General features: G+C 72.1%; 47 protein-coding genes, 1 tRNA gene and 1 riboswitch. Of the genes, 37 read left to right on the forward strand and 11 right to left on the reverse strand.

All coding sequences use genetic code 11. The features are described 5' to 3' along the window. Positions 1-50 precede the first annotated feature (50 nt). A complete protein-coding gene (gene murA, locus ACWGH0_RS26600) occupies positions 51-1,391 on the reverse strand; it encodes a UDP-N-acetylglucosamine 1-carboxyvinyltransferase (protein WP_453406771.1) in 1,341 nt (446 codons plus the stop codon). Between the two features lie 253 nt (positions 1,392-1,644). Here murA and ACWGH0_RS26605 point away from each other — a divergent pair, with 253 nt between their 5' ends. The 10 genes from ACWGH0_RS26605 (at position 1,645) to ACWGH0_RS26650 (ending at position 13,942) form a co-directional block, all read left to right on the forward strand. Then, entirely contained in the window at positions 1,645-2,244 is a 600-nt protein-coding gene (locus tag ACWGH0_RS26605) for a YqgE/AlgH family protein (RefSeq protein ID WP_453406814.1), read from the forward strand. A 30-nt stretch (positions 2,245-2,274) separates the two neighbouring features. Next, positions 2,275-2,583: a DUF3039 domain-containing protein gene (locus ACWGH0_RS26610; protein ID WP_453406772.1), complete on the forward strand. Its 309-nt coding sequence runs from the start codon at positions 2,275-2,277 to the stop codon at positions 2,581-2,583. A 216-nt stretch (positions 2,584-2,799) separates the two neighbouring features. Further along, positions 2,800-4,098, forward strand: coding sequence for an extracellular solute-binding protein (locus ACWGH0_RS26615; protein WP_453406773.1), 1,299 nt, complete (start codon positions 2,800-2,802; stop codon positions 4,096-4,098). Next, complete coding sequence (locus tag ACWGH0_RS26620) at positions 4,095-4,991, forward strand: carbohydrate ABC transporter permease (protein ID WP_453406774.1); 897 nt, start codon at positions 4,095-4,097, stop codon at positions 4,989-4,991. Before ACWGH0_RS26615 ends, ACWGH0_RS26620 begins: the two co-directional genes overlap by 4 nt. After that, complete coding sequence (locus tag ACWGH0_RS26625) at positions 4,988-5,821, forward strand: carbohydrate ABC transporter permease (protein ID WP_453406775.1); 834 nt, start codon at positions 4,988-4,990, stop codon at positions 5,819-5,821. The genes ACWGH0_RS26620 and ACWGH0_RS26625 overlap by 4 nt, the downstream gene beginning before the upstream one ends. 4 nt (positions 5,822-5,825) lie before the next feature. After that, positions 5,826-7,493 carry a beta-N-acetylhexosaminidase gene (locus tag ACWGH0_RS26630; protein WP_453406776.1) on the forward strand — a complete coding sequence of 556 codons (1,668 nt, stop codon included), beginning with the start codon at positions 5,826-5,828 and terminating at the stop codon, positions 7,491-7,493. A 290-nt stretch (positions 7,494-7,783) separates the two neighbouring features. After that, complete coding sequence (locus tag ACWGH0_RS26635) at positions 7,784-8,677, forward strand: FAD binding domain-containing protein (protein ID WP_453406777.1); 894 nt, start codon at positions 7,784-7,786, stop codon at positions 8,675-8,677. Beyond that, positions 8,674-10,197 (forward strand): 2Fe-2S iron-sulfur cluster-binding protein, encoded by a 1,524-nt coding sequence (locus ACWGH0_RS26640; protein ID WP_453406778.1) that lies wholly within the window; start codon positions 8,674-8,676, stop codon positions 10,195-10,197. The genes ACWGH0_RS26635 and ACWGH0_RS26640 overlap by 4 nt, the downstream gene beginning before the upstream one ends. Further along, the gene (locus ACWGH0_RS26645) at positions 10,194-12,521 is read left to right on the forward strand and encodes a xanthine dehydrogenase family protein molybdopterin-binding subunit (RefSeq protein ID WP_453406779.1); all 2,328 of its coding nucleotides are present in this window, start codon (positions 10,194-10,196) and stop codon (positions 12,519-12,521) included. Before ACWGH0_RS26640 ends, ACWGH0_RS26645 begins: the two co-directional genes overlap by 4 nt. 263 nt (positions 12,522-12,784) lie before the next feature. Continuing rightward, on the forward strand, positions 12,785-13,942 hold the full coding sequence (locus ACWGH0_RS26650; RefSeq protein WP_453406780.1) for a lactonase family protein: 1,158 nt from the start codon (positions 12,785-12,787) through the stop codon (positions 13,940-13,942). 14 nt (positions 13,943-13,956) lie between these two features. On the opposite strand, the gene ACWGH0_RS26655 is transcribed toward ACWGH0_RS26650, so the two are convergent. Continuing rightward, positions 13,957-14,031: transfer RNA gene (locus ACWGH0_RS26655), tRNA-Cys, on the reverse strand. 177 nt (positions 14,032-14,208) lie between these two features. Between ACWGH0_RS26655 and ACWGH0_RS26660 the strand changes: the two genes are divergently transcribed. The 4 genes from ACWGH0_RS26660 (at position 14,209) to ACWGH0_RS26675 (ending at position 19,479) form a co-directional block, all read left to right on the forward strand. Continuing rightward, a complete protein-coding gene (locus ACWGH0_RS26660) occupies positions 14,209-15,663 on the forward strand; it encodes an MFS transporter (RefSeq protein ID WP_453406781.1) in 1,455 nt (484 codons plus the stop codon). A gap of 193 nt (positions 15,664-15,856) precedes the next feature. Then, positions 15,857-17,638 carry a DEAD/DEAH box helicase gene (locus ACWGH0_RS26665; protein WP_453406782.1) on the forward strand — a complete coding sequence of 594 codons (1,782 nt, stop codon included), beginning with the start codon at positions 15,857-15,859 and terminating at the stop codon, positions 17,636-17,638. Positions 17,639-17,966: 328 nt separating this feature from the next. After that, a complete protein-coding gene (locus tag ACWGH0_RS26670) occupies positions 17,967-18,608 on the forward strand; it encodes an IclR family transcriptional regulator (RefSeq protein ID WP_453406783.1) in 642 nt (213 codons plus the stop codon). A gap of 79 nt (positions 18,609-18,687) precedes the next feature. Beyond that, entirely contained in the window at positions 18,688-19,479 is a 792-nt protein-coding gene (locus ACWGH0_RS26675; RefSeq protein ID WP_453406784.1) for a S16 family serine protease, read from the forward strand. Here ACWGH0_RS26675 and ACWGH0_RS26680 read toward each other — a convergent pair. From ACWGH0_RS26680 to ACWGH0_RS26695, 4 genes are all read right to left on the reverse strand, one after another. Next, positions 19,415-20,734, reverse strand: a complete 1,320-nt coding sequence (locus ACWGH0_RS26680) for an MFS transporter (protein ID WP_453406785.1) — start codon at positions 20,732-20,734, stop codon at positions 19,415-19,417. The two genes, ACWGH0_RS26675 and ACWGH0_RS26680, sit on opposite strands and share 65 nt — an antisense overlap. Beyond that, positions 20,731-20,919, reverse strand: coding sequence for a hypothetical protein (locus ACWGH0_RS26685; RefSeq protein WP_453406786.1), 189 nt, complete (start codon positions 20,917-20,919; stop codon positions 20,731-20,733). The genes ACWGH0_RS26680 and ACWGH0_RS26685 overlap by 4 nt, the downstream gene beginning before the upstream one ends. 14 nt (positions 20,920-20,933) lie before the next feature. Beyond that, the gene (locus ACWGH0_RS26690; protein WP_453406787.1) at positions 20,934-21,536 is read right to left on the reverse strand and encodes an ArsR/SmtB family transcription factor; all 603 of its coding nucleotides are present in this window, start codon (positions 21,534-21,536) and stop codon (positions 20,934-20,936) included. Positions 21,537-21,646: 110 nt separating this feature from the next. Further along, positions 21,647-22,132: an Lrp/AsnC family transcriptional regulator gene (locus ACWGH0_RS26695; RefSeq protein ID WP_453406788.1), complete on the reverse strand. Its 486-nt coding sequence runs from the start codon at positions 22,130-22,132 to the stop codon at positions 21,647-21,649. A gap of 143 nt (positions 22,133-22,275) precedes the next feature. Here ACWGH0_RS26695 and hppD point away from each other — a divergent pair, with 143 nt between their 5' ends. From hppD to nthA, 8 genes are all read left to right on the forward strand, one after another. Next, a complete protein-coding gene (hppD, locus tag ACWGH0_RS26700; RefSeq protein ID WP_453406789.1) occupies positions 22,276-23,424 on the forward strand; it encodes a 4-hydroxyphenylpyruvate dioxygenase in 1,149 nt (382 codons plus the stop codon). A gap of 139 nt (positions 23,425-23,563) precedes the next feature. Further along, a complete protein-coding gene (locus ACWGH0_RS26705; RefSeq protein WP_453406790.1) occupies positions 23,564-23,884 on the forward strand; it encodes a hypothetical protein in 321 nt (106 codons plus the stop codon). A gap of 1 nt (position 23,885) precedes the next feature. Then, entirely contained in the window at positions 23,886-25,502 is a 1,617-nt protein-coding gene (locus ACWGH0_RS26710; RefSeq protein ID WP_453406791.1) for an alpha/beta hydrolase, read from the forward strand. 39 nt (positions 25,503-25,541) lie between these two features. Then, entirely contained in the window at positions 25,542-26,192 is a 651-nt protein-coding gene (locus ACWGH0_RS26715) for a hypothetical protein (protein ID WP_453406792.1), read from the forward strand. Between the two features lie 89 nt (positions 26,193-26,281). Continuing rightward, positions 26,282-27,220, forward strand: a complete 939-nt coding sequence (locus ACWGH0_RS26720; protein ID WP_453406793.1) for a phage baseplate protein — start codon at positions 26,282-26,284, stop codon at positions 27,218-27,220. Positions 27,221-27,239: 19 nt separating this feature from the next. Further along, positions 27,240-27,521 carry a hypothetical protein gene (locus ACWGH0_RS26725; protein ID WP_453406794.1) on the forward strand — a complete coding sequence of 94 codons (282 nt, stop codon included), beginning with the start codon at positions 27,240-27,242 and terminating at the stop codon, positions 27,519-27,521. Continuing rightward, entirely contained in the window at positions 27,514-27,795 is a 282-nt protein-coding gene (locus ACWGH0_RS26730) for an SH3-like domain-containing protein (protein ID WP_453406795.1), read from the forward strand. The genes ACWGH0_RS26725 and ACWGH0_RS26730 overlap by 8 nt, the downstream gene beginning before the upstream one ends. Continuing rightward, positions 27,792-28,379, forward strand: a complete 588-nt coding sequence (gene nthA / locus ACWGH0_RS26735; RefSeq protein ID WP_453406796.1) for a nitrile hydratase subunit alpha — start codon at positions 27,792-27,794, stop codon at positions 28,377-28,379. The genes ACWGH0_RS26730 and nthA overlap by 4 nt, the downstream gene beginning before the upstream one ends. Before the next feature lie 42 nt (positions 28,380-28,421). Here nthA and ACWGH0_RS26740 read toward each other — a convergent pair whose 3' ends face one another. Continuing rightward, positions 28,422-29,813, reverse strand: coding sequence for a tetratricopeptide repeat protein (locus tag ACWGH0_RS26740; RefSeq protein ID WP_453406797.1), 1,392 nt, complete (start codon positions 29,811-29,813; stop codon positions 28,422-28,424). Between the two features lie 97 nt (positions 29,814-29,910). On the opposite strand from ACWGH0_RS26740, the gene ACWGH0_RS26745 reads away from it, so the two are divergent. After that, positions 29,911-31,278 (forward strand): FAD-binding oxidoreductase, encoded by a 1,368-nt coding sequence (locus ACWGH0_RS26745; RefSeq protein ID WP_453406798.1) that lies wholly within the window; start codon positions 29,911-29,913, stop codon positions 31,276-31,278. A gap of 23 nt (positions 31,279-31,301) precedes the next feature. On the opposite strand, the gene ACWGH0_RS26750 is transcribed toward ACWGH0_RS26745, so the two are convergent. Continuing rightward, positions 31,302-31,778 (reverse strand): SsgA family sporulation/cell division regulator, encoded by a 477-nt coding sequence (locus tag ACWGH0_RS26750; RefSeq protein ID WP_453406799.1) that lies wholly within the window; start codon positions 31,776-31,778, stop codon positions 31,302-31,304. 248 nt (positions 31,779-32,026) lie between these two features. Between ACWGH0_RS26750 and ACWGH0_RS26755 the strand changes: the two genes are divergently transcribed. Further along, positions 32,027-33,868 (forward strand): RDD family protein, encoded by a 1,842-nt coding sequence (locus ACWGH0_RS26755; protein ID WP_453406800.1) that lies wholly within the window; start codon positions 32,027-32,029, stop codon positions 33,866-33,868. A 70-nt stretch (positions 33,869-33,938) separates the two neighbouring features. Beyond that, complete coding sequence (locus tag ACWGH0_RS26760) at positions 33,939-34,718, forward strand: RDD family protein (protein ID WP_453406801.1); 780 nt, start codon at positions 33,939-33,941, stop codon at positions 34,716-34,718. On the opposite strand, the gene ACWGH0_RS26765 is transcribed toward ACWGH0_RS26760, so the two are convergent. Next, on the reverse strand, positions 34,707-35,075 hold the full coding sequence (locus tag ACWGH0_RS26765) for a hypothetical protein (protein WP_453406802.1): 369 nt from the start codon (positions 35,073-35,075) through the stop codon (positions 34,707-34,709). The two genes, ACWGH0_RS26760 and ACWGH0_RS26765, sit on opposite strands and share 12 nt — an antisense overlap. 429 nt (positions 35,076-35,504) lie before the next feature. Here ACWGH0_RS26765 and ACWGH0_RS26770 point away from each other — a divergent pair, with 429 nt between their 5' ends. Both ACWGH0_RS26770 and ACWGH0_RS26775 read left to right on the forward strand, forming a co-directional pair. Continuing rightward, a complete protein-coding gene (locus ACWGH0_RS26770) occupies positions 35,505-37,862 on the forward strand; it encodes an immune inhibitor A domain-containing protein (RefSeq protein WP_453406815.1) in 2,358 nt (785 codons plus the stop codon). Between the two features lie 122 nt (positions 37,863-37,984). Next, positions 37,985-38,299 (forward strand): hypothetical protein, encoded by a 315-nt coding sequence (locus ACWGH0_RS26775; protein ID WP_453406803.1) that lies wholly within the window; start codon positions 37,985-37,987, stop codon positions 38,297-38,299. 49 nt (positions 38,300-38,348) lie between these two features. On the opposite strand, the gene ACWGH0_RS26780 is transcribed toward ACWGH0_RS26775, so the two are convergent. Further along, positions 38,349-38,933, reverse strand: coding sequence for an isochorismatase family protein (locus ACWGH0_RS26780; RefSeq protein ID WP_453406804.1), 585 nt, complete (start codon positions 38,931-38,933; stop codon positions 38,349-38,351). Between the two features lie 176 nt (positions 38,934-39,109). Further along, on the reverse strand, positions 39,110-40,438 hold the full coding sequence (locus ACWGH0_RS26785) for a nicotinate phosphoribosyltransferase (RefSeq protein ID WP_453406805.1): 1,329 nt from the start codon (positions 40,436-40,438) through the stop codon (positions 39,110-39,112). An 82-nt stretch (positions 40,439-40,520) separates the two neighbouring features. On the opposite strand from ACWGH0_RS26785, the gene clpS reads away from it, so the two are divergent. The 10 genes from clpS to ACWGH0_RS26835 all read left to right on the forward strand — a co-directional run bounded on the left by clpS (position 40,521) and on the right by ACWGH0_RS26835 (position 48,260). Continuing rightward, positions 40,521-40,835, forward strand: coding sequence for an ATP-dependent Clp protease adapter ClpS (gene clpS, locus ACWGH0_RS26790; protein WP_344497713.1), 315 nt, complete (start codon positions 40,521-40,523; stop codon positions 40,833-40,835). Next, positions 40,835-41,446: a DUF2017 domain-containing protein gene (locus ACWGH0_RS26795; RefSeq protein WP_453406806.1), complete on the forward strand. Its 612-nt coding sequence runs from the start codon at positions 40,835-40,837 to the stop codon at positions 41,444-41,446. The genes clpS and ACWGH0_RS26795 overlap by 1 nt, the downstream gene beginning before the upstream one ends. 343 nt (positions 41,447-41,789) lie before the next feature. Further along, positions 41,790-43,223, forward strand: coding sequence for an amino acid permease (locus ACWGH0_RS26800; protein WP_453406807.1), 1,434 nt, complete (start codon positions 41,790-41,792; stop codon positions 43,221-43,223). Between the two features lie 68 nt (positions 43,224-43,291). Continuing rightward, the gene (locus tag ACWGH0_RS26805; protein WP_453406808.1) at positions 43,292-43,708 is read left to right on the forward strand and encodes a Mov34/MPN/PAD-1 family protein; all 417 of its coding nucleotides are present in this window, start codon (positions 43,292-43,294) and stop codon (positions 43,706-43,708) included. Between the two features lie 79 nt (positions 43,709-43,787). Further along, positions 43,788-43,867: riboswitch (cobalamin riboswitch) on the forward strand. Positions 43,868-43,928: 61 nt separating this feature from the next. Further along, a complete protein-coding gene (locus ACWGH0_RS26810) occupies positions 43,929-44,912 on the forward strand; it encodes an ABC transporter substrate-binding protein (RefSeq protein ID WP_453406809.1) in 984 nt (327 codons plus the stop codon). Positions 44,913-44,923: 11 nt separating this feature from the next. Beyond that, complete coding sequence (locus ACWGH0_RS26815; protein WP_453406810.1) at positions 44,924-45,982, forward strand: FecCD family ABC transporter permease; 1,059 nt, start codon at positions 44,924-44,926, stop codon at positions 45,980-45,982. Then, the gene (locus ACWGH0_RS26820; protein ID WP_453406811.1) at positions 45,979-46,752 is read left to right on the forward strand and encodes an ABC transporter ATP-binding protein; all 774 of its coding nucleotides are present in this window, start codon (positions 45,979-45,981) and stop codon (positions 46,750-46,752) included. The genes ACWGH0_RS26815 and ACWGH0_RS26820 overlap by 4 nt, the downstream gene beginning before the upstream one ends. 69 nt (positions 46,753-46,821) lie before the next feature. After that, positions 46,822-46,932 (forward strand): putative leader peptide, encoded by a 111-nt coding sequence (locus ACWGH0_RS26825; protein ID WP_341870216.1) that lies wholly within the window; start codon positions 46,822-46,824, stop codon positions 46,930-46,932. A 99-nt stretch (positions 46,933-47,031) separates the two neighbouring features. Then, positions 47,032-47,310, forward strand: a complete 279-nt coding sequence (locus ACWGH0_RS26830; RefSeq protein WP_453406812.1) for a MoaD/ThiS family protein — start codon at positions 47,032-47,034, stop codon at positions 47,308-47,310. Then, positions 47,310-48,260 (forward strand): PLP-dependent cysteine synthase family protein, encoded by a 951-nt coding sequence (locus ACWGH0_RS26835; RefSeq protein ID WP_453406813.1) that lies wholly within the window; start codon positions 47,310-47,312, stop codon positions 48,258-48,260. Before ACWGH0_RS26830 ends, ACWGH0_RS26835 begins: the two co-directional genes overlap by 1 nt. Positions 48,261-48,302: the final 42 nt, after the last annotated feature.

Here is a 48,302-nt window from a genome sequence, read left to right on the forward strand (position 1 = left end):
GCCGCCCGGTGGATTCCGGACGGCCGCCCCTTCGGCGTGACAGTGGAGCCTCAGACGAGCGCGCCGCCGGGCAGCTCGACCTTGGCGCCGAGTTCCACGAGCTTCTCCATGAAGTTCTCGTAGCCGCGGTTGATCAGGTCGATGCCGTGGACCCGGGACGTGCCCTGGGCCGCGAGGGCCGCGATCAGGTACGAGAAGCCGCCGCGCAGGTCGGGAATGACCAGATCGGCGCCCTGGAGCTTCGTCGGGCCGCTGACGACCGCCGAGTGCAGGAAGTTGCGCTGGCCGAAGCGGCAGTCGCTGCCGCCGAGGCACTCGCGGTAGAGCTGGATGTGCGCACCCATCTGGTTCAGCGCGGAGGTGAAGCCCAGACGCGACTCGTACACCGTCTCGTGGACGATGGAGAGACCCGACGCCTGCGTGAGGGCGACGACCAGCGGCTGCTGCCAGTCCGTCTGGAAACCGGGGTGTACGTCGGTCTCCAGGGCGATGGCGTTGAGCGGGCCGCCCGGGTGCCAGAAGCGGATGCCCTCGTCGTCGATCTCGAACGCGCCGCCGACCCGGCGGTAGGTGTTCAGGAAGGTCATCATCGAGCGCTGCTGGGCGCCGCGCACGTAGATGTTGCCCTCGGTCGCGAGCGCCGCGGACGCCCAGGAGGCCGCCTCCAGGCGGTCCGGGAGCGCGCGGTGGTTGTAGCCGCCGAGCGATTCCACACCGGTGATCCGGATGGTCCGGTCGGTGTCCATGGAGATGATCGCGCCCATCTTCTGCAGTACGCAGATGAGGTCCTCGATCTCCGGCTCCACGGCCGCGTTCGACAGCTCGGTGACGCCCTCGGCCAGCACGGCCGTCAGGAGCACCTGCTCCGTCGAGCCGACGGACGGGTACGGCAGCCGGATCTTGCAGCCGCGCAGCCGCTGCGGGGCCTCCAGGTACTGGCCGTCCGCGCGCTTCTCGATCGTCGCGCCGAACTGCCGCAGCACCTCGAAGTGGAAGTCGATCGGCCGGCCGCCGATGTCGCAGCCGCCGAGGCCCGGGATGAAGGCGTGGCCGAGGCGGTGCAGCAGCGGGCCGCAGAACAGGATCGGGATGCGCGAGGAGCCCGCGTGCGCGTCGATGTCGGCGACGTTGGCGGACTCGACGTGGGACGGGTCGAGGATCAGCTCACCCGGTTCCTCGCCGGGCCGGACCGTCACGCCGTGCAGCTGGAGCAGTCCGCGTACGACGCGCACGTCCCGGATGTCGGGAACGTTGCGCAGTCGGCTGGGTCCGCTGCCGAGGAGCGCGGCGACCATCGCCTTCGGCACCAGGTTCTTCGCGCCGCGGACGCGGATCTCGCCCTCGAGCGGGGTGCCGCCGTGGACAAGCAGTACATCGTCAGTGCCGGTCATGGATCTCGCGTTCCGGAGTTGTCGGACAGGTGGCCAGAGAAAAGAGTAAGGGGCGACTACCCCTGTGCCATAAGGGCAAGCGGCCTTCACGTATGTCATGAATGAGACACAACACGCTCCGCACAGCAGCCTCTGCGGAGGGTGACGTTCCGGGTGTGCGCGCTCCCACTGCTGCGATGCGCCCTGAGCTGCGCACCGTCCACCACCGCCGTCCGCTCCCCCCGGAGGGCGAATGTGCGGGATCATGTCTGCCATGACGGAGGTGTCCTCGCTCACAGGACGGCTGCTGGTGGCCAGCCCGGCCCTGGCGGACCCCAATTTCGACCGCGCGGTGGTGCTCCTCATCGACCACGACGACGAGGGCTCGCTCGGCGTGGTCCTCAACCGCCCGACGCCGGTGGGCGTCGCGGACATCCTGCTGCCCTGGGCGGGGCTCGCGGGAGACCCCGGCGTCGTCTTCCAGGGCGGCCCGGTATCGCTGGACTCCGCGCTCGGCGTCGCGGTGATACCCGGCGACGAGGGGCCTTCGCCGGGTTCCCGGCCGCGCGCGAACAGGGGCGACCCCATCGGCTTCCGGCGCGTGCACGGCGCCATCGGCCTGGTCGACCTGGAGGCCCCGCCGGAACTCCTCGCGGCGGCCCTCGGTTCGCTGCGCATCTTCGCCGGGTACTCGGGCTGGGGGCCCGGTCAGCTGGAGGAGGAGCTGAAGTCCGGCGCCTGGTACGTAGTGGAGTCGGAGCCCGGCGACGTGTCGTCGCCGGAGCCGGAGAGTCTGTGGCGCGCCGTGCTGCGGCGGCAGCGCAGCAAGCTCGCGATGATCGCGACGTATCCGGACGATCCGAGCCTGAACTGAACCGGCCGGGGGTGGGTACCCTTGGACGCCATGAGCACTCTTGAGCCCGAGCCCGAGCGCGGGGCAGGTACGGGGACCCTCGTCGAGCCGACGCCGCAGACCTCGCGCGGCGACGGAGACCACGAGCGGTACGCCCATTACGTCCAGAAGGACAAGATCATGGCGAGCGCCCTCGACGGTACGCCCGTCGTCGCGCTCTGCGGCAAGGTCTGGGTCCCGGGCCGCGACCCGAAGAAGTATCCCGTCTGTCCGATGTGCAAGGAGATCTTCGAGTCCCTGGGCGCGGGCGGCGACAAGGACAAGGGTGGCAAGGGCGGCAAGGACGGCGGCAAGAAGTAGTACGGAGCAGGAGTACGGGGACGGCCCCCGCGGCGCGCACCAACGCGCCGCGGGGGCCGTTCGCGTTGCACGGGGTGCTCCTGCCGGTCACAAGGTGGTGGAGAGGTGGTTCAGACCTCTTGTCGGCTCACGGCGGGCCGCTCTAGATTCCTGCCTGTTGTGCAGCGCGAAACCGACGTTGCGTATGTTGCAACGCCGACTCGACAGGAGTCCCGGATGAAGCTCTCCGCCCGCATCGCCCTCCCCGCGGCCGCCCTCGTACTGGCCGGCCTCACTGCCTGCGCCCCCCAGACCTCCGACAACAGCGCCAAGAACGACGAGAAGAGCGGCACTCTGCGCGTCTGGCTCTTCCAGGAGGTCGCCAACGGCCCCAAGCAGAAGGTCGTCGACCGTGCCGTGGAAGCCTTCCGCGCGCGGCACGAGGACGCCGACGTCGAGATCGAGTACATACCGGTCGAGACCCGCGCCCAGCGCATCAAGGCCGCCTTCAACGACCCCAAGAGCGCCCCGGACCTCGTCGAGTACGGCAACACCGACACCGCCGGATACGTGAAGGACGGCGGACTCGCGGACATCACCGGGGAGTTCGGCGCGTGGCCGGACGCCCGGGACACCGACCCCGCGGCCGAGCGCTCGGTGACCGTCGGCGGCAAGGTGTACGGCGCCCCGTTCTTCGTCGGCGTACGGGCGCTGTACTACCGCACCGACGTCTTCCGGGAGCTGGGTCTGAAGCCGCCGAAGTCGCAGGCCGAACTCGTCGCCACCGCAAAGAAGATCCGCGCGGCGAAGCCGCGGATGTACGGGCTGGCGGTCGGCGGCGCCTACACGTACGGCGCGATGCCGTTCATCTGGGCGCACGGCGGCGAGCTCGCCGAGGAGCGCGGCGGGACGTATACCTCCGCCATCGACAGCCCCGCCGCCCGCAAGGGCATCACGGCGTACACGTCCCTCTTCGGGCCCGACAACTGCCCGGCCGCCAAGTGCGCCGAGATGGGCGGCAACGACACCGTCACCGCCTTCGCGTCCGGCAGGGCGGGCATGGCGATCGGCGGCGACTTCAGCCGCGCCGCCGTGGAGGCGGGCAAGGTCAGGGGCAAGTACGCCGTGGTGCCGCTGCCCGGCGTCAGGGCGGGCGAGATCGCGCCGGCCTTCGCGGGCGGCAACAACCTCGGGGTCCTCAAGAGCAGTTCGCACCGCACGCTCGCCGTCGGCCTGCTGAAGGAACTGGCCGGCAAGAAGACGCAGGGGGAGCTCTTCGACGCCATGGGCTTCCTGCCGACGTACACGGACGTGCGCGAGGCGGCGGCGAAGAAGGAGCCGTTCGCCGAGCCGTTCATCAGGACGCTCGCGGCGGGCGCCAAGGCGGCTCCGGCGTCTCCCGGATGGGCGCAGATCGACTCGTCGCTCGTCCTGCCGACGATGTTCCAGGAGGTCGTCAGCGGCCGCAAGGACGTGGCGGCGGCCTCCGGCGACGCGGCGAGGAAGATGAACGAAGCGTTCGGCGCGGCGCGTTGAGCCGTACGCACCCCCTCGCACGCGGCGGCTGGACGCCCTGGCTCTACCTCGCGCCCGCGCTGGCCGTCCTGGGCGGCCTGCTCCTCTACCCGATCTACCAGCTCGGCCTGATTTCCTTCCTGGAGTACACGCAGGCACAGGTCAGCGGCGGCGAGCCGACCACCTTCAAGGGCCTCGGAAACTACGCCACCCTCTTCGGGGACCCCCAGTTCTGGCAGGTGCTCCTCGCGACGGTCGTCTTCGCGGCGGCCTGCGTCCTCGCCACGCTGTCCGCCGGCTGCGCGCTGGCCGTGCTGCTGACGCGCGTACGGGCCGTGCCCCGGCTCGCGCTGATGACGGCCGCGCTCGGCGCGTGGGCCACTCCGGCCGTCACGGGGTCCACCGTCTGGGTGTTTCTCTTCGACCCGGACTTCGGTCCCGTCAACAGGGTGCTGGGGCTGGGCGACCACTCGTGGACGTACGGGCGCTACAGCGCCTTCGCGCTCGTACTCCTCGAAGTCGTGTGGTGCTCGTTCCCGTTCGTGATGGTGACCGTGTACGCGGGCATCAGGGCGATCCCGGAGGAGGTGCTGGAGGCGGCGTCGCTCGACGGCGCCTCCCAGTGGCGGATCTGGCGGTCGGTCACGGCGCCGATGCTGCGGCCGATCCTGGTGGTCGTCACCATCCAGTCCGTGATCTGGGACTTCAAGATCTTCACCCAGATCTACGTCATGACCAACGGCGGCGGCATCGCCGGCCAGAACCTGGTCCTCAACGTCTACGCCTACCAGAAGGCGTTCGCGTCCTCGCAGTACAGCCTCGGCTCGGCCATCGGCGTCGTCATGCTGCTGATCCTCCTCGCCGTCACCCTCGGGTACCTGCGGCTGCTGCGACGGGAGGGAGAAGAGATATGACCTTCGTACGCAGTCCCCGGCGCCTCGCCGCCGAGGCCGCGGCCCTGCTGATCGCACTGGCCGTCGCCTTCCCGCTGTACTGGATGGTGCTTTCCGCCTTCAAACCGGCGGGCGAGATCCAGTCGGCCGAGGCCAGGCCGTGGACGCTTTCCCCGTCGCTCGATTCCTTCCGGCGCGTCTTCGAACAGCAGGAATTCGGCCGCTATTTCCTCAACAGCCTCTTCGTGGCGTCGGTCGTGGTGATCGCCTCCGCGCTGATCGCATTCCTGGCGGCCACCGCCGTGACCCGCTTCCGCTTCCGGTTCCGCACCACGCTTCTGATCATGTTCCTGGTGGCCCAGATGGTGCCGATCGAGGCGCTCACGATTCCGCTGTTCTTCCTCATGCGGGATTTCGGACAGCTCAACACGCTCGGTTCGCTGATCCTGCCGCACATCGCCTTCTCGCTGCCGTTCGCCGTCTGGATGCTGCGCGGCTTCGTGAAGGCCGTTCCCGAGGCGCTGGAGGAGGCGGCGTACCTCGACGGCGCGAGCCGCTCGCGCTTCCTGTGGCAGATCCTCTTCCCGCTCGTCTTCCCCGGCCTCGTCGCGACGAGCGTCTTCTCCTTCATCTCCACCTGGAACGACTTCCTCTTCGCCAAGTCCTTCATCATCAGCGACACCTCGCAGTCGACACTCCCGATGGCCCTGCTGGTCTTCTTCAAACCGGAGGAGAACGACTGGGGCGGGATCATGGCAGCGTCGACGGTGATGACCGTCCCGGTGCTCGTCTTCTTCGTACTCGTACAGCGACGCCTGGTCTCGGGACTGGGCGGAGCGGTTAAGGACTGACGCCATGCTCGATCTGGTACCGGCTCCCGGAGCCGCACCCTGGGCGCCCCCCGCCCAGGGCCACTACCCCCTCGGCCACGACACCGCCCTGTTCGCCCGCCCCGGCACCGAGGGCGTCGCCCGCTGGATCCGCGCCACGATCGGCGCCGCCACCGGGCTGCTGTTCCCGGACGGCACGGACCGCGACACCGAACGCGACAGCGGCAGCAACCGCGTCGAACTGCGCATCGACCACGAGACCGGCCGGGACCTCGGCCCCGAGGGCTACCGCCTCGTCGTCGACGGCTACCTCGTCCTCATCGAGGCCGGCAGCGCGGCGGGCGTCTTCTGGGGCGCGCAGACGCTCCGTCAACTGCTCGGCCCCGACGCGTTCCGCCGGGCGCCCGTCGACCCCGCGCGGAAATGGTCCGTACCGATGGTCGCCATCGAGGACAGGCCGCGCTTCGCCTGGCGCGGGCTGATGCTCGACGTGTCACGCCATTTCATGCCCAAGGACGGCGTGCTGCGTTATCTGGATCTGCTCGCCGCGCACAAGCTCAACGTCTTCCACTTCCACCTCACCGACGACCAGGGCTGGCGCATCGAGATCAAACGCCACCCGAAACTGACGGAAACGGGCGCGTGGCGGACGCGCACCAAATGGGGCCACCGGGCGTCGGACCTGTGGACCGGGACACCGCACGGCGGTTACTACACGCAGGACGACATCCGAGAGATCGTCGCGTACGCCGCCGAACGGCATATCACCGTCGTCCCCGAAATCGACATTCCCGGCCATTCGCAGGCGGCCGTCGCCGCGTATCCGGAACTCGGCAACACGGACGTCGCCGAGACCCCCGCCGTCTGGGACACCTGGGGCATCAGCCCCCACGTACTCGCGCCCACCGACGACACCCTGCGCTTCTACGAGGGCGTCTTCGAGGAAGTCCTCGCCCTCTTCCCCTCCGAGTTCGTCCACATCGGCGGCGACGAGGCGCTGAAGGACCAGTGGCGGCGGTCCCCGGTCGCGCAGGCCCGGATCGAGGAGCTCGGCCTCGCGGACGAGGACGAGCTCCAGTCGTGGTTCGTCCGGCACTTCGACACCTGGCTCACCGCGCGCGGCCGCCGGCTGATCGGCTGGGACGAGATCCTGGAAGGCGGCCTCGCACCGGGGGCGGCCGTCTCCTCCTGGCGCGGGTACGCGGGCGGCATCGCCGCCGCACGGGCCGGGCACGACGTCGTCATGTGCCCCCAGCAGCACGTGTACCTCGACCACCGCCAGGACGGCGGCCCGGACGAGCCGATGCCCATCGGGTACGTGCGCACGCTGGAGGACGTCTACCGCTTCGAGCCGGTGCCGCCGGAGCTCACACCCGACGAGGCGCGGCACGTCCTGGGCGCCCAGGCGAACGTGTGGACGGAGGTGATGGAGGATCAGCGCCGCGTCGACTACCAGACCTTCCCCCGCCTCGCCGCGTTCGCCGAGGTCGTCTGGTCGCAGCTCCCGGCGCCCGCCGAACGCGACTTCGCCGGATTCCAGGCCCGCATGGCGGCGCACTACGCACGGCTCGAGGCGCTCGGCGTCGAGTACCGGCCCCCGGGCGGCCCGCTGCCGTGGCACAAGCGCCCCGCGCCCGGCGGCGACCCGGCGATTCTCGGACGCCCGATCGAGGGGTCGCCCCCAAACGTGTGAGCCGTGGAGCAAGGACCGTGCCCCGGTGTGCCGGGCCTGGGACCGTGGAGACACCCCGGCTCGGCACGAGTCGCAAGCACCGCAAGAGCAGCCAAAGGCAACCAACCAGCTCTGACCGCCCACGTAGTACGAAAGCGGACCTATGCCCTGGCCGGGGACGAGGGACCCCTAGTGGACCCTCGCGTCGGTCGGTTCGCAAGATGTGCCAGAGTTGCCTCGTCCGGACTGTGAGCACGTACCGTACGGCGCAACAGGCGGGACAGCCGGGACACCGGGAAGGGGCAGCTGGGTTGACCACGCACGCACCGCAGGCGGCGCAGTTCGTGACGCTCCCGGCCTCGCTCGACGAGGCCGTGGCGGCACTCACCGCCATGCCTGCCGCCGTGCCCGTCGCGGGCGGCACGGACCTGATGGCATCCGTGAACTCCGGACGACTGCGGCCCGCCGCACTGGTCGGGCTCGGCCGGATCAGCGAGATCAGGGGCTGGCAGTACCAGGACGGAAACGCGCTGCTCGGCGCCGGTCTCACGCACGCCCGGATGGGACGGCCCGACTTCGCGGCCCTCATCCCGGCGCTCGCGGCGGCCGCGCGCGCCGCCGGCCCGCCCCAGATCCGCAACGCGGGCACCCTCGGCGGCAACATCGTCACCGCCGCGCCCACCGGCGACACGCTGCCCGTGCTGGCCGCCATGGAGGCGACGCTGGTGATCGCGGGCCCCGGCGGCCGCCGCGAGATCCCCGTCTCCCACCTCCTCGCGGGCCGGGAGATGCTCGGCGCGGGCGAGCTGATCGGCTTCGTGCGCGTACCCCTGCTGCACGCCCCCCAGGTGTTCTTCAAGGCCACCGGCCGCACCGGCCCCGGCCGCGCCACCGCGTCCCTCGCCCTCGTCCTCGACCCGGCGCGGCGCGAGGTGCGGTGCGCGGTGGGCGCCATCGCGCCGATGCCGCTGCGTCCGCTGGAGGCGGAGCGCTGGATCGCCTCCCTGATCGACTGGGACGCGGACCGCAAGCTGGCCCCCGACGCCTGCGCGGCCTTCGGCGAGTACGTGGCCGCCGCGTGCATCCCCGACCCGGCCCCGCCGGCCGACGGCACGGAGCCGGCCGCGCTCCCACCCGCTGTACTGCACCTGCGGCGCACCGTCGCCGCACTGGCCCGACGAGCGCTGGGGAGGGCACTGGCGTGAGCGAGAACGAGACCCCCGGAACGCCGAACCCCGGCGGCTGGCAGCCGACCCCGCAGGGCGGCGAGTACGACGCCGAGGCCACCGCGTTCGTCCACCTGCCGGAGGGAATGACGGACTTCGGCGCGTACGGCGACCCCCTCGCCGCGCCCGGCCACGACTACGTGCCGCCGCAGATCCCGGCCGCGACCGATCCGGGCGCCTGGTCGGCGTCGCCGGGCGGGACGCGCTGGCCGGAGCCGGAGGCCGCGCAGCCGTACGAGGCCGGGGCGACCGGCCAGTGGAGCTTCGAGTCCGCCCCCGAGCCGACGCCCCCCGTGGCGTCCGAACTCACGGGCCAGTGGACGATCCCGGTGGCCCGTGGCGACCTCCCCGACGAGTCGGGCGAGTTCACGACCTCCGCCCTGGCGTCCCACTGGAACACCGGGCACGCGCCGGAGACCCTGCCCGGCGGCGCCCCCGCGCCCTGGGCGAACACCTCCGAGGCGTCCGGGACGCTGCCCGGCGGCGCCGCGGCCCCGTGGGCGACCACGCCCCCGGCCCAGGACTTCGAACCGGGTCCCGTCCAGGACTTCGAGCCCCACGCGCCCCAGCACCCCACCGCTCCCGAGCCGGAGCACGCCCCGGAGCACGAGCCGGCGCGGCGGACCGGCGCCGAAGCCGCCCCCCAGCACCCCGCACCAGGCGGGGACGTACCGGCGCACTCCCCGCAGCCCGCCGCACCCGACCACCCCGCGGAAGCCGCCGCAGCCGACCGCCCGACGCCCGGGGAGACGCCCGGGAGCGGCACCGGCGTCGAAGCCCCCGGAGCCGAGCCCGCCGCCACCGGGGCCCCGGACGCGCACGCCCCCGCCGCCGACCACCCCGGCACGGAGCCCACCGGCAGCCCGGTGGACCCCGCAGGAGACGTCCACAGCGAGCACCCGCACGCCTCCTACGTCCTGCGGGTGAACGGCGCCGACCGCCCGGTCACGGAAGCGTGGATCGGCGAATCACTCCTGTACGTTCTCCGCGAGCGCCTCGGCCTCGCCGGCGCCAAGGACGGCTGCTCCCAGGGCGAGTGCGGCGCCTGCGCGGTCCAGGTCGACGGCCGCCTCGTCGCCTCCTGCATGGTGCCCGCCGCCACCACGGCCGGCAGCGAGGTCCGTACGGTCGAGGGACTGGCCACCGGCGGGGAACCGTCCGACGTGCAGCGGGCCCTGGCCAACTGCGGCGCCGTCCAGTGCGGCTTCTGCGTACCCGGCATGGCCATGACGGTCCACGACCTGCTGGAGGGCAACCACGCCCCCAGCGACCTGGAGACCAGACAGGCCCTGTGCGGCAACCTCTGCCGCTGCTCGGGCTACCGCGGCGTTCTGGAAGCGGTCCGCGAGGTCGTCGCCGAGCGCGAGGCGACCGCCGCCGCCGAGGAAGCCCGCATCCCGCACCAGGCACCCCCCGGCGCGGGCGGCGTCCAGCAGCCCCGGCCGCAGGGCGACCCGCACGCAAACCACGAGCACCCGCACGACGGAGGCATGGCGTGAGCAACGACGCGGCCACCGCGACCAGCGCGACGGCGGTCGACGGCGTCCAGCCCGAGCGCGGCTCCGAGGCGCCGACCCGCGGCCTCGGCGCGTCCCTGGCGCCGGCCGACGCCCGCGCCAAGACGGAGGGCACGTTCCCGTACGCGGCCGACCTCTGGGCGGAGGGCCTGCTGTGGGCCGCCGTGCTGCGCTCGCCGCACGCCCACGCCCGGATCGTCGCCGTCGACACCTCCGCCGCGCTCGACATGCCCGGCGTGCGGGCCGTGGTGACCCACCAGGACGTCCCCGGCGACCCCGCGCACGGCCGGGGCGTGGCCGACCGCCCCGTCTTCGCCTCCGACCTGGTCCGCCACCACGGCGAGGCGATCGCCGCCGTGGCCGCCGACCACCCCGACACGGCCCGCCTGGCCGCCGCCGCCATCGCCGTCGAGTACGAGGTCCTCGAACCGGTCACCGACCCGGAGCAGGCCTTCGCCGCCGAGCCGCTGCACCCCGACGGCAACCTGATCCGCCACATCCCGCTGCGCTTCGGCGACCCGGAGGCCGTCGGCGAGGTGATCGTCGAGGGCCTGTACCGCATCGGCCGCCAGGACCCGGCGCCCATCGGCGCAGAGGCCGGCCTCGCGGTCCCGCGCCCGGACGGCGGCGTGGAGATCTACACCGCCTCCACCGACCCGCACACCGACCGCGACCGCGCCGCCGCCTGCTTCGGCCTGGAGCAGGAGCGGGTGAAGGTCGTCGTCACGGGCGTCCCCGGCGCGACCGGCGACCGCGAGGACGGCAGCTTCCAGATCCCGCTGGGACTGCTGGCCCTGCGGACCGGCTGCCCGGTCAAACTCGCCGCCACCCGCGAGGAGTCCTTCCTCGGCCACGCGCACCGCCACCCGACCCTCCTGCGCTACCGCCACCACGCGGACGCGGAGGGCCGCCTGGTCAAGGTCGAGGCGCAGATCCTCCTGGACGCGGGCGCGTACGCCGACGCCTCGTCCGAGTCCCTGGCGGCGGCGGTCTCGTTCGCCTGCGGCCCGTACGTCGTCCCGCACGCCTTCATCGAGGGCTGGGCGGTCCGTACGAACAACCCCCCGTCGGGCCACGTCCGGGGCGAAGGGGCCCTCCAGGTGTGCGCCGCGTACGAGGGCCAGATGGACAAGCTCGCGGCCAAGCTGGGCCTGGACCCGGCGGAACTGCGGCTGCGCAACGTACTGGCGACGGGCGACCTGCTGCCCACCGGCCAGACGGTGACGTGCCCGGCCCCGGTGGCCGAACTGCTGCGTTCCGTACGGGACTACCCGCTGCCCACCCTCCCCAAGGACACCCCGCAGGACGACTGGCTGCTGCCGGGCGGCCCGGAGGGCGCGGGCGAGCCGAGCGCCGTCCGCCGGGGCGTCGGCTACGCGCTGGGCATGGTGCACATGCTGGGCGCGGAGGGCGCGGACGAGGTCTCCACGGCGACGGTGAAGGTCCACGACGGCGTGGCGACGGTGCTCTGCGCGGCCGTCGAGACGGGCCAGGGCTTCACCACCCTGGCGCGCCAGATCGTCCAGGAGATCCTGGGCGTCGAAGAGGTCCACGTGGCTTCCGTGGACACGGACCAGCCCCCGGCGGGCGCCGCGACGCACGGCCGTCACACCTGGGTGTCGGGCGGCGCGGTGGAACGCGCGGCGAAGATGGTCCGCACGCAGCTGCTCCAGCCCCTGGCGCACAAGTTCGGCATGTCCACGGAGTTGCTCCAGATCGCGGACGGCAAGATCACGTCGTACGACGGAGTGCTGTCCACCACGGTGACCGAGGCCATGGACGGCAAGGAACTGTGGGCCACGGCCCAGTGCCGCCCGCACCCCACCGAGCCCCTCGACGAGTCGGGCCAGGGCGACGCGTTCGTGGGTCTGGCCTTCTGCGCGATCCGCGCGATCGTGGACGTCGACATCGAGCTGGGATCGATCCGCGTGGTGGAGATGGCGGTGGCGCAGGACGTGGGCCGCGTGCTGAACCCCGCCCAGCTGGCGACCCGTATCGAGGCGGGCGTGACGCAGGGCGTGGGCGCGGCGCTGACGGAGAACCTCCGCACCCCCCGGGGCCTCGTTCGCCACCCGGACCTCACCCATTACGCGCTGCCGACCTCCCTGGACGCGCCGGACATCCGCATCGTGAAGCTGGTGGAGGAGCGCGACGTGGTCGCCCCCTTCGGCGCGAAGCCGGCCAGCGCCGTTCCCGTGGTCACGTCGCCGGCCGCGATCGCCTCGGCGGTCCGCGCGGCCACCGGCCGCCCGGTCAACCGCCTGCCGATCCGCCCCCAGGCGGCGGTGGCGACGCCGACCCCGTAGCGGCCCGCCCCGGCTTTACGCGGCAGCGGCCGGGAGGAGACGGCGCCGGGTGCTCGCCGCAGGCCCCCGGACGCGACCACGCCGTACGGAGCCGCGGTACTCGTCCGTCCGGCCCCCGAGGAGTCGCTCCGGCGCGGCACCCGCCCGGCGTACCGCACGGCCGCCGCGCCCGCGCCGCAGCGCCCGGCACGTCCCCTTGCCCGGAGCCCTCGGCCGGGTCACGATGCGAGCACTGACCGGCGACCCGAGGGCGTGAGGCTTCGATGAGCAGCCACCTGCGAGCGGCGCGGCTGAGCCGGCGGCGGTTCGGGGCGCTGGTCGCCGCCGGGGCCGCCGGGGCGGCGGTGCCCGGCAGCGCGTCGGCCGGCGAGGCACTGCGGCGCGCGTACCTCGGCACGTACACCACGCAGCCCGGCGGCGGCAGCGGTATCGGGCTCGCCGCGTACCGGCCCCGCGGCGGGCGCCTGGTCTCCACCGGTGTGCTGGCCGGTCCGCAGAACCCCTCGTACCTCGCGCTCGCGCCCGACCGCCGCACGCTGTACGCCGTCGACGAGCGCGCCGAGGGCGCGGTCACGGCCGTGCGGGTGGGGGAGGGGCCGCCCGAGGTGCTGGGGCCCGCCCGCGCCACCGGGGGCGCGGACCCCTGCCATCTTTCGGTCCATCCCGGCGGGCGGTGGCTGCTGACCGCCAACTACACCGGCGGGAGCGTGTCCGTACACCCCGTCGGGCGCGGCGGCGGGCTCGGGGAGGCCACCGACGTCGTACGCCACACCGGCTCCGGGCCCGACCCCGACCGGCAGCAGGGCCCGCACGCGCACATGGTGGTCACGGACCCCGGCGGGCGGTACGTCGTCGCGGTGGACCTGGGGACGGACACCCTCCACACGTACCGGCTCGACGCGCGCACCGGGACACTGCGCGAACACGCCCGCGCCGCGACGAGGCCGGGCGCGGGGCCCCGGCACCTGGCGTTCCACCCCTCCGGCCGGTACGCGTACGTCGTCAACGAGCTGGACAGCACCGTGGTGGTGTGCGGCTACGACGCGCGTGACGGCGTCCTGACACCCGGCACCCCGCGGCCGACCGCGCCGCCGGGCGCCCGCACCGGCCGCAACTACCCGGCGGGCGTGGTGGTCTCGCCCGACGGGCGGTTCGTGTACGTCTCCAACCGGGGCCACGACAGCATCGCCGTCTTCGCCGCCGAATGCGGCGGCGCGGCGCTGCGGCCGGTGTCCGTCACGCCGTCCGGCGGCTCGTACCCCCGGCACATCGCCCTCGACCCGTCCGGCCGGCTCCTGTTCGCCGCCCACCAGAAGTCCGGCACGGTGACCGTGTTCCGGCCAGACCCGCGCACGGGCCGCCTCACCCCGGCGGGCCCGCCCCTCGCGGCACCGGTCCCGGTGTGCGTACTGCCGGTGTGACCGCGGTGGTGACCTGGAGGCCGTGGCGGGAATCGAACCCGCGTAACTCGCTTTGCAGGCGAGTCCCTGAACCACTCGGGCACACGGCCGTGTGCTGATGTCACGACCGTAGGGCGGCCCGTGGCAGCCCATCAAGGGATCCGGCCGCGCCGCAACGCGACTGCCACACCGCGTTCACACACGCCCGTGGTCGTACGACCAAAGGCCGAGCGCACAGTCGACCCAAGACAGGGTTCAAGCGCAGGTACGCCCCTTACTCTGGGCCAATGACCGCCCTGGAGCCACGCGACGCCGAGATCGCGCCCGCAGAAGACGTGACACCCCCGCGGCAGAGCGGCGTTCTCGGCAGGGACCATCGGGCGCTCAGCATCGGCATCATCGCGGTGGTCCTGCTCATCGCCTTCGAGGCGACCGCCGTCGGCACCGCGATGCCCGTCGCGGCGCGCGAGTTGAACGGCGTCTCGCTCTACGCGTTCGCGTTCTCCTCGTACTTCACCACCAGCCTCTTCGCCATGGTCCTGTCCGGGCAGTGGGCCGACCGCCGCGGTCCCCTCGCCCCGCTCGCCACCGGCATCAGCGCCTTCGGGGCCGGGCTGCTGCTCTCCGGCACGGCGGACGCCATGTGGCTGTTCATCGCCGGCCGGGCGGTCCAGGGACTCGGCGGCGGACTGGTGATCGTCGCGCTGTACGTCGTCGTCAGCCGCGCGTACCCCTCCCGGCTCCAGCCCGCGATCCTGGCCGCCTTCGCCGCGAGCTGGGTGGTGCCGTCCGTCGTCGGCCCGCTCGTGTCCGGGACGGTCACCGAGCACCTCGGCTGGCGGTGGGTGTTCGTCGGCATCCCCGTCCTCGTCGTCTTCCCGCTCGCCATCGCGCTGCCCGCGATACGCCGCACGGCGGCGGGCCCCGCCGACCCGGGCGCCCCCGTCCCGGCGTTCGACCGCCGCCGCATCCGCCTGGCCCTCGGCATCTCGCTGGGCGCGGGCCTGCTCCAGTACGCGGGCCAGGACCTGCGGTGGCTGTCGCTGCTGCCGGCGGCCGTGGGCGGCGCGCTGCTGGTGCCGGCCGTGCGCGGGCTGCTTCCGCGCGGCACGTACGTCGCCGCGCGCGGACTGCCGTCGGTGGTGCTGCTGCGCGGGATCGCGGCGGGGGCGTTCATCGCCGCCGAGTCCTTCGTGCCGCTGATGCTGGTCACCCAGCGCGGGCTGTCGCCGACGCTGGCCGGGCTCTCGCTCGCGGCCGGCGGGGCGACGTGGGCGCTCGGTTCGTACGTACAGTCCCGGCCGCGCGTGGAGCCGTACCGCGAGCGCCTGGTGCCGGTCGGGATGGTGCTGGTCACGGCGGCCATCGCCGCCGCGCCGAGCGTCCTGGTCGCCGCCGTGCCGGTGTGGGTGGTCGCGGTCGCCTGGGGCTTCGGCTGCTTCGGCATGGGCCTGGTCATCGCCTCGACGAGCGTGCTCCTGCTGAAGCTGTCGGCCCCGCACGAGGCCGGGTCGAACTCCGCCGCCCTGCAGATCTCCGACGGCCTGTCCAACGTCATGCTGCTGGCCGTCGGGGGCGCGGTCTTCGCGGCGCTGGGCGGAGGCGCGGTGGGCCACACCGTCGTCGCCCCGGGGGCGTCCGGATCCCACCCGGCGGCCTTCGCGGCGGTCTTCCTGCCCATGGCCGGGGTGGCGCTGGTGGGGGCGTGGGTGGCGACGCGGCTGCGGACGCGGGACGGGTGAGACGCTTCCCGCACGCGTGTGAGGTCGGTCCCACCGGCGGGTCGCCCGGCGGCGTTCGTACGAGGAGCCGGGCACCCCACCGGTAGGGTGGCCCGGTTGTCCGACGCAGCCCCATGTGACCCCGAGAGCCCACCCGCCGCCCGCCGCGCTGTCCGACCCGCTGCGCGCGGCCCCGAGGATTCCACCGGAGACCGTGACTACTACCGCCTCCCACCACCTCTCACCCGCCTTCCCCGGCCGCGCCCCCTGGGGCACCGCCAACAAGCTGCGAGCCTGGCAGCAGGGGGCGCTGGAGAAGTACATCCAGGAACAGCCGCGCGACTTCCTCGCCGTCGCGACGCCCGGCGCCGGCAAGACGACGTTCGCGCTGACGCTCGCCTCGTGGCTGCTGCACCACCACGTCGTGCAGCAGATCACCGTCGTCGCGCCGACCGAGCACCTCAAGAAGCAGTGGGCGGAGGCGGCGGCCCGCATAGGCATCAAGCTCGACCCGGACTACAGCGCCGGACCGCTCAGCAAGGAGTACCACGGGGTCGCCGTCACCTATGCCGGTGTCGGCGTACGCCCGATGCTCCACCGCAACCGGTGCGAGCAGCGCAAGACGCTCGTCATCCTCGACGAGATCCACCACGCCGGTGACTCGAAGTCGTGGGGCGAGGCGTGCCAGGAGGCGTTCGACCCGGCGACCCGGCGCCTCGCGCTGACCGGTACGCCGTTCCGGTCCGACACCAACCCCATTCCCTTCGTCGCGTACGAGGAGGGGAACGACGGGATCCGGCGGTCCTCCGCCGACTACACCTACGGCTACGGGAACGCCCTGGCCGACGGCGTCGTGCGACCGGTCATATTCCTCTCCTACAGCGGCAACATGCGCTGGCGCACCAAGGCCGGCGACGAGATCGCCGCCCGGCTCGGCGAGCCGATGACCAAGGACGCCATCGGCCAGGCGTGGCGCACGGCGCTCGCGCCCACGGGGGAGTGGATCCCCAACGTGCTCGCGGCGGCCGACACCCGGCTGACCGAGGTGCGCAAGGGAATCCCGGACGCCGGCGGCCTCGTCATCGCCTCGGACCAGGACACCGCGCGCGAGTACGCCAAGATCCTCAAGAAGATCACCGGTGACCGGCCCACCGTCGTCCTGTCCGACGAGAAGGCCGCCTCGAAGAAGATCGACCAGTTCAGCGCGGACGACTCCCGGTGGATGGTCGCGGTCCGCATGGTGTCCGAAGGCGTCGACGTGCCGAGGCTCGCCGTCGGCGTGTACGCCACCACGATCTCCACGCCGCTGTTCTTCGCCCAGGCCGTCGGGCGCTTCGTACGATCGCGCAGACGCGGCGAGACGGCGTCGGTGTTCGTTCCCACGATCCCGATGCTCCTCGAGTTCGCCAATGAGATGGAGGTCGAGCGGGACCACGTCCTCGACAAGCCCAAGAAGGGCGGCGACGAGGAGAACCCGTTCGCGGAGGAGGACAAACTCCTCGCCGACGCCGAGAAGCTGGAGGACGAGGAGACCGAGGACCAGCTGCCCTTCGAGGCGCTGGAGTCCGACGCCGTCTTCGACCGCGTGCTCTACGACGGCGCCGAGTTCGGCATGCAGGCCCACCCGGGCAGCGAGGAGGAGCAGGACTACCTCGGCATCCCCGGTCTGCTGGAACCCGACCAGGTGCAGCTCCTGCTCCAGAAGCGCCAGACCCGGCAGATCGCGCACAGCCGCCAGAAGCCCGCCGCCGAGGCGGACCTGCTGGAGAAGCCCGCAGAGTCGCGGCCCGTCGTCACGCACAAGCAGTTGCTGGAACTGCGCAAGTCGCTCAACACCATGGTCGGCGCTTACGTCCACCAGACCGGCAAGCCGCACGGCGTGATCCACACCGAGCTGCGGCGCGTCTGCGGCGGCCCGCCGAGCGCCGAGGCCACGGCCGGGCAGCTCCAGGAGCGGATCAAGAAGGTGCAGGAGTGGGCCACCCGGATGCGGTGACCCACGGACGGAAGCGGTACGAGCGGGGCCTGGAGGATCGTCTCCGGGCCCCGCTCGCGCGTGGAAGGCGGAACCTCCAGCTCCACGCCCGCCGCGACACGGGGCCGAATGTGGATCAACTCCGCGGGCGCGCCCGGATTCTGGACGAGGTCTTCCGCTGAGCGGAGTCCGTCGCTACCTTTCCCGCAACGCATACGCCCCGTGGCAGAGCCGCCCCGGAGCGCAGCCGGTGCCATGGCCTGCCGGCGGCCTCTGCGCGCGACGCCGACGGGACCGGTGACGCACAGCGTGAGAGAGCCGCCGCACTCACCACAGAGGAGTGGGCGTCGTGACCGCGGAAACCTCCCAGACGCTCGACCGGGGACTTCGTGTCCTCAAACTGCTTTCCGACACGGACCACGGTCTGACCGTCACCGAGCTGTCCAACAAGCTCGGTGTCAACCGCACCGTCGTCTACCGGCTGCTCGCCACCCTGGAGCAGCACGCGCTCGTACGCCGTGACCTGGGCGGACGTGCCCGCGTCGGCCTCGGCGTGCTGCGCCTCGGCCGGCAGGTCCACCCGCTCGTACGGGAGGCCGCCCTGCCCGCGCTGCGCTCCCTCGCCGAGGACATAGGCGCCACGGCACACCTGACGCTGGTCGACGGCACGGAGGCGCTCGCGGTCGCGGTCGTCGAACCGACGTGGACCGACTACCACGTGGCGTACCGCACCGGGTTCCGCCATCCCCTCGACCGGGGCGCGGCCGGCAGGGCCATCCTGGCCGCCCGCCAGGGCGCCCTCGCGGCCGACGGCTTCACCCTCACCCACGGCGAGCTGGAGGCGGGGGCCAGCGGCGCCGCCGCTCCGCTGGTCGGCATCACCGGTCTCGAAGGCAGCGTCGGCGTCGTCATGCTGGCCGACTCCGTGCCCGAGCGGGTCGGGCCGCGCGTGGTCGACGCGGCCAGGGAGGTCGCCGACGCCCTGCGGTGAGGCGCGGCCGGGCGGCCGGCCCGCGAAGTGTGCGGGAGGTGCACGGGGGACAGGCGCGGGCGCCCACTAGATTGGGGGCGTGCTCACACGCCTCTCCCGCCCCCGTGTCCTCGCCCTGTGCGCGGCCCCCGTGCTCGCGCTGTTCGCCGTGGCCGCCTTCGCGCCGCTGCCGTACGTCCTGGCGCAGCCCGGCAGCACCGCGAACGTCCTGGGTGAGGACAAGGGCGAGCCGGTGATCACCATCACCGGGGCGCCGGTCCGCAAGACCACCGGGCAGCTGCGGATGACGACGATCGTGGCGACCGGCCCGTCCGTCGACGTCGACCTGGGACAGGTCGTCGACGCCTGGTTCCGGACCGACCGGGCCGTCCTGCCCAAGGAGGCGGTGTACCCGACCGGCGGCACCGACGACGAGATCGAGAAGCACAACGTCGCCGAGATGGAACAGTCGCAGGAGACCGCCGTCGACGCGGCGCTCGGTCACCTCGGCGAGAACCCCGACCGGGTGAAGGTCGACCTGAACCTCGCCGACATCGGCGGCCCGAGCGCCGGACTCCTCTTCTCGCTCGGCATCGTGGACAAGCTCGACGGCGACGGCGAGGGCGGCGACCTCACCGGCGGTCGCGTCATCGCCGGCACGGGCACGATCACCTCGGACGGCAAGGTGGGCCCCGTGGGCGGCGTGCCGCTCAAGACCCAGGCGGCCCGGCGCGACGGCGCGACGGTCTTCCTCGTACCGGAGAACGAGTGCGCGCAGGCCCGGGCCGAACTGCCCGACGGGCTGCGCCTGGTCCCGGTGGGGACCCTCAAGGACGCGCTGCGGGCGCTGGACGCCCTGCGGACGAAGGGCGCGAAGGTTCCGAGCTGCTGACCGGTGCCCCGGCCGGTGGGGTGTCCATCGCCCGCCAGGACGGGAAGAGCGCCGGGCTCAGCGTCACCAGGAAGTACGTCCCGCCCGTCACCAGCAGCGCCGTGACGAGCCCGGCCTGCTCGACGAGCAGCCCCGCCGCGAGACCGCCCAGCGGCATGGTCAGCTCGCAGCCGGCCGTGGTCACCCCGCCGACGCGGCTGCGCAGCTCCTGGGGGACGCGTTCGTACGTCACCGTGGTCAGGACGGGGTTGAGCATCCCGGCGGCCAGACCGCCCGCCGCCATCGTGACGGCCAGCGCGACCGTCCCGTCCGTCAGCGCGGCGACGACGAAGCGCGGCAGTCCGCACAGCAGGAACGCGACGGTGAAGACGGCCCGGCGCGGGAACCGCTCGCCGACCGCGCCGTACAGCAGCGCGCCGAGCAGCGCGGACCCGCCGAAGACGGCGGTGAGCAGCCCGAGGTCTGCGGCGCCGCCCAGGTTGTCCTTCGCGTGTACGGGCAGCAGGACCGCACTCCAGCCCTGGTCGAGGCCGTTGGTGCACATCACCATCAGGACGACGGCGAGCAGGAGCCGGTGCCGCAGCAGGAAGACGTACCCCTCGCGCAGTTCCGCGCGGTACGTCGTGAACGACACCGGCGCCGCCTTCTGCGGCTCGGCCGCCCGTACGCCCCGTACCCCGGCCGCCACGAGCAGCGCCGAGGCGGCGAACGTGGCCGCGTCGAGCAGCAGCACCGCCTCCGCCCCGAACAGCGCGATGAGCACGCCCGCGAGGGCGGCGCCGATCATGCGCGCCCCGCGCGAGACGCCCTCGAAGAGACTGGCTCCGCGGGCCAGGCTGGTGCCGGCGTGGGCGGCGAGGTCGGGGACCAGGACGTAACGGGCGGTCGTGCCGGGCGTGTGCGCCAGGCCGCCCACCGCCATCAGGGCGCACAGCATCCAGAACTCCAGCACCCCCGCGTAGTGCAGCAGCGGGATCGCGCCGACGGCGAGGCCGCACACCAGGTCGGAGGCGACGGAGACCCGGCGGCGGCCGATCCGGTCGATGAACGGGCCGCCGACGAGTGCGGAGACGACGACCGGCAGCGTCGCGCAGAAGGCGACGACTCCGGCGCGGCCCGCACTGCCCGTGGTGTCCAGGACGAACCACGGGACGCCGATCATCGTGAGCGAAGTACCCGCGATGGAGACGGTGTTGGCCGCGAGTACGGCGGCGAACGGTCTCCGGTCGCCTTTCCCTCCCCCCTCGGCGGTCATGCGATACGGGCGGGCCGTGCGGGAGGCTGCTGGGCGAGGCGCAGCCCCAGCTCGACCATGGTCCAGCCGAGGCGGGCACGCAGGGCCGTCGGCGCGGGGCGGGGGGCCGGGGTGTGCCCGGCGGCCTCCCGGCGGAGTTCACCGGCGCGCAGGTGGTGGAGCTGGAGGTGGATGTCGCTGTGCATGACGGCGGTCCCTTTCAGTCCTGGGTGCGGCGGGGGAAGGCGTGCGTGTGCAGGCGGACCTGGGCGGAGCCCTCGTCGGCCAGTCCGCGGTAGCTCTCGATCAGTTCGTGCACCTTGTCGTTCAGCTCCCGCAGCTGGGCCGGGGTGAGCTGGAGCGTGAAGTCGCTGACGTCCGCGCTCTTGACCCATTCGGCGGGCCATTCGCGGGCGGTGCCGAGCCAGGTGCCGAGTTCCTGGGTGTGGATGTTCGCGATCTCGTGCAGGAAGAGGTCGGCGGCTCCGCGCACCGCCGGGTCGGGGCTGCTGTGCAACTCCTCGCTGAAGGTGGTCCCGTCCTGCGCCGCCTTCCACCACCGCTCGCGGCCCTTGCCGCGCTCGGGGTCGTCCTCGACGAACCCGTGCGAGGCGAGCTGCCGCAGGTGGTAGCTGGTGGCGCCGCTGGACTCGCCGAGGCGCTCGGCGAGCTGGGAGGCGGTCGCGGGACCGTCGTGGCGCAGCGACTTCAGGAGCTGGATGCGCAGGGGGTGGGCGAGGCCGCGCAGGGAACGGGCGTCGAGGGCGCGGGAGTTGGGCGCGGGAAGCGCCGGGTCGGGCTCGTGCTCGGACTGCTTGGGCATGAGGAAACCCTAGACTTGCAAAGGAAGCTTTGCAAGCACTTCGTTGCAAGTGCTTCTTTGCAACGTTCTCTTTGCGGGAGCGCCCGCCCGGCCCCGCCGCCCGGTCCCGCTCAGCCCGCCCCGTCCGCCGCCGCCTGCTCCACCAGCGGGATGATCCGCAGCGGCACCGGGTTCTCCATGACGATCGCCGTGGAGGCCCGCACGATGCCCTCGAACCCGACCACCCGGTCGATCACCCGCTGGAGATCGGCGTTGGAGCGGGCGACCAGGCGGCACAGCATGTCCCCGTGCCCGGTCGTCGTGTGCAGCTCCAGCACCTCGGGCACCGTCGCCAGGTGCGCCCGGACGTCCGCCCCCTGGCCCTGTTTGATCTCCAGCGTCGCGAACGCCGTCACCGGGTAGCCGAGCGCGGCCGGATCGACGTCCGGCCCGAAGCCGCGGATCACCCCATTGGACTGAAGCCGGTCCATCCGTGCCTGGACGGTCCCCCGCGCCACGCCCAGGCGGCGCGAAGCCTCCAGTACGCCGATGCGCGGCTCGCGGGCGAGCAGCACGATGAGCCGGCCGTCGAGTTCGTCGATACCGTCGGTGGGCATGGGCGCCGCCTGCTTCCGGGACCTCGCGAGGACCCTGGTCATCCTGTACAGATCGCCCGTTCATTCTGGCGTCCCACTGCGCAGATTGCCCAGTGTTTCAGCGAACTATTGCGCAGCTTGCGATACGGAGAGACATTGCCGCCATGACTGAGACCACGCAGCACACCACCCCCAGGACCGCGCGCGAGGCCGACCCCTTCCCGGTCAAGGGAATGGACGCGGTCGTCTTCGCCGTCGGCAACGCCAAGCAGGCCGCGCACTACTACTCGACCGCCTTCGGCATGAAGCTCGTCGCCTACTCCGGACCGGAGAACGGCAGCCGCGAGACGGCCAGTTACGTACTGACCAACGGCGCCGCGCGCTTCGTCCTCACGTCCGTCATCAAGCCCTCCACCGACCGGGGCCGCTTCCTCGCCGACCACGTCGCCGAGCACGGGGACGGCGTCGTCGACCTCGCCATCGAGGTCCCGGACGCCCGTGCGGCGTACGCCTACGCCGTGGAGCACGGGGCGCGCGGCATCGAGGAGCCGCACGAGGTCAAGGACGAGCACGGCGTCGTCGTCCTGGCCGCGATCGCGACGTACGGCAAGACCCGGCACACCCTCGTCGACCGGTCCGGCTACGACGGCCCGTACCTCCCGGGCTTCGTCGCCGTCGCCCCGATGGTCGAGCCGCCGGCCAAGCGCACCTTCCAGGCGATCGACCACTGCGTCGGCAACGTCGAGCTCGGCAAGATGAACGAGTGGGTCGCCTTCTACAACAAGGTCATGGGCTTCACCAACATGAAGGAGTTCGTGGGCGACGACATCGCCACCGAGTACTCCGCGCTCATGTCGAAGGTCGTCGCGGACGGCACCCTGAAGGTGAAGTTCCCGATCAACGAGCCCGCGATCGCGAAGAAGAAGTCGCAGATCGACGAGTACCTGGAGTTCTACGGCGGCGCCGGCGTCCAGCACATCGCGCTCGCCACGAACGACATCGTCGCCACCGTGCGCAGCATGCGGGCGAACGGCGTCCAGTTCCTCGACACCCCCGACTCGTACTACGACACCCTCGGCGAGTGGGCCGGCGAGACCCGCGTTCCGGTCGAGACGCTGCGCGAGCTGAAGATCCTCGTCGACCGCGACGAGGACGGCTACCTGCTCCAGATCTTCACCAAGCCGGTCCAGGACCGCCCGACCGTCTTCTTCGAGATGATCGAGCGCCACGGCTCCATGGGCTTCGGCAAGGGCAACTTCAAGGCGCTCTTCGAGGCGATCGAGCGCGAGCAGGAGAAGCGCGGCAACCTCTAGCAAAAAACCGTCACCAGGCCGCCTCAGCACGGCATTAGGGGCACCCATCACGGCCTTCCGGCCCTGGCGGGTGCCCCTTTCGGGCTCCGTTGATCTTCCCGGTACTCTGGCCGCTCGCACGAGTCACGGGGGAGCCGGGATGCCGGGGAGCGGAAGCATCAATGTCGAGCCGTCGGAGCTGCGGGCTTCCGCCGGCGCCGCCGATGCGGTGGGCAACGGCCTGCGCGCGCCGGTGCAGAAGGCCGAGACCGACGCCAGGTCGGCGTCCGTCTCCATGAACAAGTGGTCGATAGCCGCCGAACTCGAACGCGTGGCCAACGACTGGGGTACGGCCCTGCACGACCTGCGCAAGAGCATCGGTGGCGAGGGTGGCGACAGCGAGGCCGAGCGGCTGCGGCGCACCGCCGACGGCCACGAGTTCAACGAGGACCTGACCGCCCGTTCCTTCGCGGCGGTGTGACGTGGCTGCCCAGTTCAGCGTGCTCATGAAGCAGGACTTCTCCGACCTCGAAGCGGCGGCGAACTCCTGGCGGGCCCTGGCCGAGAAGCTGGAGGCCGCCCAGGTCCAGCACCGGCGCCAGGTCACCGGACCGCTGCACGCGTCCGGCTGGGAGGGCACGGACGCCACGTACGGCTTCATGATGATGGAGGACAACGAGCGCAAGCTCGGCAACTCCCAGTCCCAGGCCGGTTCCATCGCCACGGTCCTCAAGGGCACGTACGAGAAGATGCAGCTCGCGCAGCAGAATCTGCGCAAGGCGGTCCGTGAGGCCGAGGCCGACCGGTACGCCGTCGACGACGACGGCTGGGTCTCGGACCCCACCGACGACAACATGTCCTCGGCGGAGCGGCACGACCCCGACTACCAGCAGTCCCGGCAGGCGCGCAGCGGTCCGCTCGGCGAGTACCGGGCCCGCATCGACCAGGCGGTCGCCGACGCCGAAGCCGCCTCGAACGAGGGCAAGGCGTTGCTCCACCAGATCGACACCTTCGACCTCGACAAGGTGTACGGCTCCAAGAGCGCCCAGGACGACGCGAAGCTGGTGGCCGGTTCGTACGGGATCGACGAGAAGGACATTCCGAGCGACAAGGACCCCGAGAAGAACGCCGCCTGGTGGAAGAGTCTCACCCCTGAGCAGCGGCAGATGTACATGGATGCCTACTCGCAGAAGGTCGGCTGGCTGGACGGCATCCCCTCGGCGGACCGCGACGAGGCCAACCGCAAGTCCATCGAACTCTCGCTGGGTGCCTACCGCGAGAAGGAGCAGGCCGGCCAACTGGGCATCCACGACGACCGCCAGTACTCGGGCCTGCTCAAGCTGCAGGACGAACTCGACAGGGCGGACGGCGCCACACGCCCGAGCGATGAGCTTTACGTTCTCGGCATCGACGCCGAGAAGGGCGACGGCCGGGCGCTGGTGGCCCGGGGCAACCCCGACACCGCCGACAACACGGCCATCCAGGTGCCGGGCACCGGCAACGACCTGACGAATGTGGACGGTCAGATCAACCGTGCCGGCCGACTCCAGCAAGCCGCCATGGAGGCCGACCCGTACGCCAGTACCTCCGTCGTCTCCTGGCTCGGCTATGACGCCCCGGAGGCCGACGGCAGTGTGGTCACCACCGGGCGTGCCGAAGACGGTGCCCAGGATCTGCGCGGCTTCACCCACGGGCTGCGCGAGTCCCACCAGGGCGAGCCCACCCATATGACGGTGCTCGGGCACAGTTACGGGTCCACGATGGTGGGCGCGGCGGCCTCGGGCGGCGAAGGGCTCGGCGCGGACGACGTCGTGGTCGTCGGAAGCCCGGGCATGACGGTCGACCACGCATCGGACCTCAATATGGACGCCGACCACGTGTGGGCCGGGTACGCGGAGGACGACCCGGTCACCGAGGAGTTCTCCGACCTGACGCTAGGCGAGAACCCGGCGCAGGAGGAGTTCGGGGGCCGGGTCTTCGACGTCGACACCGAAGGCCACAGCGGCTACTGGGACCAGGGCAGCGAGAGCCTGCGCAATCAGGGAAAGATCATCGTGGGACAGCCGCCCCGCGAGGGCGAGTACCGGGAGAACGACTAGCTTGCCCGGGGTGTGCCCGGGCCGGGAGCTTGCTGAGCCATGCCCATACACATGAAGTGCCGCCGTACCGCCCTGCCCGTACTGACGCTCCTGGCGCTGCTCGCCACTGGAGGATGCATGACCGACAACGGAAAGAACGCCCCCCTCCCGGTGAAGAGCCGGCCGAAGGCCGAGTACGAGGTCCGGGCACTGATCGATGTGCTGGCCGAGGAGATCGGGTCCGAGGTCGACGCCAAAACGGTCGACAAGCAATTCCGGGACTGCATCGGCAAGAACAACGAAACCGCGAACGACGGGCGGTTCGACCTGAACTACACAGCTCAGGCCCCGCTGCCCCGCGCGCAGTACAACACCGCGCTCGGCACGCTGAAGAAGAGGCTGAAGGCCGAGGGTTACAAGGTCACCGGCTACCGCGAGGGCGACTGGCGGCACATCCTGCTCTACGCGAAGGGCGGTGACGCCGGCTTCTTCGTGTCCGTCGGCGCGGCGAAGCCCCCGCACGACATGATGATCTTCGGAGTCTCCACCCCCTGCTTCCTTCCGCCGGAGACGGAGCAGGAAGTGGTGTCCGCCCCGCTTCCGCGCCCACGGCGCGAGTCGGCGCCCGTTGCCGCCCCCGCACCGGACCTCGCGCCGGCGCCGGACCGGCCCGTGATCCGGCGTCCCGCAGGAGCCGGTGACTTCGGATGAGTACGGGCGTGGCGCGAGGGGCCGCTTGTGCTGCGTGCGCGGTGTTGCGCGCCCCTGCCCCGTGGGGCCGATGCTCGCTACCGTGAGTCATGGCCATGACTAGCGTCAGTGCGAGTACGAGTGACGAGCGCATCGACTTGGCGGTGCCGTCGAAGAGGTGGCACTGGAAGAGGCGGCTGGCACACACCACCGTTCTCCAGTCCTTCGCCTTCGACGATCCCCGGCAGCGCATGTACGTCCTCCAGGTCATGCAGGGCGGCATCAGACTCCCGGGCGAGGACCGCGCGTACACCGGTACGGAACGGCGGCAGCGCGGCGACATGTGCCTGAACCGGCTCGACCTCAAGGGCACCCGGCTGGGCCGCATGTACCTGCTGGGGCACGGGCACGGCGTCGGCATGGGCGTCGAACGCGACGCCACCGGCGCGACCTGGATCTGGACCGAAGCCGACGCGCGGCCCGCACAGAGCGGCGCGTTCGGGCGCGGCATCACGCGCTTCCGGTTCGCGGACCGCACGGTGCGCCGCGGCTCGGCCGAGTCCACCCGCCACCCGGTCCCCGGCTCCACCGCGAACCAGCCGTCCGTCGACATGAGCCGCAGGCGGATCGCCGTACGCCACCGCCTCGACGGCGAGGTCCGCTACCGCGTGTTCTCGCTCGCGCACGCCGTCACCGGCGACTTCTCCGAGCCGCTGCACGACTTCCCGCAGGCCCCCGCGCACCCCGACCCGGACATCGACTTCCAGGGCTTCGCGCTGTACGGCAACTACCTCTACCAGCTCGCCGGCGAACCCTACGGGCCCTCCAACCCGCGCTCGGGACGGGGCAACACGTACGTCTCCTGCATCGACGTCCGCACCGGCGAGACGGTCCAGCGAACCCGTACGAAAGCCGGATACTCCCTCGACCACCGCGAGCCGGAAGGTCTCGCCGTACGCCGCACCGGCAAGCCGCGGCTGTGCATGGGCTTCGCCTCCGGGGAAGCGGGCGCGCGCAGGTACTCCATCTACTACAAGCAGCACGGGTGACCCGCATAGGCTGCGGTGCATGGCCAGGATGAACGACGTGGGCGGCATGCAGGGCTTCGGGCCCGTCGACACCACCGACGACACAGCGCCCTTCCACGCCGACTGGGAGGCCCGCGTCTTCGCCCTGAACGGGGCGCTCATCGCCCAGAAGGTCTACAACCTCGACGAGTTCCGCGACGCCGTGGAGTCGATGCCGCCCGGCGAGTACCTCGCGGCCTCGTACTACGAGCGGTGGTTCTTCGCGATCCGCACGCTCCTCGAGCGCAAGGGCGTCGTCGCGGCGGGCGAGCTCGATGACTGACGACCGCTACGCACCCGGCGCGCGCGTACGCACCGTCCACCACGACCCGCCGCACCACACCCGGCTGCCGAGGTACGCCCGGGGCAAGCGCGGCACGGTCGTCGAGGCGGAGGGGCACGCGCCGCTCGCCGACGTACGGGCCCAGGGGCGTGCGGACTGCCCCGTGGAGCAGGTGTACGCCGTGCGGTTCGCGGCGAGGGACCTGTGGGGCGAGGGCGAGCACCACGTGGTCCTCGACCTGTTCGAAAGCTACCTGGAGGACGACGAGCTGTGAGCGGAACCCACTCCGATGCGCTGATCTCCCGCCGGGTCCGGCGGCTGGAGACGCTGCTGGAGGAGCGCGGCATCGTCACCGGCGCCGCGGTCGACGAGGCCGTCGACGCCTTCCTCACGGGCGCCTCACCGTCCGGGGGCGCACGTGTCGTCGCCCGGGCCTGGACCGACAAGGGGTTCCGGGAGCGGCTGCTCGCCGACGGGACGGCGGCCGTCGCCGAGCTGGGGCTGTCGGCGGGGGGCGTGCAGCCGCAGCGGCTGCGGGTCGTCGAGAACACGGCCGGCACCCACAACGTGGTGGTCTGCACGCTCTGCTCCTGCTACCCGGTCCGGCTGCTCGGGCCGTCGCCCAGCTGGTACAAGAGCGAGGCGTACCGTTCACGGGTGGTGCGCGAACCGCGGGCCGTACTGGCGGAGTTCGGTCTGACCCTGGCGCCGGACGTCTCGGTGACCGTGTGGGACTCCACGTCGGAGACCCGCTACATGGTCCTGCCGCGCCGGCCACCGGGCACGGACGGCCTGGACGAACCGGCCCTGGCGGCCCTGGTCACCCGCAACGCCCTGATCGGCACGGCGGCGCTGTAGCCGGGGCCCCCGGGCCGTCCCCGCGCGCGGAAGGCCGCCACTTCAGCGCCGGAGCCCCCCGGACGCCGGCTCGCCCAGGGCGTGCAGGGTCTCGCGGGCCTTCGGCGCCAGGAGCGGCGAGAACGCCGGGTTGATCCGCAGCGCCTCCTCGACGTGCCGCCGGGCCGCGCCCACCTTGCGCACGCCTCGCTCGATCTCGGCCAGATGGTAGAAGAACTGCGCGTCCCGCAGTCCCATCTCCGTCGCCTTGCGGGCGTACTTCAGCGCCTCGGCGTCGTTCTTCGCGCCGCCCCGGCGGTGCAGCGCCCACGCCAGCCCGTCCGCGACGTACGCGTTCGGATGGCGCCGCCACTCCGCCCGCAGCCGACGGACCGCGGCCGCCGCATCGCCGTGGTCCGCGTCGAGCCGGCCGAGGAGGACCTCGTCCCCCGCGCCGCCGCGCCTGCGGTTCAGCGACACCGCGTCGCGTACGAGCCGGTACTGCTCCTTCGCCTCGCCCGAACGCCCCAGGGACTCCAGCAGCTCGCCGTACTCCAGGTGGAACAGCGGCAGCGGCACGTCGGCGAGCGCCGCGCGGTAGTCGACCTCCGCGTCGGCCGGCCGGCCCAGCGCCGCCATCACGCGGGCCCGCCCCGCCCGGGCCCTGCCGTAGCCGGGGTCGGTGCGCAGGGCGGCCTCGTAGTGGCGCAGGGCCTCCTCCGGCTCGCCGCGCTCCCACGCCAGCTCACCCATGCCGTACAGCCCCGTCACCTTCTCCGCCGGCGAGGCCGCCAGCGCCGTCGCGTCGGCCAGGGTCGCCGCCGCGTCCTCCCGCCAGCCCCGGACGCGGTACACCTCGGCCGCCAGCCGCCGCGTCGTCGCACCGGGGCGCAGCGCCTCCAGCCTCTCCACCGCTTCGACGGCCGCCTCCTGTTCGCCCAGCCGCGTGTACGCGCCGATCAGGACCGGGTACACCGTCCAGCGCCTCGGTGAGCGCTCACGGACCGCCCGGGCCCACTTCTTCGCGGCGCGGTGGTCACCACGTGCGTGGGCGAGCGCCGCGAGACCCACCAGCGCGTCCGGGTTCCCCTTCGGCCGTACGGAGAGCGAGTGGCGCAGCGCCATCTCCGCCCGGGGGAAGTCGGCGGCGTGCGCCGTCCAGCGCCCCCGCTCCAGGTACGCGGAGCCGAGCACGGACCAGGAGCGCTCGTCGTCCGGATGGGCCCGCAGCCAGGTCTCGCGTTCGCCGATGAGCGCGGTCAGGTCGGCGGGGTGCGCCGGCGACCCGGCCCCCACCGCCTCCACGGCGGCCGTCGCACGCCCCACGGGGCCCGGCGCCGGCGCCGGGCGTGCGCTCAGCCACTCCGCGGTGAGGACCCCCGTGACGACCAGCACCGCCACGCCCGCGAGCACCGCGCGGGGCCACCGCCGCTTCGCCTGCTGTTCGGTCTCCATGCCGCTCACTGTGCGCCAGTACTACGAGCGGGCCGCCGGTCGCGAAGCGGATCGGCGACGGGTTCACACCGATGGCCCCGAGTGACACGCTGGGACCATGGACGATCTTCTCGAACGGCTGCGTGCGGGCCTTCCCGCAGAGGCGTTGATCACCGATCCGGACATCACGGCGTCCTACGCCCACGACATGGCCGGATTCTGCGAGGCGGGCGCCCCGGCCGTCGTCGCCCTGCCCCGTACGGTCGAGCAGGTCCAGCACGTCATGCGCACCGCGACCGCGCTGCGCGTGCCGGTGGTGCCGCAGGGCGCGCGGACGGGGCTCTCGGGCGCCGCCAACGCCACCGACGGCTGCGTCGTGCTGTCCCTGGTACGGATGGACCGGATCCTGGAGATCAGCGCGGTCGACCGGATCGCCGTGGTCGAGCCGGGCGTGGTCAACGCCGTCCTGTCGCGCGCGGTCGCCGAACAGGGGCTGTACTACCCGCCGGACCCGTCGAGTTGGGAGACGTGCACCATCGGCGGGAACATCGGCACCGGCGCGGGCGGGCTGTGCTGCGTGAAGTACGGCGTGACCGCCGAATACGTCCTCGGGCTGGACGTCGTACTGGCCGACGGCCGGCTCCTGCGCACCGGGCGGCGCACGGCCAAGGGCGTCGCCGGGTACGACCTCACCCGGCTGTTCGTCGGCGCCGAGGGGACGCTCGGAGTCGTGGTCGGTGCGGTGCTCGCGCTGAAGCCCGCTCCGCCGCGCCAACTCGTCCTCGCCGCCGAGTTCCCGTCCGCGTCCGCCGCCTGCGACGCGGTGTGCGCGATCATGGCGCGCGGCCACGCCCCCTCGCTGCTCGAGCTCATGGACCGTACGACCCTGCGCGCCGTGAACAAGATGGCCGCCATGGGCCTTCCCGAGTCCACCGAGGCGCTCCTGCTCGCCGCCTTCGACACCCCCGACCCGGCCGCCGACCTCGCCGCCGTCGGCGAGCTGTGCACCGCCGCCGGGGCCACCGCCGTGGTCCCCGCCGACGACGTTGCCGAGTCCGAACTGCTGCTTCAGGCACGGCGGTTGTCGCTCACGGCGCTCGAGGCGGTCAAGTCCGCGACGATGATCGACGACGTGTGCGTGCCGCGCTCGAAGCTCGGCGCGATGCTGGAGGGCACCGCCGTCATCGCGCAGAAGTACGACCTCGTCATCGGCGTCTGCGCGCACGCCGGCGACGGCAACACCCACCCGGTGGTCTGCTTCGACCACCTCGACGAGGACGAGTCGAGGCGCGCCCGGGAGTCCTTCGACGAGATCATGGCGCTCGGCCTGGAGCTCGGCGGCACGATCACCGGCGAGCACGGGGTCGGCGTACTGAAACGGGAATGGCTCGCACGGGAACTGGGACCGGTGGGACTGGAGTTGCAGCGCGCGGTGAAGGCGGCCTTCGATCCGCTCGGCCTGCTCAATCCGGGCAAGATCCTCTGAGTCCCGCGCGGGGGCGTGCCGCCTCACGCCTCGCCCTCGGCGGACTCGTCGGACGGCCAGGGGTCGCGCAGCCACAGGTCGTCGGCCGGTGTCGGGGTCAGCAGCCGGGCCAGTGCCTCGTCCATGCCGAGCCGCCCCGGCTCCGTCCCCGGCGGGACCACCACCAGCGTCCGCTCCAGCCAGGCGGACACGACCGGCGACGGGGCCTCCAGGAGGGCGTCCCCGTCGGGCGACGTCAGCGCCACACAGACCACGCCGCACGAGTCGATCTTCGTGGGCCACACCCGCACGTCCCCGTGGCCGGACGGCCGGAACACGCCCTCGACCAGCAGCTCGCGGGCGAACGTCCAGGTGACCGGGGCGTCCGAGCCGACGTGGAAGGTGATGTGCACGGCGTACGGGTCGTCGGTGCGGTAGGCCAGCCGGGCCGGCACGGGGACACTGCGCTCGGGCGAGAGCACCAGGTTGAGTTCGAGTTCGCGTTCCACCACGGTGTGCATGTCGTTTCCTCTCCGACCGGGCGGCCCTTCGCGCGGGCCTCACCTCCAGAGAGGGGGTTCGGGCACGTTCATTACGCGACTTCGGGCAGTTTGTCGGGGAGATGCGGGGGAGGGGGCCGGGATACCACGAACAGGCTCTGGGATGCCCGGAAAGAAGTGCTTACCTTGGGAGCGGCCCGGCGCGTCGCGGCGGTCTGATAGATGTGGACCTCGATAACGAGGCCATCGACTAGATACGGGACACGGTGATGAGCGCCCCCACCCCGGCCAGTGGCGACAGCAGCCCCACTCCTGGCTACTATCCCGACCCGTCCATCCCCGGCTACGTCCGGTTCTGGAACGGGGCCTCATGGGTGCCCGGGACCAGTCGCCCCGCCCCGGCGGACGGCGAGGGGCTGCCGCCCGCGCCCGCGCCCGCCCCGGCCGCCCCCGTCCCCTCCGTCGAGGAGACCGGCCCCCTCTTCTTCGACGAGGAGCCCGAGGGCGCGCACCTTCACGGCAACACCCCTGAGCCGGCGTCGGCCTGGCAGGCGGACACGTCCCGCCAGACGGGCTTCGGCGGCGACCTCGACCGCCGGGTCTCCTGGGGTTCCCCGGCCGCGGCTCCGGCCGCCGACGGCGCCGCACCGTCCGCCTCCGAAGCCGCGGCCGCACCCGGCCCCGGCGGTACGCCGGCCGCCGCGTCCGCCTCCGCTCCTGGCGATACGCCCGGTTCCGCTTCCGCCGCCACTCCCGGCGGCGCGCCCGCTTCCGGCGGCCCGGCGGACCCCCGGCGCGCCGCGGGCAACCAGCGCCGGGGGGCCGGCGGAGTCGACTTCCGGCGCACGGGCGCCGCCGCGCCGGAAACCGCCCAGGGCGCGGCCCCCGGAGCCACCGGGGACGACCCCACCGGGGGCGCGCTGCCCGGCGTGCGCAAGCCCGGCCGGACGTCGCCCCCCGACGACGGCACGGTCACCATCCGGGCCCTGCGCCGGGGTGAGGGGCAGCCCGCGCGCACGGCCCAGGCCGACGGCACGATGGCCATCAGGACCATGACACCGGGCGCCGGCCGCCCCCAACTCCCGGACCAGAACCGCGCCCAGCCCCCCGCCCAGGACCGCGAGCCCGCGGAGCAGGGGCAGGCGCCGGGCCAGAACCGGACCCCGGCCCAGGGCAGCGTCCCGGGCCAGGCGCAGCCCTCCGGCGGGCGCACCCAGGGCCAGGGAGCGGCCCCCGGCCGCCCGCAGCCCGCCGCGCAGAACCACGCCGCCGCGACCGGGCAGCCCTCCGTGCCGGGGCAGCCCCCGGCGCAGGGGCACCTCCCCGGCCAGGCGCAGCCGGCCGGCCAGGGGCGCGCCTCCGGCCAGTTCCCGCCCGCCCAGGGCCAGGCCCCCGGGCCGGCCGGCGCGGCGGCGGGACCGGCGGGCGCCCAGGGACTCGTACCCGGCCAGGGCGGCGCAGGCGTCGCCCCCGTCTCCGCGGGGGCCGGCGGCGGGGCCGCGTCCTGGGCGCAGCAGGTGCACCAGCTGGCGCAGCCGGACCAGGACGAGGCGGCCGCGCCGCCCGTCATGCCGTGGAAGCCGCCGGTCAGCGACCCGTTCCTCCAGGCCGCCCAGGCCCAGGCCGCCGCCCGGCCCGCCGGCCTCGGCAAGCGGCTGGCGGCACGGCTGATCGACACCGTCGTCCTCGGCGGCGCCGTCGCCGCGATCGCCGTACCGCTCGTGTCGGCGGCGCTCGCGCACATCGACGACAAGATCCAGGCGGCGAAGCTCTCCGGCGAGACCGTCACCGTGTGGCTGCTCGACGGAACGACCGCCGGCTACCTCGGCATCGTCCTCGGCGCGTACCTCGTCGCCGGAGTGCTGTACGAGGTGCTGCCGACGGTCAAGTGGGGCCGTACGCTCGGCAAGAAGCTGTGCCGTATGCACGTACGGGACATCGAGGCGCACGAGCCCCCGACGTTCGGCCCCGCGCTGCGCCGCTGGCTCGTGTACGGCGTGCTCGGCGTGCTGGCGATCGGTGTCGTCAACGCCGCGTGGTGCCTCTTCGACCGCCCGTGGCGCCAGTGCTGGCACGACAAGGCGGCCCGTACGTTCGTCGCGGGGGACTGACGGACCGCCAGGTCCCCCGAACGGCACCCGACCGGATGCGGACGGCGGGCGGGCGCGGTCGACTGCGGTTATGAGCACCGACGAGCCGCCCGGCCAGCCGCCCGAAGACGACCCGTTCCGCAAGAAGCCCCCGCAGGACCAGCCGCCGTCGACGCCGCCCCCGCCGCCCCCGTCCGGGGGCGGCCCGTACGACACGGGCGGGACAGGTGGGGCCGGCGAGCCGGGCGGAGAAGGCGGTGCAGGCGGTCCGGGCGGAGAAGGTGGTCCGGGCCCCGGCGGCGGATCGCCGTACGGTGACTCCCCCTACGGCGGATCCCCCTACGGCGGCACCCCGTACGGCACCCCGCCCCCGCCCTACAGCGGCGGCGCCGCCGACCCGCTCGCCGGGATGCCGCCGCTCGCCCCCAGCGGCGCGCGCATCGCGGCCCGTTTCGTCGACGTACTCATCGTCGGTGTGCCGCTCGGGCTCATCGGCTGGCTGCTCGGCATGTTCGACCGCTACAACAGCGACGACTGGGGTCAGGTCACCACCATGTCCGACGGGAAGTCGCTGATCTGGCAGCTCGTCACGATGGTCGTCTACATCGGCTACGACACCTACCTGACGGCGAGGAACGGCCGGACCGTCGGCAAGCGGCTGTTCAACATGCGCGTGGCGATGCTCAACAACGGCATGGTGCCGGGGACGAACGCGTCGCTGCTGCGCGCCGTCGTCCTGTTCGTGCCGGGCTTCATCTGCTGCTTCTGCCTGTGGTGGCCCGTCAACCTGGTGATGATCCTGGTCGACAAGCCCTACAAGCAGGGTCTGCACGACAAGGCGGCCAAGACGGTGGTGGTGTCAACCGCGTAGCGAGGAGTGCCCGCCGACCGCCGAGTGGGCGCGCGAGGACCGCGCGGAGACGGAGCGGGAGCCGGGCACCCGCGCCCCGGCGCCGTCCCGGTCCGTCGCGGACCCGGCGGAAGTGGTGGACCCGGCGGAAGTGGCGGGCGTCCCGGAGGCGGCCGCGCCGTTCGCACCGCGAACCGTGCGCGCCGCCTTCGCCGTGGGCACCGTGAGCGCGACCAGCAGGCCGAGGGCCAGCGCCGCGAGGGCGATGACGACCACGCCGGCGCCCGAGGCCGTGCCGGACAGCAGCAGCATGGCGAGGGCCGAGAGGACGACGGTGGCTGAACCGTATGCGGACTGTGCGGCAGTCGGACGCGGCATGGCGTTTTCCGTCCTCGGAGCAGCGGCAGGGGGTCTGTCTCAACCGGGTCGCACTTCAGGCGACTCTACGACGGTGAGTGCCCGCACGGAACCGGCAGTAAGCGTGACCTAACCCACGGTGCCGGTGCATCGGGGGCGCACGGAGTCATTCCCCGTCCCAACAGGTGGGACCGACGCGCCCTGCGGCCCGATCGCAACGAATCCATAACGTCCGCTATCCGGATCTGGACACCTGCATAGTGCACTTGAGCTGTGCAAGTCAAGATCTGTCTTTTCTTCCTCAACTCCGGTCGAATGTCGTCACTTGAGACGCGCGCCGCGCCCGGAATACCCCTCACCCTCTTCCGTGCTGACGCGGCCCGCGGGGGAGGACATCATCAAGTGACCACCAACCGAGGGCGGATCAGAGCCGCCGCCGTAGTCGTCGCCATGGCCGCGACCGCCGCGACGGCCTCTGCTTTCGCCACCGCACAGGCCGACGAGAGGCCCGCGGGCACGGCGGACGGCGCCGGGATCGAGCGCCGCGACCCGGCGCCCGCCAAGGGCCATGTCGAGCACGACCTCGAAGGACCGTTCAGCAAGCAGCAGGAGCTGGCGCGCAAGGCCGCGCTGGAGCAGGTCGTCGCGGGGGACGCCACCGTCCAGAAGCGCGGCGCCTCCAAGGTCGTCAAGCTCGACGACAAGAAGTACGTCGAGCTGGGCCGCGAGAAGACCGACAAGATCTTCACGATCCTGGTCGAGTTCGGCGACAAGGTCGACGACACGACCATGTTCGACCCGGACGGCGACGGCCCCGAGCCGCCCGTCAGGAAGTACGGCGGCGAGCCCGGCCCCGCGCACAACCGGATAGCCGAGCCGGACCGTTCCGAGGACAACTCGACGGCCTGGCAGAAGGACTACGACCAGAAGCACTTCCAGGAGCTGTACTTCGGCGAGGGCAAGGGCAAGGACTCCCTCAAGACGTACTACGAGAAGACCTCCTCCGGCCGCTACTCGGTCGACGGCGAGGTCTCCGACTGGGTCAAGGTCGACTACAACGAGGCCCGTTACGGCTCCAACTACTGCGGCGACAGCAACTGCGCCAACGTGTGGGACACCGTCCGCGACGGCGTGAGCGCTTGGGCCGCCGACCAGAAGGCCAAGGGCAAGACGGACGCCGAGATCAAGGCGCAGCTCTCCGGCTACGACCAGTGGGACCGCTACGACTTCGACACCGACGGCAACTTCAACGAGTCCGACGGCTACATCGACCACTTCCAGATCGTCCACGCGGGCGAGGACGAGTCGGCGGGCGGCGGCGCGCAGGGCGAGAACGCCCTGTGGGCGCACCGCTGGTACGCGTACGGCACGGACGCGGGCAAGACCGGCCCGGCGAACAACCCGGCCGGCGGCACCGAGATCGGCAAGACCGGCATCTGGGTCGGCGACTACACCATGCAGCCGGAGAACGGCGGCCTCGGCGTCTTCGCCCACGAGTACGGCCACGACCTGGGCCTGCCCGACCTGTACGACACCTCGGGCAAGGGCGAGAACAGCGTCGGCTTCTGGTCGCTGATGTCGGCCGGTTCCTGGCTCGGCAAGGGCAAGACCGAAATCGGTGACCTGCCCGGCGACATGACCGCCTGGGACAAGTTCCAGCTGGGCTGGCTCGACTTCGACAAGGCGAAGGCCGCGACGAAGTCGAAGCACAAGCTGGGCGTCTCGGCGTACAACACCAAGAACCCGCAGGCGCTCGTCGTCGAGCTGCCGAAGAAGGCCGTCACCACTCCTGTCGTGAAGCCCGCCGAGGGCTCCAAGCAGTGGTGGAGCGACATGGGCGACGACCTCAAGAACACCCTCACCCGGTCCGTCGACCTGACCGGCAGGGCCAAGGCCGAGCTGTCGTTGCAGGGCTGGTGGGACATCGAGGCCAACTACGACTGGCTGTACGCCGAGGTCTCGACCGACGCGGGCAGGACGTGGACGGCCGTGGACGGCACCGCCGACGGCAAGGCGCTGCCGCGCGACGCCGCCGACAAGCCGGGCCTGACGGGCGTGGGCGGCGCGTACAAGAAGCTCGCCTTCCCGCTGGACGCCTACGCCGGCAAGAAGTTCGACCTCCGGTTCCGCTACCAGACGGACGGCGGCGCGGGCGGCAAGGGCTTCGCGGCCGACGCCATCACGCTGACCGCCGACGGCACGCCCGTGTTCACGGACAACGCCGAGGGCGACGACAACGGCTGGACCGCCAAGGGCTTCACCCGCGTCGGCGAGTCCTTCACCAAGGAGTACGAGCAGTACTACCTGGCCGAGAACCGCCAGTACGTGTCGTACGACAAGACCCTCAAGGTCGGCCCGTACAACTTCGGGTTCGCTCCCACCCGGCCGAGCTGGGTCGAGCACTACCCGTACCAGAACGGCCTGATGATCTGGCTGTGGGACACCTCGCAGAAGGACAACAACACCAGCGCCCACCCGGGCAAGGGTCTGATCCTTCCGGTCGACGCGCACGCCAAGCCGCTGAAGTGGGCGGACGGCAAGCTGCTGCGCAACAAGATCCAGGCCTTCGACGCGACCTTCAGCAAGTACCGCACGGACGGCTTCACGCTGCACAGCGCGAACGTGCCGCAGAAGCTGGCGTCGCAGAAGGGCGTTCCGGTCTTCGACGACCGCAAGGGGACGTACTGGTACAAGGAGAACCCGACCGGCGGAGTGGACGTTCCTGACACGAACACCCGGATCTCGATCATCAGCGAGCCGAAGAACGGCTCGACGATCACCGTGAAGGTCGGCCCCTCGGCCAAGTAATTCGTAACATCGCAGGTCAGAGCATGATCGGCCGTCGCCCTCTAGCGGGCGGCGGCCGATCACGTTTAGATGCCTCTTGACCAGCTCTTGTTGACACGACGTCTTATGGGGGAATGATCGGCATGTCCGGTGGAGGTTTCGTACGGCTGCCCGGCGGCAGCGTGGTGGTGGCGCTCACGCTGCCCAGCCCGGAGGCGGAGGGCCGCAAGGTCCGCGTCCTGGTGCACTCGGTCAATCGCGCCCGCGCCCTGACCAGGCTGCGGAACCACGGTCTGCGCGCCGTCTACCTGCGGGGCAACGCCCACCCGCCGACGCCGGACGAGATCACCGCCGTCCTGCACCATCCGGACGGCCTGCTGTGGCGTGCGGCGCCGCAGGAGACGGTCGAGCTCTGGCACCCCATACGGGCGCTCCTCAGGCCCGTACGCCCGGCTTAGGGCGGCGGGGCGGGCCTTCCCGGCCGTCGGCGGCCGGCGGGGGCACCGGCTAGACCACCGGCTTCCCCGACAGCTCCACGCCCGCCCCGCGCATCTCCTCCAGGGCCCGTTCCGTCGTCGCCTCGGAGACGCCCGCCGTCAGGTCGAGCAGGACGTGCGTGGTGAAGCCCTCGCGGACCGCGTCCAGGGCTGTCGCCCGCACGCAGTGGTCGGTGGCGATGCCGACCACGTCGACCTCGGTCACCCCGCGGTCCCGCAGCCAGTCGGCCAGGGCGGTCCCGTTCTCGTCCGCGCCCTCGAAGCCGCTGTACGCCGCCGCGTGGGCGCCCTTGTCGAAGACCGCGGCGATGGCGCCCGAGGCGACGGCCGGCGCGAAGTTCGGGTGGAAGCCGACGCCCTCCGTACCGGCGACGCAGTGCACGGGCCAGGAGCGGACGTAGTCCGGGGTGGCGGAGAAGTGGTCGCCGGGGTCGACGTGGTGGTCGCGGGTGGCCACGACGTGGCGGTACCCGGCCGGGGCGGCCCCGATCAGCTCGGTGACGGCGGCGGCGACGTCGGCACCGCCCGCCACCGCGAGGCTGCCGCCCTCGCAGAAGTCGTTCTGAACGTCCACGACGATCAAGGCGCGGTGCATGGCGGGGGCCCTTCGGTGGGGATGCGGCGGCGGGGGGTTGCGTGTCCTGTTGTGCGGGCGATGGTACGAGGGTAGAGATTCCAACGGCCTTGCGGCAGGGGGCCTTTGGCTGCTAGAAGGCCGGTGACGCCCGGAGCGCCCGCCCTCTGGCCTGCCGCTGCCCGCTCATGCCGCGTTCATGCGTACTCGGTGGGGATCACCGGCTCGCCCCGCGACAGCTGCACCGCCGACATGGGCAGACCCGCGCGTGCGGCGATGTGCCGCTGCCGTACGTCGTCCAGCGGCTCGCGCGCCACCACCTCGCCGCCCTTGACCAGCTCGACCTGGAGCTGCCGGCCGGCCAGCTCGGGCGGTACGGGCCCGGTGCCCACGACCTCGGCCTCCGCGACGCCGTGCGCGTCCGGGCGGCGGGCCGCCCACTTGCGGCCGCCGATCGAGGTCTTCCCGCCCGTCGACTTCTTCGCCACCGGCTGGAGCGGGGCCTGCGGATCCGCCGAGCCGGCCCGTGCGACCAGCTTGTAGACCATGGAGCAGGTGGGGTGCCCGCTGCCCGTGACGAGCTGGGTGCCGACGCCGTACGCGTCCACCGGGGCCGCCGCCAGCGAGGCGATGGCGTACTCGTCCAGGTCGCTGGTCACCACGATCCTCGTGCTGGTGGCGCCCAGCGCGTCGAGCTGGTCGCGCACCCGGTGCGCGACGAGCAGCAGGTCGCCGGAGTCGATGCGGACCGCCCCGAGCTCCGTCCCGGCCACCTCGACGGCGGTACGGACCGCCTCCTCGACGTCGTACGTGTCGACCAGCAGCGTCGTGCCGCTGCCGAGGGAGGCGACCTGCGCCCGGAAGGCGTCGCGCTCGGTGTCGTGCAGCAGCGTGAAGGCGTGCGCGCTGGTGCCGACGGTGGGGATGTTGTAGCGGAACCCGGCCGCGAGGTCCGAGGTGGAGGTGAAGCCGCCGACGTACGCGGCGCGCGCCGAGGCGACGGCGGACAGCTCGTGCGTACGGCGGGCGCCCATCTCGATCAGCGGCCGGTCGCCCGCCGCGGATGCCATCCGGGAGGCGGCCGCCGCGATGGCGGAGTCGTGGTTCAGGATCGAGAGGATCACGGTCTCCAGCAGCACGCACTCGGCGAAGCTGCCCTCGACGCGCAGGATCGGCGAGCCGGGGAAGTAGACCTCGCCCTCCGGGTAGCCCCAGATGTCACCCGTGAAGCGGTACGCCGCGAGCCACTCCAGCGTCGGCTCGTCGACGATCGCGTGCTCCCGCAGGAAGCCGAGCACGCCGGCGTCGAACCGGAAGTTCTCCACGGCGTCCAGGACGCGCCCGGTGCCCGCCACGACGCCGTAGCGGCGCCCCTCGGGCAGCCGGCGGGTGAAGACCTCGAAGACGGAGCGCCGGTCGGCGGTGCCGGCCTTGAGGGCGGCCTGCAGCATCGTGAACTCGTACTGGTCGGTGAAGAGCGCTGTCGACGGAACGTCCACCGGCAGCCCAAGGTCCGCAGTGTTCATGGCAAGGATGCTACCTCCTAATCTCGTCAGAGTGACGATTTCTACGTGGCCGTTTGTGCGACGGCCCGTCACGGGTGGCACCATGGGACGAGTGAGTACGGCTCCCGCAGAGATCGAACGCCCTGAATCGGCCGAGGAAACCTCCGCCGTCCCCGAACCCGACGTCCCCTGGGTGACGCTGGTCCACAACGACCCCGTCAATCTCATGAGCTACGTCGCGTATGTCTTCCAGACGTACTTCGGCTACTCCAAGGACAAGGCGCACAAGCTGATGCTGGACGTTCACCACAAGGGCCGGGCGGTCGTCTCCAGCGGCAGCCGCGAGGAGATGGAGCGCGACGTGCAGGCGATGCACGGCTACGGGCTCTGGGCGACGCTCACGCAGGACCGCGGCTGATGGCCGGGCTCTTCGAGGAGATCCCCGGGGGCGGCGCGGCCGTCGCGCTCGACGAGGTCGAGATCTCCATCCTGCGCAGCCTGGCCGTACAACTGCTCGAACTGGTCGGGCCGGGCGACCAGCCGGCGGCGGGCGAGGACCCGCTGGCCGCGCTGTTCGCCGAGGGCCCCAGTGAGGCGCCGTCCGACCCCGCCCTCGCCCGGCTCTTCCCCGACGCGTACGGCGACCCGCAGGCGGATCCGGACGACCCGCACGAGCGGGAGGTGCGCGCCAACTCCGCCGAGTTCCGCCGCTTCACGGAGAACGACCTGCGCGAACGCAAGCGCGAGGACGCTCTCGCCGTCGTACGCAGCCTCGACGCGCTCGTCACCGGGGGCGAGGGCGGCGCCGTGCTCAAGCTGGCGGACGGCGACCGCAGGCGCTGGCTCGGCACGCTCAACGACCTGCGGCTGACCATCGGCACCCGCCTGGAGGTCACGGACGACGACGACGCCGGCGGGACCGGCGAGCTGTACCGGCTGCCGGACTCCGACCCGCGCAAGCCGATGGTGATGGCCTATCTGTGGCTCGGCGCTCTCCAGGAGAGCCTCGTCGAAACGCTCATGCCCTGAACATGACCTGTCCGGACATGTCGACCGCAGTGTTCGCTCAACGGACGCTCAAATCCGGATAACGATCACATTAACGCCTGGGGTTCCTATGCCGCCCCAGGCGTTTTTTGTCCCCTTTTTGTCGTGGTGTCCGCCACATGGGGCGCAATGGATCAGTGCTCTGATCGTGATAAATCTTCACGACCGCCCGGGGACGCCACCCCTGTACCCCGGGGGCGCTGAAGCCGGCTGACCGCCGGTACGCACTCCATTCCACATCCGGGGGCTTCGCCCCTCAAGGATCGTCACAGTCGATCCGAGCCGTTTCGAGGCCGGGTCGGCATGGAGAAAGGCGCGACACACCATGACCTCAGTGCAGGTCGACAAGCAGCACGACGGCAGTGAGGCCGAAGGCGCGACGTCCGGCGAGGGTTACCAGCGCGGACTCGGGGCCCGTCAGATCCAGATGATCGCGATCGGCGGCGCCATCGGCACCGGCCTCTTCCTCGGCGCGGGCAAGGGCATCTCCATCGCGGGCCCCAGCCTGATCCTGGCCTACGCCCTGGCTGGCCTCGTCATCTTCTTCATCATGCGGGCGCTCGGCGAGCTCCTCATGTACCGCCCGGTCTCCGGGTCCTTCTCCGAGTACGCCCGCGAGTTCGTCGGCCCCTTCGCCGGCTTCGTGACCGGCTGGACGTACTGGCTCTTCTGGGTCGTCACCGGCATCACCGAGGTCACCGCGGCCTCCGAGTACATGCAGTACTGGACCAAGGGCACCGACGGCTGGACCGATCAGCCGCAGTGGGTCTTCGCGCTGATCTTCACGGTGCTCCTCTTCTGCGTGAACCTGATCTCCGTGAAGCTCTTCGGCGAGCTGGAGTTCTGGTTCTCGATGATCAAGGTGACCGCGATCGTCGGCATGATCCTGATCTGCGCCGGCATCCTCACCATCGGCTTCTCGGACGCCGGTGACACCGCCTCGGTGACCATGCTCTGGGATCAGGGCGGCTTCTTCCCCAACGGCATCGGCCAGACGCTGATGACCCTCCAGCTCGTCATGTTCGCCTTCCTCGCCGTCGAGCTCGTCGGCGTCACCGCGGGCGAGGCGAAGGACCCGCAGACGGTCCTGCCCAAGGCCATCAACACCGTGCCGTGGCGCATCGCCGTCTTCTACGTCGGCGCGCTCATCATGATCCTGTCGGTCGTGCCGTGGACCCACTTCGAGCCGGGCACCTCGCCGTTCGTGGCGGCCTTCGAGAAGATGGGCCTCGGCGTCGGCGCGGCCATCGTCAACTTCGTGGTCCTCACCGCCGCCCTGTCCTCCTGCAACTCGGGCATGTACTCCACCGGCCGCATGCTGCGCGACCTCGCCCTCAACGGCCAGGGCCCGAAGTTCTTCACCAGGCTGACCAGGAGCGGCCTGCCCCTGGTGGGCACCTCGTTCTCCGCCGCCCTGATGCTGGTCGGCGTGTGGATCAACTACCAGTGGCCGGGCAAGGCTTTCGACTACGTCGTCTCCTTCGCCACCATCTCCGGCATGTGGGCCTGGGTCATGATCCTGGTCAGCCAGATCCGCTACCGGGCCAAGTCCGACCGCGGCGAGCTGCCCAAGTCGTCCTTCCGGGCCCCGGGAGCGCCGTACACGAGCTGGTTCGCCCTGCTGTTCATCGGCATGGTCGTCGTGCTGATGGGCATCGACGAGGACACGCAGATCTCGCTGTACTGCGCCCCGCTGTGGGCGCTGCTGCTCGGCGTCTCGTGGCTGGTGATCAGGAAGCGCGACCGCTCCGCCGCGTAATCCCAGCATGTGGTCCCGCCCGTACCATCCCTCGGTACGGGCGGGGCCCTTTGCATATCCTGGGGCCCATGCTGACCCTTTCCCAGGCCCTCTACGACCAGATCGTCGCGCACGCCCGCGCCGACCACCCCGACGAGGCGTGCGGCGTGGTCGCCGGTCCGGCCGGGTCCGGGCGCCCCGAGCGCTTCATCCCGATGCTCAACGCCGCCCGCTCGCCCACGTTCTACGAGTTCGACTCCTCGGACCTGCTCAAGCTGTACCGCGAGATGGACGACCGGGACGAAGAGCCCGTCATCATCTACCACTCGCACACGGCGACCGAGGCGTACCCGTCCCGCACGGACATCAGCTACGCCAACGAACCCGGCGCCCACTACGTCCTGGTCTCCACCGCCGACACGGACGACGCCGGCCCGTTCCAGTTCCGCTCGTTCCGCATCGTGGACGGCGTGATCACCGAGGAAGAGGTCGAGGTCGAGGCGTAGCCGGCCGGCCGCGCGGCGGCCCGCACGATCACTGCCCGCGACGCAGTGACACACTGTGCACGACCCGGGCGGCAGGACCCAGGAAGCCGGTGCGAATCCGGCACGGTCCCGCCACTGTGACCAGGCCATGGCCCCGCCATGCCAGGAAGCCAGGAACTGACCTGCCGCCTCCCGCACCACCGACCAGGGGACGAGGACATCCCCCGGAGGAGGCACCACCGTGTTCCGTACCCGGCCATCCCGCCGCGCCCTCGTGGCCGCCGCGCTGCTCACCCTCACCGCCTGCACCACGGCGGCGGAGCGGCCCGAGCCCGGCGCCAAGGCGGCCGACGGCTTCCCGTACACCGTCACCAACTGCGGTGTGAAGACGACCTACAAGGCACCGCCCACCCGCGTCGTCACCATGAACCAGCACGTCACCGAGGTGATGCTGGAACTCGGCCTCGCCAAGTCCCTCGTCGGCACCGCCTACCTCGACGACAAGGTGCTGCCCGAGTACGAGAAGGACTACCGGGCCACCCCGGTGCTCTCCAAGGAGTACCCCTCGTACGAGAGGCTGCTCGCCGCCAACCCCGACTTCGTGTACGGGGGTTACGCCTCCGCGTTCTCCGCCGGCGACGGCCGCAGCCGCGAGACGCTGAAGAAGGCCGGCATCGACTCCCGCCTCAACACGGAGTACTGCGCCGAGGGCAAGACGTCGATGGACGCCCTGTACCAGGAGATCCGCGAGGTCGGCCGCACCTTCGGCGTACCGGAGCGCGCCGAGCGCTGGATCGACGGGGCCAGGGCCGGGAACGCCGCCACCGCGAAGCGGCTGGCCGGCGCCGACCCTGTCCCCGTCTTCGTCTACGACGGCGGCGACAAGACCGCCTCCACCATCGGCGGCGCCGGCATCGGCCACGAGATGGTCAAGCGCGCGGGCGGCGAGAACGTCTTCGCCGACCTCCCCAAGCCCTTCGCCGACACCTCCTGGGAGAGCGTCGTCCAGCGCGCGCCCGAGGCCATCGTCATCCTCGACTACGGGTCCACCACCGTCGCCCAGAAGAAGCGGCGCCTCCTGGACGACCCGGCCCTCGCCGACGTGCCCGCCGTCAAGAACAAGCGCTTCGCCGTCCTGCCCCTCTCCGACATGGTCCTCGGCGTCCGCGCCCCGGCCGCCGTCGACAAGCTCGCACGCCGGCTGCACCCCGAGCTCGCGAAGTAGCGGGGGCGGCCGTGAGCTGCGAGACCCCCGTGTCCCGGGGGCGCCTGCGCTACACCCTCCTCGTCGCCGCGCTCGCCGCCCTGCTCGCGGGCGCGGCGGTCGCGGGACTCGTCCTCGGCTCGGTGCGCATCCCCGCCCCGCAGGTGCTCCAGGCCCTGGCCGGGGCCGCCGAACCCGGCCCGTACCGCACGATCGTCCTCGACGTACGGCTGCCCCGCGTGCTGCTCGGCGCCGTCGTCGGCGCCGGGCTCGCCGTCATCGGCACCGTCCTCCAGGCCCTCGTACGCAACCAGCTCGCCGACCCCTTCCTGCTCGGGGTCTCCTCCGGCGCGTCGGTCGGCGCGGTCGGCGCCATCGTCCTCGGCATCGGCGCCGGCGCGGGCATCGCCACCACCGTCACCGTGCCGCTGGCCGCCTTCGCGGGCGCGCTCGGCTCCCTCGTCCTCGTGTACGGGCTGGCACGCGGCGGCGGCGCCATGACCACCGGGCGGCTGCTGCTCGCCGGAGTGGCCGTCTCCTACATCCTGTCCGCCCTCACCAGCCTCCTGATGGTCACCTCGGCACGCGCCGACCACCTCAAGGAGATCCTCCACTGGACCCTCGGCGGCCTCGGCAGCGCCCGCTGGGACATGCTCCCCCTCCCCGCCGCCGTCCTGGCCGTCGGCACCGCCGTCCTCGTCACCCTCGCCCGGCCGCTCGACCTCCTGCTCGTGGGGGAGGAGGGCGCCACCGTCCTCGGACTCGACACCGGCCGCTTCCGCGCCGCCGTCTTCGTCCTGGCCTCGCTGCTCACCGGCGTGCTCGTCGCTTTCAGCGGCGCGATCGGCTTCGTCGGCCTGATGGTCCCGCACGCCGCCCGCATGGCCGTCGGCGCCGGGCACCGCAGGCTGCTGCCCGTCGCCGCGCTCGGCGGGGCGGCCTTCCTGGTCCTGGCCGACCTGGCGGCCCGTACCGTCGCCGCGCCCCAGGACATCCCCGTCGGCGTGCTCACCGCGCTCACCGGCGGCCCGTTCTTCCTGTGGATGCTGCGCCGCCGGCCGTACGGAACGACCGAAGGAGCCGCCGCATGACGACCCTCACCGCACACGGCCTCTCGTACGGCGTCGGCGGCCGCCACCTCGTCGACGACGTCACCCTGACCGCCGCCGACGGCGAGACCGTCGGCCTGGTCGGCCCCAACGGCAGCGGCAAGACGACGTTGCTGCGCTGCGTGTACGGAACCCTGCGCCCCACCCACGGCCGGGTCCTCCTCGACGGCGAGGACCTGCACGCCATGAGCCCCGCGGCCAGGGCCCGGCGCATCGCGACCGTCCCCCAGGACAGCGGCTCCGCCTTCGAACTGACGGTCCGTGAGGTCGTCGCCATGGGCCGCTCCCCGCACAAGCGCTTCTGGGAGCAGGACACCGCGGCCGACGACGCCCTCGTACGGGAGGCCCTCGGCCGCGTCGGCATCGCGGGCCTCGCCGACCGCGCCTTCCCGTCCCTCTCGGGCGGCGAACGCCAGCGGGCCCTGACGGCCCGCGCCCTCGTCCAGCAGCCGTCCCTCGTCGTCCTCGACGAGCCGACCAACCACCTCGACATCCGCTACCAGCTGGAGATCCTCGGCCTCGTGCGCGACCTGGGAGCCACCAGCCTCCTCGCGCTGCACGACCTGAACCTCGCGGCGTACTACTGCGACCGGATCTACGTCCTGGACCGCGGCCGGGTCGTCGCGTCCGGCCCGCCGAAGGACGTCCTGACGGCGGACCTCCTGCGGACCGTCTACGGGGTGTCCGCCGAGGTCAGCATTCACCCGACGACCGGGGCGCCGACCGTCGTCTACCTCCCGGTGTCCACGTGACGAGCACTTTTCGACCACGATGTGAGATCACATACCGGCAACCGGGCCGGGAATCTATACGATGACCGCATGGTTCCCCACGACGTGAGCGAGACGACGCCGAGCACCGTGCTGCTCGTGGCGCGCCTGCACGTCGACCTGTGCCGGCTCGCCAGCGCAATCTGTACGCCTACGGCCTGAGCCACGGGCCAACCAGCACCCGTACACACGCTTGCCCCTGCGCGGGGGACGAACTGCCGCGCGCCTTTCACGCCACCCTCCTGACAGGAGTCGACAGCCATGGCCATCGAGGTCCGCATCCCGACCATCCTCCGCACCTACACGGACGGCGCCAAGGCCGTCCAGGGCAACGGCGACACGCTCGCCGACCTCTTCGCCGACCTGGAGGCCCGCCACAGCGGCATCCAGGAGCGCATCGTCGACAACGGCCAGCTGCGCCGCTTCGTGAACGTCTACCTCAACGACGAGGACGTCCGCTTCCTCGACGGCATCTCCACCAAGCTCGCCGACGGCGACAGCGTCACCATCCTCCCGGCCGTCGCCGGCGGCATGGTCTGATGCGGTACGACTCCCCGCTGGCGGCGGTCGGCAACACGCCGCTCGTCCGCCTCCCCAGGCTGTCCCCCTCGGAGGACGTCCGCATCTGGGCCAAGCTGGAGGACCGCAACCCCACCGGCTCGATCAAGGACCGCCCCGCGCTCCACATGGTCGAACAGGCGGAGAAGGACGGCCGGTTGACCCCGGGCTGCACCATCCTCGAGCCCACCAGCGGCAACACCGGCATCTCGCTCGCGATGGCGGCCCGCCTCAAGGGCTACGACATCGTGTGCGTCATGCCGGAGAACACCTCCCAGGAGCGGCGCGACCTGCTCGCCATGTGGGGAGCGAAGATCATCTCGTCGCCGGCGGCGGGCGGCTCCAACACGGCCGTACGGGTCGCCAAGGAGCTCTCGGCGCAGAACCCGTCCTGGGTGATGCTGTACCAGTACGGCAACCCGGACAACGCGGGGGCGCACTACGCCACCACCGGTCCGGAGATCCTCACCGACCTCCCGACCATCACGCACTTCGTGGCCGGCCTCGGCACCACGGGCACGCTCATGGGCGTCGGCCGCTACCTGCGGGAGAACCTCCCCGACATCAAGATCGTCGCCGCCGAGCCGCGCTACGACGACCTGGTGTACGGCCTGCGCAACCTCGACGAGGGCTTCGTCCCCGAGCTGTACGACGCGTCGGTGCTGACCACCCGCTTCTCCGTCGGTTCGGCGGACGCCGTCACGCGCACCCGGGAACTCCTCCAGCAGGAAGGAATCTTCGCGGGCGTCTCCACGGGGGCGGCGCTGCACGCGGCGATCGGGGTCGGGAAGAAGGCGGTCAAGGCGGGGGAGCGGGCGGACATCGTCTTCGTCGTCGCCGACGGCGGCTGGAAGTACCTGTCGACGGGCGTCTACACGGCCGAGACGACCGAGGCGGCCATCGAAACGCTCCAGGGCCAGCTCTGGGCGTAGGGCCCGCCCCGACGCGGGAAGAGGGCCGGACCGCCCCCTGGG

This window comes from Streptomyces sp. NPDC054887, from assembly GCF_053610585.1.

Excerpts from the sequence above, each read along its gene's own strand:
- murA (WP_453406771.1), bottom strand. The coding sequence starts at position 1,391 with ATGACCGGCACTGACGATGTACTGCTTGTCCACGGCGGCACCCCGCTC.
- ACWGH0_RS26605 (WP_453406814.1), top strand. The coding sequence starts at position 1,645 with ATGACGGAGGTGTCCTCGCTCACAGGACGGCTGCTGGTGGCCAGCCCG.
- ACWGH0_RS26610 (WP_453406772.1), top strand. The coding sequence starts at position 2,275 with ATGAGCACTCTTGAGCCCGAGCCCGAGCGCGGGGCAGGTACGGGGACC.
- ACWGH0_RS26615 (WP_453406773.1), top strand. The coding sequence starts at position 2,800 with ATGAAGCTCTCCGCCCGCATCGCCCTCCCCGCGGCCGCCCTCGTACTG.
- ACWGH0_RS26625 (WP_453406775.1), top strand. The coding sequence starts at position 4,988 with ATGACCTTCGTACGCAGTCCCCGGCGCCTCGCCGCCGAGGCCGCGGCC.
- ACWGH0_RS26630 (WP_453406776.1), top strand. The coding sequence starts at position 5,826 with ATGCTCGATCTGGTACCGGCTCCCGGAGCCGCACCCTGGGCGCCCCCC.
- ACWGH0_RS26650 (WP_453406780.1), top strand. The coding sequence starts at position 12,785 with ATGAGCAGCCACCTGCGAGCGGCGCGGCTGAGCCGGCGGCGGTTCGGG.
- ACWGH0_RS26660 (WP_453406781.1), top strand. The coding sequence starts at position 14,209 with ATGACCGCCCTGGAGCCACGCGACGCCGAGATCGCGCCCGCAGAAGAC.
- ACWGH0_RS26680 (WP_453406785.1), bottom strand. The coding sequence starts at position 20,734 with ATGACCGCCGAGGGGGGAGGGAAAGGCGACCGGAGACCGTTCGCCGCC.
- ACWGH0_RS26685 (WP_453406786.1), bottom strand. The coding sequence starts at position 20,919 with ATGCACAGCGACATCCACCTCCAGCTCCACCACCTGCGCGCCGGTGAA.
- ACWGH0_RS26690 (WP_453406787.1), bottom strand. The coding sequence starts at position 21,536 with ATGCCCAAGCAGTCCGAGCACGAGCCCGACCCGGCGCTTCCCGCGCCC.
- ACWGH0_RS26695 (WP_453406788.1), bottom strand. The coding sequence starts at position 22,132 with ATGCCCACCGACGGTATCGACGAACTCGACGGCCGGCTCATCGTGCTG.
- hppD (WP_453406789.1), top strand. The coding sequence starts at position 22,276 with ATGACTGAGACCACGCAGCACACCACCCCCAGGACCGCGCGCGAGGCC.
- ACWGH0_RS26705 (WP_453406790.1), top strand. The coding sequence starts at position 23,564 with ATGCCGGGGAGCGGAAGCATCAATGTCGAGCCGTCGGAGCTGCGGGCT.
- ACWGH0_RS26715 (WP_453406792.1), top strand. The coding sequence starts at position 25,542 with ATGCCCATACACATGAAGTGCCGCCGTACCGCCCTGCCCGTACTGACG.
- ACWGH0_RS26720 (WP_453406793.1), top strand. The coding sequence starts at position 26,282 with ATGGCCATGACTAGCGTCAGTGCGAGTACGAGTGACGAGCGCATCGAC.
- ACWGH0_RS26725 (WP_453406794.1), top strand. The coding sequence starts at position 27,240 with ATGGCCAGGATGAACGACGTGGGCGGCATGCAGGGCTTCGGGCCCGTC.
- ACWGH0_RS26730 (WP_453406795.1), top strand. The coding sequence starts at position 27,514 with ATGACTGACGACCGCTACGCACCCGGCGCGCGCGTACGCACCGTCCAC.
- ACWGH0_RS26740 (WP_453406797.1), bottom strand. The coding sequence starts at position 29,813 with ATGGAGACCGAACAGCAGGCGAAGCGGCGGTGGCCCCGCGCGGTGCTC.
- ACWGH0_RS26745 (WP_453406798.1), top strand. The coding sequence starts at position 29,911 with ATGGACGATCTTCTCGAACGGCTGCGTGCGGGCCTTCCCGCAGAGGCG.
- ACWGH0_RS26750 (WP_453406799.1), bottom strand. The coding sequence starts at position 31,778 with ATGCACACCGTGGTGGAACGCGAACTCGAACTCAACCTGGTGCTCTCG.
- ACWGH0_RS26755 (WP_453406800.1), top strand. The coding sequence starts at position 32,027 with ATGAGCGCCCCCACCCCGGCCAGTGGCGACAGCAGCCCCACTCCTGGC.
- ACWGH0_RS26760 (WP_453406801.1), top strand. The coding sequence starts at position 33,939 with ATGAGCACCGACGAGCCGCCCGGCCAGCCGCCCGAAGACGACCCGTTC.
- ACWGH0_RS26765 (WP_453406802.1), bottom strand. The coding sequence starts at position 35,075 with ATGCCGCGTCCGACTGCCGCACAGTCCGCATACGGTTCAGCCACCGTC.
- ACWGH0_RS26770 (WP_453406815.1), top strand. The coding sequence starts at position 35,505 with ATGGCCGCGACCGCCGCGACGGCCTCTGCTTTCGCCACCGCACAGGCC.
- ACWGH0_RS26775 (WP_453406803.1), top strand. The coding sequence starts at position 37,985 with ATGTCCGGTGGAGGTTTCGTACGGCTGCCCGGCGGCAGCGTGGTGGTG.
- ACWGH0_RS26780 (WP_453406804.1), bottom strand. The coding sequence starts at position 38,933 with ATGCACCGCGCCTTGATCGTCGTGGACGTTCAGAACGACTTCTGCGAG.
- ACWGH0_RS26785 (WP_453406805.1), bottom strand. The coding sequence starts at position 40,438 with ATGAACACTGCGGACCTTGGGCTGCCGGTGGACGTTCCGTCGACAGCG.
- clpS (WP_344497713.1), top strand. The coding sequence starts at position 40,521 with ATGGGACGAGTGAGTACGGCTCCCGCAGAGATCGAACGCCCTGAATCG.
- ACWGH0_RS26795 (WP_453406806.1), top strand. The coding sequence starts at position 40,835 with ATGGCCGGGCTCTTCGAGGAGATCCCCGGGGGCGGCGCGGCCGTCGCG.
- ACWGH0_RS26800 (WP_453406807.1), top strand. The coding sequence starts at position 41,790 with ATGACCTCAGTGCAGGTCGACAAGCAGCACGACGGCAGTGAGGCCGAA.
- ACWGH0_RS26805 (WP_453406808.1), top strand. The coding sequence starts at position 43,292 with ATGCTGACCCTTTCCCAGGCCCTCTACGACCAGATCGTCGCGCACGCC.
- ACWGH0_RS26820 (WP_453406811.1), top strand. The coding sequence starts at position 45,979 with ATGACGACCCTCACCGCACACGGCCTCTCGTACGGCGTCGGCGGCCGC.
- ACWGH0_RS26825 (WP_341870216.1), top strand. The coding sequence starts at position 46,822 with ATGGTTCCCCACGACGTGAGCGAGACGACGCCGAGCACCGTGCTGCTC.
- ACWGH0_RS26830 (WP_453406812.1), top strand. The coding sequence starts at position 47,032 with ATGGCCATCGAGGTCCGCATCCCGACCATCCTCCGCACCTACACGGAC.
- ACWGH0_RS26835 (WP_453406813.1), top strand. The coding sequence starts at position 47,310 with ATGCGGTACGACTCCCCGCTGGCGGCGGTCGGCAACACGCCGCTCGTC.